Source organism: Streptomyces sp. NPDC094143 (assembly GCF_040303825.1).
In the GTDB taxonomy this organism is placed as follows: Bacteria; Actinomycetota; Actinomycetes; order Streptomycetales; family Streptomycetaceae; genus Streptomyces.
In genome coordinates this window covers 56223-112480 of record NZ_JBEOTZ010000027.1, presented here as the reverse complement: position 1 = coordinate 112480, position 56258 = coordinate 56223, and the positions used below count along the sequence as shown (strand labels likewise).

Annotated in this window: 46 protein-coding genes and 3 pseudogenes (1 of these 49 only partly in view); 25 read left to right on the top strand and 24 right to left on the bottom strand. The window is 73.2% G+C overall.

Annotation, left to right across the window (positions count from 1 at the left end; all coding sequences use genetic code 11):
- Window positions 1-52 precede the first annotated feature (52 nt).
- The 3 genes and pseudogenes from ABTZ58_RS29070 to glpK form a co-directional block, all read left to right on the top strand.
- Window positions 53-791 (top strand): annotated as a pseudogene (locus ABTZ58_RS29070) (diguanylate cyclase domain-containing protein); the annotation flags it as partial.
- A gap of 1203 nt (window positions 792-1994) precedes the next feature.
- Window positions 1995-2792, top strand: coding sequence for an MIP/aquaporin family protein (locus ABTZ58_RS29065; protein WP_351362867.1), 798 nt, complete (start codon window positions 1995-1997; stop codon window positions 2790-2792).
- Window positions 2793-2811: 19 nt separating this feature from the next.
- Window positions 2812-4329 carry a glycerol kinase GlpK gene (gene glpK / locus ABTZ58_RS29060; protein ID WP_309096996.1) on the top strand — a complete coding sequence of 506 codons (1518 nt, stop codon included), beginning with the start codon at window positions 2812-2814 and terminating at the stop codon, window positions 4327-4329.
- 85 nt (window positions 4330-4414) lie between these two features.
- Here the strand turns inward: glpK and ABTZ58_RS29055 are convergent, their stop codons facing one another.
- The 4 genes from ABTZ58_RS29055 to ABTZ58_RS29040 all read right to left on the bottom strand — a co-directional run bounded on the left by ABTZ58_RS29055 (window position 4415) and on the right by ABTZ58_RS29040 (window position 9326).
- On the bottom strand, window positions 4415-5020 hold the full coding sequence (locus ABTZ58_RS29055) for a GTP-binding protein (protein WP_351362864.1): 606 nt from the start codon (window positions 5018-5020) through the stop codon (window positions 4415-4417).
- Window positions 5021-5289: 269 nt separating this feature from the next.
- The gene (locus ABTZ58_RS29050; protein ID WP_351362862.1) at window positions 5290-5685 is read right to left on the bottom strand and encodes a DUF742 domain-containing protein; all 396 of its coding nucleotides are present in this window, start codon (window positions 5683-5685) and stop codon (window positions 5290-5292) included.
- A 9-nt stretch (window positions 5686-5694) separates the two neighbouring features.
- Window positions 5695-6129 carry a roadblock/LC7 domain-containing protein gene (locus ABTZ58_RS29045; RefSeq protein ID WP_351362860.1) on the bottom strand — a complete coding sequence of 145 codons (435 nt, stop codon included), beginning with the start codon at window positions 6127-6129 and terminating at the stop codon, window positions 5695-5697.
- Window positions 6126-9326, bottom strand: coding sequence for a sensor histidine kinase (locus ABTZ58_RS29040; RefSeq protein WP_351362857.1), 3201 nt, complete (start codon window positions 9324-9326; stop codon window positions 6126-6128). The genes ABTZ58_RS29045 and ABTZ58_RS29040 overlap by 4 nt, the downstream gene beginning before the upstream one ends.
- 419 nt (window positions 9327-9745) lie before the next feature.
- Between ABTZ58_RS29040 and ABTZ58_RS29035 the strand changes: the two genes are divergently transcribed.
- Window positions 9746-10438, top strand: a complete 693-nt coding sequence (locus ABTZ58_RS29035) for a hypothetical protein (protein ID WP_502996143.1) — start codon at window positions 9746-9748, stop codon at window positions 10436-10438.
- Between the two features lie 33 nt (window positions 10439-10471).
- Here ABTZ58_RS29035 and ABTZ58_RS29030 read toward each other — a convergent pair.
- A pseudogene (locus tag ABTZ58_RS29030) lies at window positions 10472-10621 on the bottom strand (NAD(P)/FAD-dependent oxidoreductase); the annotation flags it as partial.
- Between the two features lie 45 nt (window positions 10622-10666).
- On the bottom strand, window positions 10667-10990 hold the full coding sequence (locus tag ABTZ58_RS29025) for a bifunctional 3-phenylpropionate/cinnamic acid dioxygenase ferredoxin subunit (RefSeq protein WP_351362851.1): 324 nt from the start codon (window positions 10988-10990) through the stop codon (window positions 10667-10669).
- A 322-nt stretch (window positions 10991-11312) separates the two neighbouring features.
- Between ABTZ58_RS29025 and ABTZ58_RS29020 the strand changes: the two genes are divergently transcribed.
- The 6 genes and pseudogenes from ABTZ58_RS29020 (at window position 11313) to ABTZ58_RS28995 (ending at window position 18640) form a co-directional block, all read left to right on the top strand.
- Entirely contained in the window at window positions 11313-12143 is an 831-nt protein-coding gene (locus tag ABTZ58_RS29020) for an IclR family transcriptional regulator (protein ID WP_351362848.1), read from the top strand.
- A gap of 228 nt (window positions 12144-12371) precedes the next feature.
- Window positions 12372-12578, top strand: coding sequence for a hypothetical protein (locus ABTZ58_RS29015; RefSeq protein ID WP_351362900.1), 207 nt, complete (start codon window positions 12372-12374; stop codon window positions 12576-12578).
- Window positions 12579-12699: 121 nt separating this feature from the next.
- On the top strand, window positions 12700-15150 hold the full coding sequence (locus tag ABTZ58_RS29010) for a GcvT family protein (protein WP_351362845.1): 2451 nt from the start codon (window positions 12700-12702) through the stop codon (window positions 15148-15150).
- 14 nt (window positions 15151-15164) lie between these two features.
- A complete protein-coding gene (locus ABTZ58_RS29005) occupies window positions 15165-16313 on the top strand; it encodes an aromatic ring-hydroxylating oxygenase subunit alpha (protein ID WP_351362842.1) in 1149 nt (382 codons plus the stop codon).
- Window positions 16314-16476: 163 nt separating this feature from the next.
- Window positions 16477-17032 (top strand): annotated as a pseudogene (locus tag ABTZ58_RS29000) (aldehyde dehydrogenase family protein); the annotation flags it as partial.
- A 45-nt stretch (window positions 17033-17077) separates the two neighbouring features.
- The gene (locus tag ABTZ58_RS28995) at window positions 17078-18640 is read left to right on the top strand and encodes an APC family permease (protein ID WP_351362897.1); all 1563 of its coding nucleotides are present in this window, start codon (window positions 17078-17080) and stop codon (window positions 18638-18640) included.
- Window positions 18641-18715: 75 nt separating this feature from the next.
- Here the strand turns inward: ABTZ58_RS28995 and ABTZ58_RS28990 are convergent, their stop codons facing one another.
- The 4 genes from ABTZ58_RS28990 to ABTZ58_RS28975 form a co-directional block, all read right to left on the bottom strand.
- Window positions 18716-23344, bottom strand: coding sequence for a hypothetical protein (locus ABTZ58_RS28990; RefSeq protein ID WP_351362840.1), 4629 nt, complete (start codon window positions 23342-23344; stop codon window positions 18716-18718).
- Between the two features lie 37 nt (window positions 23345-23381).
- The gene (locus ABTZ58_RS28985; protein ID WP_351362837.1) at window positions 23382-24263 is read right to left on the bottom strand and encodes a hypothetical protein; all 882 of its coding nucleotides are present in this window, start codon (window positions 24261-24263) and stop codon (window positions 23382-23384) included.
- Window positions 24264-24315: 52 nt separating this feature from the next.
- A complete protein-coding gene (locus tag ABTZ58_RS28980) occupies window positions 24316-25842 on the bottom strand; it encodes a hypothetical protein (protein WP_351362834.1) in 1527 nt (508 codons plus the stop codon).
- A 69-nt stretch (window positions 25843-25911) separates the two neighbouring features.
- Entirely contained in the window at window positions 25912-26607 is a 696-nt protein-coding gene (locus tag ABTZ58_RS28975) for a GntR family transcriptional regulator (RefSeq protein ID WP_351362831.1), read from the bottom strand.
- Between the two features lie 166 nt (window positions 26608-26773).
- Here ABTZ58_RS28975 and ABTZ58_RS28970 point away from each other — a divergent pair, with 166 nt between their 5' ends.
- The 5 genes from ABTZ58_RS28970 to ABTZ58_RS28950 are packed head-to-tail and all read left to right on the top strand — an operon-like array spanning window position 26774 to window position 31155.
- The gene (locus ABTZ58_RS28970; RefSeq protein ID WP_351362828.1) at window positions 26774-28075 is read left to right on the top strand and encodes an MFS transporter; all 1302 of its coding nucleotides are present in this window, start codon (window positions 26774-26776) and stop codon (window positions 28073-28075) included.
- Window positions 28072-28899, top strand: coding sequence for a putative hydro-lyase (locus ABTZ58_RS28965; protein WP_351362825.1), 828 nt, complete (start codon window positions 28072-28074; stop codon window positions 28897-28899). Before ABTZ58_RS28970 ends, ABTZ58_RS28965 begins: the two co-directional genes overlap by 4 nt.
- 17 nt (window positions 28900-28916) lie before the next feature.
- Entirely contained in the window at window positions 28917-29675 is a 759-nt protein-coding gene (locus tag ABTZ58_RS28960) for a LamB/YcsF family protein (RefSeq protein WP_351362822.1), read from the top strand.
- Entirely contained in the window at window positions 29672-30289 is a 618-nt protein-coding gene (locus ABTZ58_RS28955) for a 5-oxoprolinase subunit B family protein (RefSeq protein WP_351362819.1), read from the top strand. Before ABTZ58_RS28960 ends, ABTZ58_RS28955 begins: the two co-directional genes overlap by 4 nt.
- The gene (locus tag ABTZ58_RS28950) at window positions 30286-31155 is read left to right on the top strand and encodes a 5-oxoprolinase subunit C family protein (protein WP_351362817.1); all 870 of its coding nucleotides are present in this window, start codon (window positions 30286-30288) and stop codon (window positions 31153-31155) included. The genes ABTZ58_RS28955 and ABTZ58_RS28950 overlap by 4 nt, the downstream gene beginning before the upstream one ends.
- Window positions 31156-31304: 149 nt before the next feature.
- Here the strand turns inward: ABTZ58_RS28950 and ABTZ58_RS28945 are convergent, their stop codons facing one another.
- The 5 genes from ABTZ58_RS28945 to ABTZ58_RS28925 form a co-directional block, all read right to left on the bottom strand.
- A complete protein-coding gene (locus ABTZ58_RS28945; RefSeq protein ID WP_351362814.1) occupies window positions 31305-32192 on the bottom strand; it encodes an SGNH/GDSL hydrolase family protein in 888 nt (295 codons plus the stop codon).
- On the bottom strand, window positions 32189-33367 hold the full coding sequence (locus ABTZ58_RS28940) for a glycosyltransferase (protein ID WP_351362811.1): 1179 nt from the start codon (window positions 33365-33367) through the stop codon (window positions 32189-32191). The genes ABTZ58_RS28945 and ABTZ58_RS28940 overlap by 4 nt, the downstream gene beginning before the upstream one ends.
- Window positions 33364-34491: a glycosyltransferase family 4 protein gene (locus ABTZ58_RS28935; RefSeq protein WP_351362808.1), complete on the bottom strand. Its 1128-nt coding sequence runs from the start codon at window positions 34489-34491 to the stop codon at window positions 33364-33366. The genes ABTZ58_RS28940 and ABTZ58_RS28935 overlap by 4 nt, the downstream gene beginning before the upstream one ends.
- A 187-nt stretch (window positions 34492-34678) precedes the next feature.
- Window positions 34679-36097 (bottom strand): HEAT repeat domain-containing protein, encoded by a 1419-nt coding sequence (locus ABTZ58_RS28930; protein ID WP_351362805.1) that lies wholly within the window; start codon window positions 36095-36097, stop codon window positions 34679-34681.
- 298 nt (window positions 36098-36395) lie between these two features.
- The gene (locus tag ABTZ58_RS28925) at window positions 36396-36788 is read right to left on the bottom strand and encodes an ankyrin repeat domain-containing protein (RefSeq protein ID WP_351362802.1); all 393 of its coding nucleotides are present in this window, start codon (window positions 36786-36788) and stop codon (window positions 36396-36398) included.
- A gap of 296 nt (window positions 36789-37084) precedes the next feature.
- Between ABTZ58_RS28925 and ABTZ58_RS28920 the strand changes: the two genes are divergently transcribed.
- Entirely contained in the window at window positions 37085-37279 is a 195-nt protein-coding gene (locus ABTZ58_RS28920; RefSeq protein ID WP_030843336.1) for a hypothetical protein, read from the top strand.
- Window positions 37280-37332: 53 nt separating this feature from the next.
- A complete protein-coding gene (locus ABTZ58_RS28915) occupies window positions 37333-39063 on the top strand; it encodes a hypothetical protein (protein WP_351362799.1) in 1731 nt (576 codons plus the stop codon).
- A 140-nt stretch (window positions 39064-39203) separates the two neighbouring features.
- Here the strand turns inward: ABTZ58_RS28915 and ABTZ58_RS28910 are convergent, their stop codons facing one another.
- A complete protein-coding gene (locus ABTZ58_RS28910) occupies window positions 39204-40703 on the bottom strand; it encodes an SCO1417 family PLP biosynthesis transcription factor (protein WP_351362796.1) in 1500 nt (499 codons plus the stop codon).
- Between the two features lie 64 nt (window positions 40704-40767).
- Between ABTZ58_RS28910 and yczE the strand changes: the two genes are divergently transcribed.
- The 4 genes from yczE to ABTZ58_RS28890 all read left to right on the top strand — a co-directional run bounded on the left by yczE (window position 40768) and on the right by ABTZ58_RS28890 (window position 44258).
- On the top strand, window positions 40768-41457 hold the full coding sequence (yczE, locus tag ABTZ58_RS28905; protein WP_351362793.1) for a membrane protein YczE: 690 nt from the start codon (window positions 40768-40770) through the stop codon (window positions 41455-41457).
- On the top strand, window positions 41454-42221 hold the full coding sequence (locus ABTZ58_RS28900) for a glycerophosphodiester phosphodiesterase family protein (protein ID WP_351362790.1): 768 nt from the start codon (window positions 41454-41456) through the stop codon (window positions 42219-42221). Before yczE ends, ABTZ58_RS28900 begins: the two co-directional genes overlap by 4 nt.
- A 49-nt stretch (window positions 42222-42270) precedes the next feature.
- Window positions 42271-43617 (top strand): MFS transporter, encoded by a 1347-nt coding sequence (locus ABTZ58_RS28895; RefSeq protein ID WP_351362787.1) that lies wholly within the window; start codon window positions 42271-42273, stop codon window positions 43615-43617.
- Window positions 43618-43883: 266 nt separating this feature from the next.
- Window positions 43884-44258: an RNA polymerase-binding protein RbpA gene (locus tag ABTZ58_RS28890; protein WP_003977404.1), complete on the top strand. Its 375-nt coding sequence runs from the start codon at window positions 43884-43886 to the stop codon at window positions 44256-44258.
- Between the two features lie 106 nt (window positions 44259-44364).
- Here the strand turns inward: ABTZ58_RS28890 and fxsA are convergent, their stop codons facing one another.
- From fxsA to ABTZ58_RS28870, 4 genes are all read right to left on the bottom strand, one after another.
- Window positions 44365-44943, bottom strand: coding sequence for an FxsA family membrane protein (fxsA, locus tag ABTZ58_RS28885; protein WP_351362784.1), 579 nt, complete (start codon window positions 44941-44943; stop codon window positions 44365-44367).
- Window positions 44944-45042: 99 nt separating this feature from the next.
- The gene (locus ABTZ58_RS28880) at window positions 45043-45873 is read right to left on the bottom strand and encodes a polyprenol monophosphomannose synthase (RefSeq protein ID WP_351362781.1); all 831 of its coding nucleotides are present in this window, start codon (window positions 45871-45873) and stop codon (window positions 45043-45045) included.
- Window positions 45874-46407: 534 nt separating this feature from the next.
- Complete coding sequence (locus ABTZ58_RS28875; protein ID WP_351362778.1) at window positions 46408-48012, bottom strand: amidohydrolase; 1605 nt, start codon at window positions 48010-48012, stop codon at window positions 46408-46410.
- A gap of 56 nt (window positions 48013-48068) precedes the next feature.
- Window positions 48069-48509 (bottom strand): Lrp/AsnC family transcriptional regulator, encoded by a 441-nt coding sequence (locus ABTZ58_RS28870; RefSeq protein ID WP_351362775.1) that lies wholly within the window; start codon window positions 48507-48509, stop codon window positions 48069-48071.
- 269 nt (window positions 48510-48778) lie between these two features.
- Between ABTZ58_RS28870 and ABTZ58_RS28865 the strand changes: the two genes are divergently transcribed.
- Entirely contained in the window at window positions 48779-49213 is a 435-nt protein-coding gene (locus ABTZ58_RS28865) for a hypothetical protein (protein ID WP_351362772.1), read from the top strand.
- A gap of 377 nt (window positions 49214-49590) precedes the next feature.
- Here ABTZ58_RS28865 and ABTZ58_RS28860 read toward each other — a convergent pair whose 3' ends face one another.
- Window positions 49591-50763 carry an acyl-CoA dehydrogenase gene (locus tag ABTZ58_RS28860; RefSeq protein WP_351362770.1) on the bottom strand — a complete coding sequence of 391 codons (1173 nt, stop codon included), beginning with the start codon at window positions 50761-50763 and terminating at the stop codon, window positions 49591-49593.
- Window positions 50764-51095: 332 nt separating this feature from the next.
- Here ABTZ58_RS28860 and ABTZ58_RS28855 point away from each other — a divergent pair, with 332 nt between their 5' ends.
- Window positions 51096-52361, top strand: coding sequence for a glycoside hydrolase family 18 protein (locus tag ABTZ58_RS28855; protein WP_351362767.1), 1266 nt, complete (start codon window positions 51096-51098; stop codon window positions 52359-52361).
- A gap of 66 nt (window positions 52362-52427) precedes the next feature.
- On the opposite strand, the gene ABTZ58_RS28850 is transcribed toward ABTZ58_RS28855, so the two are convergent.
- The 3 genes from ABTZ58_RS28850 to ABTZ58_RS28840 all read right to left on the bottom strand — a co-directional run bounded on the left by ABTZ58_RS28850 (window position 52428) and on the right by ABTZ58_RS28840 (window position 54789).
- Window positions 52428-53084: a TetR/AcrR family transcriptional regulator gene (locus ABTZ58_RS28850; RefSeq protein ID WP_351362764.1), complete on the bottom strand. Its 657-nt coding sequence runs from the start codon at window positions 53082-53084 to the stop codon at window positions 52428-52430.
- Window positions 53085-53159: 75 nt separating this feature from the next.
- On the bottom strand, window positions 53160-53318 hold the full coding sequence (locus ABTZ58_RS28845) for an SCO1431 family membrane protein (protein ID WP_351362761.1): 159 nt from the start codon (window positions 53316-53318) through the stop codon (window positions 53160-53162).
- A 91-nt stretch (window positions 53319-53409) separates the two neighbouring features.
- Window positions 53410-54789, bottom strand: a complete 1380-nt coding sequence (locus ABTZ58_RS28840; RefSeq protein WP_351362758.1) for a C39 family peptidase — start codon at window positions 54787-54789, stop codon at window positions 53410-53412.
- A gap of 238 nt (window positions 54790-55027) precedes the next feature.
- Between ABTZ58_RS28840 and ABTZ58_RS28835 the strand changes: the two genes are divergently transcribed.
- Together ABTZ58_RS28835 and ABTZ58_RS28830 are read left to right on the top strand one after the other, a co-directional pair.
- The gene (locus ABTZ58_RS28835) at window positions 55028-55684 is read left to right on the top strand and encodes a hypothetical protein (protein ID WP_351362755.1); all 657 of its coding nucleotides are present in this window, start codon (window positions 55028-55030) and stop codon (window positions 55682-55684) included.
- Between the two features lie 431 nt (window positions 55685-56115).
- Window positions 56116-56258 carry the 5' portion of an AAA family ATPase gene (locus ABTZ58_RS28830; protein WP_351362752.1) on the top strand. 1720 nt of this gene lie beyond the right edge of the window, so the window shows 143 of its 1863 coding nt (coding positions 1-143); its start codon is at window positions 56116-56118; its stop codon lies off the right edge, out of view.

The following is a 56258-nucleotide window of genomic DNA, read 5'->3' as shown; positions in this document are numbered from 1 at the left end:
GGCCTCGGCCGTCGTCGCCGATCCGCTGCGCCTGCTCGACATCGCGCGACGTGCCCTGTACGCCGACCGGCCCGCGGCCAGGCTCGGGGGACGCGCCCCGGACGGTGGGCGTCGACGCCACGGCCTGGGAGGTGCTGGACGTGGTGGCGGTCGGCGGGCGGGACCGTACCTCGGACGACGTGGCCGTGGTGGACGCGTACGGGCGGTGTGTGGGCGTCGTCCGGCTCGCGGATCTCGTGCGCGCCCTGGCGGAGACGCGGGTGGAGGAAGCGGCCGGGCTGAACCCGCTGACGCGGCCGCCCGGCTCGGACGCGATCACCGGCGAGGTGGACCGGCGCATCGCGGCGGGGCGGCCGTTCGCCCTGAGCTGGCTGGACGTCGACCACTTCAAGCGGGTCGACGACGGAGCGGGGTTCGCCGCCGGAGAGGAACTGATCCGGGCGGTGGGGCGGGCGCTGCAGCAGGCCGCGACGGGTAGCAAGCGCGTGGGGCACATCGGCGGGGACGACTTCCTGGTCCTCGCGGACGCGGAGAGCCTTGATCCGCCGGCCGCCACCGTGCTGGACGCGCCGTGGTCGGCGGGGGGGCCGGTCGCTCACGCTGTCGCTCGCTCCGGTGCTGTGCGCGCCGGGCAGCGTGACGGACCACCGGGAGGCGGCGGCGTATCTGGCACCGCTGAAGAAGGCGGCGAAGGCGTTGGGCGGGGCGAGCTGGGTCCTGGGCCGGGCGGGGGTGCCGACCATGAGGCCCGCCGGGGGGTGGCGCCGGCGGAGTGTGTCGGGGCGGAGCCGGGAGGGCGTCAGCGGAGCTGCGGGGTGCGCGGGGTGGAGCGTGACGTGCGGGATGGGTCCGGCCGGAGGCACGGCTCATCCACAGCGGCCCGTTCCCCGGCCGAGGCCGTGCCGGGTCAGCGCCGTGGCCGGCCGGGTGTCCGGTCAGCGCCGCGGCGGGCCGGGTGTCGGTGCGAGGCCGGGCAGGGCAAGGCGGCGCAGGGCTGCACAGATCTGCGCACGGCTGCGCGAGGCAGGGCAGCGCGGGCCTCCCGACGGAGCGGGGGACGCCCCCGTGGCGCCAGTCGGTCCGTATCCCGCCTGACCTGCCGGGCTCGCCCTGCGACTGCGACATTCGGGCCCGCCCCGTCACCGCGCTCATGCAGGCCGGCCCTGCGGCGGCGCTCGTCCAGGCCCACCCCCGTGACCGCGCTCATCCAGGCCCCCCGTGACCACGCACATCCAGGCCCCCCGTGATCACGCACATCCAGGCCCACGGTGACGCCCTCATCCAAGCACCCGCCCCGAGACGGGGCTCGTCCAGGCCCACCCCGTGGCCGCCCTCATCCAAGCGCCCGCCCCGAGACCGCGATCGGCCAAACCCGCCCCGAGACCGTGCCCCCGTGGGCCGGTGAGCCTCCCGCTCAGGCCCTCGTATCGCGGCCCGCGACGGGAATCGGTTCGTCCGGTTGAGAAGTTGGCAGGTCAGGTAGATCCTGGACACTAGGAAACCGGGTGTCGGGGACGGCTGAACGATCGCCGACGGCGAGGTTCGGTACGAACCGGGCACCCGGTGGAGGCCGGACACCATCCGCCAGGCCTCGCGCGACTCACCGGTGCGCGCGGGTCCGACCAGATCTGAACAACGACCCACCGGGCGCCGCCACGGCCGTGCAACCGGCCCCGGCCCGGCAGGAGCCCGGCGACCGTCACATGGCCGTCAACCGTTGCGGTCGGCGACCTTGACGCCTTTGGGGTGCCGGTGAACACTTCCGGTGTCAGTCGACATCGCCGTACATAATCGGCGTATTCCGGCACTGCGGCGCGCGGGCGCGCCTGCGTCAAGGCCCCTTCCCCACAGGCGAGTCGGCTGCGACGGCACGCTCGTCACGGATGCCGGGCGGGGCGCGGCCCTCCCTGCCTTCGGCTGAAGTAGCCATGGGAAACGCACCCTGCACGTGAGGCCCGGGGCGGACCGCCCCGGGCCACGGCCTAGGAGCCGCCATGAGTAACGGAGACATATTCTTCGGCGAGTTGATCGGCACGGCGATCCTGATCCTGTTCGGCGCCGGAGTGTGCGCCGCCGTCACCCTCAGGTTCTCGAAGGCGCAGGCCTCCGGATGGATCGTGATCGCGTTCGGCTGGGGTTTCGCGGTGCTGGCCGGCGCTTACACCGCCGCTCCCCTCTCCGGGGGACACCTCAACCCGGCCGTCACGTTGGGCCTCGCCGTCGACACCGGGGTGTGGGACAAGGTCTGGGTGTACATCCTGGGGCAGATGGCCGGTGCCATGCTCGGGGCCGTGCTGGCCTACCTGGTGTACTTCGCCCAGTTCCAGGCCAACACGCGCAAGGGCGGCACGACCGAGGGAACGCTCGACGAACCGGTCCCGACGCTGGGCATCTTCTCCACGATCCCCGAGATCCGGAACCCGGTCGCCAACCTGATCACCGAGATCCTCGCGACCATCGCGCTGGTGCTGCCCCTGCTGGCCCTGGTCGGCAACAACCGGCACGTGGAGGGCATCGGCATCGGGCAGATCGCGGGTCAGGGGGAAGGCATCTACGGATCCGGCATCGTGATCCTGCTGGTCGCGCTCCTGGTCGTCGGCATCGGTCTGTCCCTGGGTGGTCCCACCGGCTACGCCATCAACCCGGCACGTGACCTCGGACCGCGCATCATCCACTCCGTCCTGCCGATCCCGAACAAGGGCGCGTCCGACTGGGGCTACTCGTGGATCCCCGTCGTCGGACCGTTGATCGGCGGATTGCTGGGTGGCGTCATCTACAACGCAGCCTTCTGAACGAGCCCGAGGGGTAGTCATGACGGACAACGCCGAGAAGTACGTCGCGGCCATCGACCAGGGCACCACGTCGAGCCGCTGCATCGTTTTCAACCAGGACGGCGCGATCGTCGCCGTCGACCAGCGCGAGCACCGCCAGATCTTTCCCAAGCCGGGCTGGGTGGAGCACGACGCCACCGAGATCTGGTCCAAGACGCAGGCGGTCGTGGCCGGCGCGCTGGCCAAGGCCGGTCTGCGGGCCGACCAGCTGAGCGCGATGGGCATCACCAACCAGCGCGAGACGACGCTGCTGTGGGACCGTGCGACGGGCAAGCCGGTGCACAACGCCATCGTCTGGCAGGACACACGGACGGCGTCGCTGTGCAACCAGCTGGGCGGCTCGGACGGGCAGGACCGTTTCCGCGAACAGACGGGGCTGCCGCTGGCCACGTACTTCTCCGGGCCCAAGGCGGCCTGGCTGCTCGACAACGTGCCCGATCTGCGCGCGCGGGCCGAACGCGGTGAGATCGCCTTCGGCACGATGGACTCCTGGCTCATCTGGAACCTCACCGGCGGTACGGACGGCGGGCAGCACGTCACGGACGTGACCAACGCCGGGCGCACCATGCTGATGAACCTGGAGACCCTCCAGTGGGACTCGTCGATCTGCTCGGCGATGAACATCCCCGAGGCCATGCTGCCCGAGATCAAGTCCTCGGCGGAGGTGTACGGCACCGCCGTCGGTCAGCTCTCCGGCGTGCCCGTGGCCTCGGCGCTGGGCGACCAGCAGGCCGCCGTGTTCGGTCAGGCCTGCTACGACGTGGGCACCGCGAAGAACACCTACGGCACGGGAAGCTTCCTGCTGCTCAACACGGGCGACCGGCCGGTGACGTCCAAGAGCGGTCTGCTGACGACGATGGGATACAAGATCGGCGGTGAGGCGCCGGTCTACTGCCTGGAGGGTTCGATAGCGATCACCGGCGCGCTGGTGCAGTGGTTCCGCGACCAGCTCGGCATCATCCGCACCGCCGACGAGATCGAGCCCCTGGCGGCGAGCGTGGAGGACAACGGCGGCGCCTACATCGTGCCGGCGTTCTCGGGTCTGTTCGCGCCGTACTGGCGCTCCGACGCGCGCGGTGTGGTCACCGGCCTCACCCGGTACGTCACCAAGGCGCACCTCGCGCGCGCGGTGCTGGAGGCTACGAGCTGGCAGACGCGCGAGGTAGTGGACGCCATGTACCAGGACTCCGGGGTACGGATCACCACCCTGAAGGTCGACGGCGGCATGACGAAGAACAACCTGCTCATGCAGCACCAGGCGGACGTGCTCGACGTTCCCGTGGTGCGGCCGAAGGTCTCCGAGACGACCTGTCTGGGCGCCGCCTACGCGGCCGGACTGGCCACCGGCGTCTGGAACGACCTGGACGAACTCAAGGCCCACTGGCAGAAGGACGTCGAGTGGACACCGTCCATGGAGGCGTCGGTGCGGGACCGCGAGTACCACAACTGGCGCAAGGCCGTGGAGAAGAGCTTCGGCTGGGAGGAGGGCGACAGCTGACCACGCGCGCGTGGAGCGGCTCCTCGTACCGCGGCCCGTACCCCTGTCGGCGGGGGTACGGGCCGCGCCCGCGTCCCCGGGGACGTCAGTTGGTCACCGTCTGGCGGCGGTCGGCCGCGTAGGCCATCGCGTGCTCCACGACGCCGATGAGGGCCTCCTTGACCGACTCGCGGTCACGGGCGTCACACATCAGGAGCGGTACGCCGGCGTCGAGGTCGAGAGCCTGGCGGACGTCCTCGACGGGGTAACGCGGGGCTCCCTCGAAGCAGTTGACGCCGACGAGGAAGGGTATCGAGCGTCGTTCGAAGTAGTCGACGGCGGCGAAGCAGTCCTCCAGGCGGCGGGTGTCGGCCAGCACGACGGCTCCGAGCGCGCCCTCGGAGAGCTCGTCCCACATGAACCAGAACCGTTCCTGCCCGGGTGTGCCGAAGAGGTAGAGCACCAGGTCCTCGCGCAGGGTGATGCGGCCGAAGTCCATGGCCACGGTCGTGGTGTGCTTGCTCTCCACGCCGCTGAGGTCGTCGACCGGGCGCCCGGCCTCGGTGAGCAGTTCCTCGGTGCGCAGCGGCCTGATCTCGCTGACCGCGCCGACGAGCGTGGTCTTGCCCACGCCGAAGCCGCCGGCCACCAGGATCTTGAGCGTGACGGGCTCGACCGGAGGCTTGCCGCGCTCAGAACGCCCGAAGATCATCGGTCTCTTCTCCTGCTTGATGGGGGTCGGGCGACGGCGGTCCGTAGCCTCCGCCGCCGGGGTTGCGATGACGCGTGGGGCCGAGGGGGCCGGCCGTGCGTGTGCGGACGTCCCGGACCGCCGCGGGCGCAGCGTGCCGGATGGTCCGGTGAGGGCTCGTGCGGCAGGGGCCGGCCGTCCGGGCGCCGCGCGACGACGCCGGTGAAGGTGCCGCCTCGATCGGCCCGGAGCTGCCGGCCAGTCACGTCAGTACCCCGCCTTCACGCTGATCACAGCGCCCGGAGGCCGTTGATGACGTCGCGCAGAATACTCTCGTCCGGCAGCTCGGCAGGGGGCACGGGCCGGTTCACGTGGACGAACTCGGCGTCCACGAGATCTCCGACGAGGACCCGTACCACCCCGATCGGCAGATCGAGTTCCGCTGCGAGTTCGGCGACCGACTGCGGGTCTTCACGGCACAGTTCGACGATGTGCACGTGCTCCGGGGAGAGCATGTGGTCCGCCTCGGCGTCGTCCGCGTGCGGTTCGGCGACCACGACCGCGATCAGGTCCAGGCGGTGCTGGCCCTGGCTGCTGGTGCGGCCGCGCGTCATGGCGTACGGACGGACGACCGGCCCGGCCTCGTCGTCGAACCAGTGGCTTCTTCCCTGACCGTCAGCGCTCATGCCATCCCACTACCCGCCTGCGGGCAGGTCGGTGCGCGGAGCGGCGGCCAGATGCACACCGACCCGCTTGACGAGGAGCGTCATCTCGTAGGCGACCTGGCCGACGTCGGAGTCGGCGTCCGAGAGGACCGCGAGGCAGCTGCCGTCGCCAGCGGCGGTCACGAACAGGAAGGCGTCGTCGAGTTCGACGACCGTCTGGCGGACGTTGCCGGCTTCGAAGTGGCGCCCCACGCCCTTGGCGAGACTGTGGAACCCTGAGGCGACGGCGGCGAGGTGCTCGCTGTCCTCTCTGGTCAGGTCCCTGGACACGCCCGTCGGCAAGCCGTCGCCGGAGAGCACGAGGGCCTTGCGGATGCTCGCGACGCGGTCCACCAGGTCGTCGAGGAGCCAGTTCAGCTCCCCCTTGCTGTCCGCGGTGTGGCCGGTCGCCTTCGGTGCGGTCATCGACCGTCCCCCTCTGTCGTTCCTTGTGGTGCTGTGCCGCTGTGGGCGGCATCGCCCGCGGCGTTCTCCCTACGGCCGCGCTGCCAGCCGCGCTGGAGCGAAGCCATGCGGCTGCGTACTTCCTCGGCGTCCCGCTCGGCGGGCTCGGTCCGGTCCTCGGTACGTGGATCGGGTCCCCGCTTGAGCTGGGGGGCCAGATTGGCCTGCCGGACACGCCGGGGCAGCGGCGCGGTGCCGGCGCCCTCCTCGCCCAGCCGTGCGGTGTCGCCCGGCCGTGCTGTGTCTGCCGGCCGTGCGACGCCGTCTCCCGGCCGTGCGGTGCCGTCGCCCCGCCGTGCGGTGCCGCGTCCGGCGGCCTGCGACGGGGTGCCGGACTCGCCGGGCAGGGCGCCGGTGCCCGCTGCGGGGCGCGTGGGTCCGCCGGTGCCCTCCGGCGGCGGGCCGGAGTGGCGGTCGGATCCGTCGGGACCGTCGGGGCCACTGGAGGCGATCTCCGCGCGGCGGGTCCTACGGGACAGGGCGGACGACTCCCCGGGACTGCCGAAGGCGCCGCCGGACGAGCCCGGCGACTGCCCGCGGTCCTCGTCCCGGCCGGCCGCACCGATGCCCCGGGCGGGGGACTCGGTCCCCCGACGGCGAGCCGGGAGCGGTGGGGGCGTGCCCGGCTGGGTCTCGTCGCGCCGGCTGCCGGCCGGGGAACCCTCGGTGCGGCGCCGGGCCGGGAGCGCGGACGCGGGCTCAGGCCCGGTCCGGCCCGTGGGACGGCCACCGGCGGCGTCCTCGCCGCGGCGGCGCGCCGGGAGTGCGGCCGTGGGCCCGGTTTCGGCTCGGCCGGTGCCCGTGCTCTCCTCGTCGGCCCTGCCCCGCCGGGGGCGGTGCTCGGTGACCGGGCGGCCGTGCGAGCTGACCAGCTTGGGGGTGTGGCGGCGGGGCAGCGGGACCGGGGCGCTCAGCCCGTCCCCGGCGTCGGCGCGCTGCGCGGCGCCGGGCGCGTCGGCTGCCTGCTGGTGCGCATCGGTGCGGCGGCCGGCGGTCTCGTCCTGGGCGCGGGTGAGGGAGTGACGGGGGCGGAAGAGGCCGCCGTGTTCGCTGTCCTCGCCCTCGATGGCGTCCGGGAAGTCGTCGATGGCGTCCAGGTCGACGGGGGCCTCCAGCTCGACCGGTCCGTCCAGCAGCGAGGCGGGCAGGCCGGGACGTGCTGCGGGCGCCTTGGACAGGGCGGTGCGGCGGCCCTCCTGCGGCCCGGTGTCGTGAGCCGTCAGCTGCGGGCGGTCGAGCCGGAAGCCGATGCCGTTCGTGTCGGGCGCGTCGTCCGTGAGCAGGGCGTCGGGGATGAACACGACGGCGGTCGTGCCGCCGTACGGGGAGGGCTGCAGGGAGACCCGGACGTTCTGCCGCTGGGCGAGGCGGCTGACCACGAACAGGCCGAGGCGGTCGGTGTCGGACAGTTCGAAGTCCGGCGTCTCGGCGAGCCGGAGGTTGGCGTCGAGCAGCGCCTCGGCCGCCATGCCCAGACCGCGGTCGTGGATCTCCAGGGTGAAGCCGTTGGCGACGCGCTCGCCCAGGACCTGGACAGCGGTGTGCGGCGGGGAGAAGACCGTGGCGTTCTCCAGCAGTTCGGCCACGAGGTGCGTGAGGTCGGCGACGGCCGGGCCGGTCACGGCGATCCGCGGAAGGCGGCGGACCTCGATGCGCTCGTAGTCCTCGACCTCGGCGACGGCGGCGCGGACCACGTCCATGAGCTGGACGGGCTTGCGCCACTGGCGGGAGGGCGCGGCGCCGGAGAGGATCACGAGGCCTTCGGCGTGCCGGCGCATACGGGTGGTCAGGTGGTCGAGGCGGAACAGGTCGGCGAGTTCCTCGGTGTCCTCGGTCCTGCGCTCCATGGCGTCGAGCAGGGTGAGCTGCTTGTGCAGCAGGACCTGGCTGCGGCGCGCGAGGTTGACGAAGACCTCGGAGACGCCGGCGCGCAGTTCGGCCTGTTTGACGGCGGCCTCGACGGCGGCGCGCTGCAGGGTGTTGAGTGCCTGGCCGACCTCGCCCATCTCGTTCTTGTCGTACTCCAGGCGCGGCACCTCGGTCTCGACGTCGACCTGTTCGCCTGCGGACAGGCGGCGCATCACGCTGGGCAGCCGCACCCCGGACGCCTCGTGGGCCTCCAGGCGCAGTTGCCTCAGGTCCCGGATGAGGGTGCGGCCCACGCGCACGGACAGGAAGAGGGAGACCAGCAGGGCGATCAGGCCGAGGGCGCCGGCGATGACGGCCTTGGCGATGACGCCCACGGCCACGGGGTGGACGCGGTCCTGGTAGCGGTCGTTGGCCTGGTCGTTGAGGGTGCCGAGTTCGTCGAGCACGTTGCCTGCCGCGCTGTCCCAGCTCTTGGCGGTGACGCCGCGGGGCGTCCCGGCCCCCGAGTCGAGGGCCGCTTCCTCGGCCACGCGCAGCGGTGCGGAGGAGGCGTTCTTCCAGAAGGTCTGGTAGCGGTCGCGCTCGGCGACGGGCAGCAGTTGCAGGTTGACGTCGTACATCAGCGTGCGCTGGGCCACGAGGTCGGAGATGTCGCGCTCTTCGGAGTGGGTGATCCGGCCGACGATCAGAGCGGAGCCGAGGAGGGCGTCCTCGCGGGAGAGCAGTTCACGGGCGCGGGCGAGGTTGACCAGCGCGCGGTACTGCTTGTCGAGCTCGACGTTGTCGACCACGTGCAGGTTGGCGAGGAGCACGTAGCACGGGTCGACGAGCCGGTTGTAGAGGTCGAGGGCCTGGGAGCGGTTGACGGTGCCGTCCTCGACGCTGCGGCGCAGCGACTCTATGCCCTCGAAGGCGTCCAGGACGGCGGTCAGCCGCTCGTCGGTGGCCTCGCCCATCGCGTCGCGCACATCCGGGTTCCTGGCGTTGCGGCGGATGCCGCCCACGGCCTCGTCGGTGGCGGTGCGGCTGCGCCGGAGCGCGGCGAGACCGTCGGAGGCGCGGGGGTCGGCGAGGTAGACCAGGGTCTGGCGGCGTTCCTCCTGGAGGACGCGGACGGTGTCCTCGATCGGGTAGCCGATCTTCTCCACGACGGTCGACACGTTGAACAGGTCGGCCGCCTCACGCCCCGTGAGCACGGTGGCGAAGGACCAGATCGCGGTCAGGGAAACCAGCGGCACGAGAAGCAGCGCCACGATCTTCCGGCGGATGGACTTCCCGCGAAAGCGCATGGCCTCCCCCAGCTCGGGCCCCCCGGGGCTACCGGGGGTACACGTGTGCGTCAACAAACGGCGCGAGCCTACTACCGACGCACAGGGAACTCGAAGACCGGGCCTGAGGCCGAACTTCCGCGCCAGCGACGAGGCATGCCGAGTTGTCCGGGCATTGCGGGAGTTGTCTCCCCGAAACCGATGGTGACAGTGCCGGGTCTCCATCGGGGCCGACCAAGGCGGTTGGCCGAATTTTTTCGTTTCCCGGGAATCTTCGTGACGCGTCGTTCGTACTTCACTACGGGAAACGGGGGCGGAATCGGCAACAGGAGCCGCATCCTGCACCCGGGCGGCGTAAAACAGCGCAAGCCGGGCAGCCACTGGGGAGCACGGGTCTTCGGAAACGAGCGAGCGGTCTGCTGGCGGTGGGGAGTGACACGGTGATGGGCACGGCGGAACGGCGCGAAGCGCCGAGGGCCGGCGGGACGCGGGTGACGGGGCATCGGATCTCCGAGGCCGCCGTTCGCGACGATCCGGCGGACGAGGCGAAGACCCGGGTACAGGAGCCGGAGAAGCGGGTCCGGGCGGTGGACCCGGCCCGCGCGGCGGACCCGGTTCCCGCGACGGACCCCGTTCATGCGGCGGATGCCGTTCATGCGGCGGACCTGGTTGATCCGGCGGGTTCGGTGGACTCGGTGGATTCGGTTCGCGGGGTGGACCAGGACAGGCAGGAGCAGCAGTACTACCGGCCCCTCTGGGTCGAGGAACCGGCGCGGCGGCGCCGGTTGCCGGATCCGGTCCGTACGGCGGCCGTGCGGGCGGTGCTTCTCATAGCCGTGACGCTGATTCAGGCGATGGTGGCCTTCCTGTGCACGATGGCCGGGTCCTGGCTGGCGTTCCCCATGGTGATCAGCAGTGTGGTCAGCACGATCGCGGCCACCTGGGGCGCCCTCGACGTGTGGGTGACCCGCCAGGTGTGGAACCAGCGCCACGGCGTGGTGTCCGTGCCGAGCAGCACGGCCCGGGCGCTGCGGCGCGAGCGGCGCCGGGCCCGGCGTCAGGAGCGGGTCACGGCGCGGACGCAGGAGCGGATACGCCGACGGAGCGGGGCCGGGCAGTTGTCCCACTCGTAGGGCTGCGCTGTCGTCGTCGGGGCCGCCCCCCGGCTATTCCCCGGCGACGGTGACGGCCGCCTGCCGGGCGAGTTCGCGTCTCGCCCGCATGAAGGGGCGAGGGCGGTCCACCGCGAGCACCGCGGTCGTACGGCCGTTCCGCTCGTAGCGGGCGAGGGATCCGCGCTCGGCCGGTGCGCCGTCCAGGGCCCGGGCGCGGACGCCGGGCAGCCACTCGGCGGCAACCGCTCACGCGGCTGTCCCTTCCTCCGCCGCGAGGTGGACGTGGATGACGCCGTCGTCGACGGTGACGCGGTGGGTGCGGACGGCGCGGCGGGCCGGGAGGCAGGTGGGTAGGCCGGTGCGCAGGTCGAACGCGGCGGCGTGCAGCGGACATTCGACCACGCAGCCCTCCAGCCAGCCTTCGGAGAGGGAGGCGTCCTGGTGGGTGCAGGTGTCGTCGATGGCGTGGAGTTCGCCGTCGTCGGTGTGGAACACGGCGACGGGCGGCGTCGTCTCGACACGGACGGACTCGCCCATGGGGAGGTCTTCGAGGCGGCAGACGGGAATCACGGGCCCCCCTCTCGGTCGGGCACGTGGTCCGGGCACGTGGGCCGGACCGTTCGGCCAGACTGCAGACAGTGTGTGAAGTGCCGGACCGGGGCGGCTCCGGGCACGAAAGGGTGATGCTGCACGTCGTCGGGCCCCGCCGTCGGAGCCGAGCCCCGGGAGGGTGCTCGTCCCCTTCCGGGATACGGACGCTTCGGTAACATGACGTTTCACATGGCGCATAAGCACGCGCCATACGCAACAGAATCCGCGCGGGGCGACCGTCGCGTCAAGGGGTTCCCGCAGATGCGGCCCAAAGGGGGCCGCCAGGTGGTGAGAGTTGGCCATGGCCCGCACGCAGAAGCAGTCCTCCCGCGAGGATCATTCGACGGACAACGAGGTGAGACAGGGCGGCAGAGGCGCGGCGAGCGCCGTCCAGTCGGTGGACCGCGCCGTGAGCGTGCTGGAGATCCTCGCGCGGCACGGCGAGGCGGGCGTCACCGAGATCGCCGACGAGCTGGACGTGCACAAGTCGACGGCGTTCCGGCTGCTCGGCGTCCTGGAGAACCGTGGCCTGGTGGCCCAGGCGAAGGACCGCGGCAAGTACTACCTGGGTGCCGGCGTACTACGCCTCGCGGGGGCGGCGGCAGTGCGCCTGGACGTGTCCCAGGAGGGCGTCCCGGTCTGCCGGGAGCTCGCCGACGAGCTGGGCGAGACGGTCAACATCGCGGTGCTGGACGACGACGCGGCGGTCAACATCATGCAGGCCCGGGGCACCGCCTCCGTCACGGCGCAGAACTGGCTCGGCCGCCGCACCCCGCTGCACGCCACCTCCAGCGGCAAGGTGCTGCTCGCCCATCTGCCGCCCACCCTGCGCGAGGGCCTGCTGGCCCGTCCGCTGCACCGCTTCACGGAGCGCACGGTCACCGCCGCGTCCATGCTGCGCGGGGAGTTGGACACCGTGGTGCAGCGGGGGTACGCGATCACGGTCGAGGAGCTGGAGATCGGGCTTGCGGCCGCGGCCTCCCCGGTCCGGGCGCACGACGGCAAGGTCATTGCCTCGCTCAGCGTCTCGGGCCCGGTCTACCGGCTGAGCCCGGAGCGTCTGCCGGAGGTGGCGAAGCGGACCGAGGCGGCGGCGGCCGAGCTGTCCCGTCGTATGGGCTACGGCTTCTGAAGTAGCCCGGGCCGGTGGCCCACGGCGTGCGACGCACAGCGCGGGACCAGGTGGAGCGCCCGGTCCCGCGCTGTTGTGTGTCGGGTGGGTTTCGTGAGTGCCGAGCGGTTTTCCCAAGGTTGGCCTGAACCGCGGCCGTACCTCTTGACGGCCCCTCGACGGCGCTTCCACGATGTTCCCCATCACGCAACCCATCGTGCACTGCGCAACAAGCAGAGGAGCTTGGTCGTGCTACACGAGGTCCGTGCCGTAGTCGCCGTCGAGCAGAGCGCACCCGTCGGGGTACGGACGATCGTGGTTCCCGATCCGTGCCCCGGGGAGGTGCTCGTGCGCGTCGTCACCTCCGGCACCTTCGACACCCTGCTCCACGACGGCCCCGGACAGCTCCCGCAGCCGGGCCCTCCGCACAGGACCCGCCCCGTCCCCGAGCCCTGATCGGCTCCCCTCCACTCGGAGCGACCGCACCCACCCGACGCCGGCCCACAGGGCCCACGAACCCACTTCCCCGGCCGCCCCACTCCCCCACCGCCCTCACACCGTCCCGGCAAGGAGGGGCATGTCCAGCACACCCGAGAACCCCCGCGTGGTCGTCGTCGGCGCCGGCATCGTCGGCTGTTCCCTCGCCGACGAACTGACCGCCCGCGGCTGGACCGACATCACCGTCCTCGAACAGGGTCCGCTGCCCGCTCCGGGTGGCTCCACCTCGCACGCGCCCGGTCTCGTCTTCCAGACCAGTCCGTCCAGGACCCTCACCGCCTTCGCCCGCTACACGGTCGAGAAGTTCGGCTCCCTCGACGTCGACGGCGTCCCCTGCTTCCAGCAGGTCGGCGGTCTGGAGCTGGCCACCACCCCCGAGCGCCTCGCCGAGCTGCACCGCAGGGCCGGGTACGCCGCCTCCTGGGGTGTGCGCGGCGAGGTCGTCGGCGCCGCGCGCTGCAAGGAACTGTGGCCGCTGATCGACCAGTCGGTGGTCCTCGGCGGCTTCCACACCCCGGACGACGGTCTGGCCCGCGCCCTGCTCGCGGCCCGCGCCCAGATGGCCCGGGCCACCGCGCGGGGCGCCCGGTTCCTGGAACGCCACACGGTCACCGGCATCGAACGGCAGGACGGCCGGGTGACCGCCGTCGTCACCGACCGGGGCACCTTCCCGGCGGACCACGTCGTGTCGGCGGCCGGCTTCTGGGGCCCGGTGATCGGCCGCATGGCCGGGGTCGACGTGCCGTTGCAGCCGCTGGCCCACCAGTACGCCAGGACCGGGCCGCTGGCGGCGCTCAGCGGTGCCACCGCGGAAGCCTCGAAACCGATCCTCCGTTTCCAGGACCGGGACCTGTACTTCCGCGAGCACACCGACCGCATCGGCATCGGCTCCTACGCGCACCGTCCCCTTCCCGTCGACCCGTTCGCGGTCCTGCCGTACGACGAGGCCCGGGCCCGGAACATGGACATGCCGTCCTCGTACCCCTTCACGGCGGAGGACTGGGCCCCCGGTTGGGACGACTGCCGGCGTCTGATGCCCGCCCTGCGGGACGCCGGGATCGAGGCCGGCTTCAACGGTGTCTTCTCCTTCACCCCGGACGGCATGCCGGTCCTCGGCGAGTCGCGGCACCTGCGCGGCTTCTGGCTGGCCGAGGCCGTCTGGGTCACGCACTCCGCGGGGGTCGCCCGGGCCGTCGCCGAGTGGATGGTGGACGGGCGGCCCTCGCTCGACCTGCACGAGTGCGACCTCACGCGCTTCGAGGAGGCGCAGCGTTCGCCGGCGTACGTCCTGGAGCGCGGCGCCCAGCAGTTCGTCGAGGTGTACGACGTCATCCATCCCCTCCAGCCGATGGAACGGCCGCGTCCGCTGCGGGTCAGCCCCTTCCACGCCCGGCAGCAGCAGCTCGGGGCGTACTTCCTGGAGGGCGGCGGCTGGGAGCGTCCGCACTGGTACGAGGCGAACGCCCCGCTCGTGGACGCCCTCGGCCCCCTCCCCGAGCGGGACGCCTGGTCGGCCCGCCACTGGTCCCCGATCGCGGCCGCCGAGGCGAAGGCGACCCGCGAGGGCGTCGCCCTCTACGACATGACGCCCCTGCGCCGCCTGGAAGTCACCGGCCCGGCAGCCCTCGGCTTCCTCGACCGCATGACCAGCAACAACCTCCGCAAGAAGCCCGGCGCGGTCACCTACACCCTGCTGCTCGACGAGTCGGGCGGCATCCGCTCCGACCTGACCGTGGCCCGTCTCGCCCCCGACCGCTTCCAGGTGGGCGCCAACTCCCCCGCCGACCTCGACCGTCTCCTGCGCCACGCCCCGGCCGACGTCCAGGTCCGGGACATCACCTCCGGCACGTGCTGCGTCGGCGTCTGGGGCCCGCTCGCCCGGGACCTCGTCCAGCCGCTCAGCCCGGACGACTTCTCGCACCAGGCGTTCGGCTACTTCCGGGCGAAGGAGACGTACGTCGGGCACGTCCCGGTGACCGCGCTGCGGCTGAGCTATGTCGGAGAGCTGGGCTGGGAGCTGTACACGACGGCCGACCTCGGACTCCGGCTCTGGGACACGCTGTGGGAGGCCGGCCGGGAACTCGGCGTGATCGCAGCGGGCCGCTCGGCGTTCAACTCCCTCCGCCTGGAGAAAGGTTACCGGGCGTGGGGCATCGACATGACCGACGAGCACGACCCGTTCGAGGCGGGCGTCGGCTTCGCCGTGCGCATGGACAAGGAGGGCTTCGCCGGTCAGGCCGCGCTGCGGGAACGCCCGGAGCCCACCCGCCGGCTCACGCCGCTGCTCCTGGACGACCCGGCCGCCGCCGTCCTGGGCAAGGAGCCCGTGTACGTCGACGGGACGCCCGCCGGTTACGTCACCAGCGCGTCGTACGGCTACACGCTCGGCCGGTGCGTCGCCTACGCCTGGCTGCCCGCCGGGCTCACCACCGGCACGGGGGTGCACATCGCGTACTTCGGCGAGAAGGTCCCGGCCACGGTCGCCGACGAGCCGCTGTTCGACCCGAAGATGACCCGCATTCGCCGGTAGGAGGCGTTTCCCCCGTGACGACCACCCCGATCACTCCGAGCCTGATCGCCACCCTCCCCGGCCGCTACTACACCGACCCGGACATCTTCCGCCAGGAGCAGGAGCACGTCTTCGAGTCGCTGTGGTTCTGCGCGGTCCGCAGCTCCGACCTGGACCGGCCAGGCGCGTTCCGTACCGTCCAGGTCGGCCGCGAGAACGTCATCATCGCCCGGACCCGCAAGGGCGGCCTGCGCGCCTTCCTCAACGTCTGCCGGCACCGCGGGGCCCGGCTGTGCACGGAGGAGTCCGGCGAGGTCCGCCGTACGCTGCAATGCCCGTACCACGCGTGGACGTACGACCTCGACGGCACGTTGATCGCCGCACCCAACTTGATCAAGATGCCGGACGTCGACCGTGTCGCATACGGGTTGATCAAGGTCGAGCTGCGCGAGTGGCTCGGTTATGCCTGGGTGTGCCTGGCGGACGAACCGCCGTCGTTCGAGGACACGGTCGTGCACGCCGCCGTAGAGCGGCTCGGCGACGCCGCCGCGATCGAGCACTACGGCACGGACGACCTCGCGCTCGGCAAACGCGTCACCTATGACGTGAGGGCGAACTGGAAACTGATCGTCGAGAACTTCATGGAGTGCTACCACTGCGCGACGATCCACCCCGAACTGACCGAGGTGCTGCCCGAGTTCGCCGACGGTTACGCAGCCCAGTACTACGTGGGGCACGGCGCCGAGTTCGGCGAGGCGGTCAAGGGCTTCACGGTCGACGGCAGCGAGGGCTTCGGCAGGCTCCCCGCGCTCGGCGCCCAGCAGGACCGCCGCTACTACGCCATCACCGTCAAGCCGGCCGTGTTCGTCAACCTCGTCCCGGACCACGTCATCCTGCACCGTGTGTTCCCGCTCGCCGAGGACCGCACGGTCGTCGAGTGCGACTGGCTGTACGCGCCGGAGGTGGTGCGGTCGGGGGCGGACGTGTCGAAGTCCGTCGAACTCTTCCACCGGGTGAACGCCCAGGACTTCGCCGCCTGTGAACGGACGCAGCCGGCGATGTCTTCCCGTGCGTACCGCGAGGGCGGTGTGCTGGTCCCGAGCGAGCACCACATCCGGATCTTCCACGCATGGCTCCTCGAACGGCTGGGAAGCGAGCGTGCCGGACCTGTTCATCGGCGGTGAGGGGCGGACCGCGCTCGACGGGCGCACCCGCGAGATCCGCCGCCCGGCCGACCGCTGCCCGGCCGGGGTCGTGGACGAGGCGGGCGACAAGGACACGGCGGAGCCGATCACCGCGGCCCGCCGGGCCTTCGACGAGGGGCCCTGGCCGTGGACCCCGGCCCGGGTTCGTCCGCCGCGGGGCATCCGGCCGGGCGGGCCGTTCGACGAGCGGGCGCGGACCGGACCCGCTGATCTCGGCGGCACACCGCGCCAAGGGCGAGCAGTACGTGGCCCGCGGCTCGCGGAGGCCGGTGCTGCGCCGCGGCGGGACGCGCCCGGACCGGGCGGACCGGGCGGGCGGCTTCTCCCACCTGCCGACCGTGCTCGACGAGGGCACCGCCGGCCTGTCGGTGGTCCGGGAGGAGCCCTTCGGACCGGTCCCCACCGTCGAGCGGTTCACGAGTGAGGACGAGGCCCTGCGCCTGGCCGACGACAACGGTCTACGGCCTCGCCGGCGCGGTGTGGACGAGCGGCGAGGCCCGCGCGGCACGGGTCGCGGCCCGGCTGCGGCTCGGCGCCGTCTGGCTCAACGACTGCCACCCCTGCGTCCCGCAGGCGGAGTGGGGTGCGGATTCAAGCGGTCCGGCTTCGGACGCGAGCTCGGGCCCGCGGGGTGCGCCGAGTACCGCGCGACGCAGTACATCTGGCGCAACACCCGCCCCACCCCCCAGGGTTGGTTCGACCGACCGAACCGGCCCCAGGGAGCACCCCTTGAGGAACCGCCCATGAGACAAGGCGCGCAGTCCACCGACACCCACGGCAACGACGACGCCGAACTGACCGAGTTCGGCTACAGACCCGAGCTGAAACGCACCCTCGGCACCTTCCACACCTTCGCCGCCGGCATCAGCTACATCTCCATCCTGACCGGAACGTTCCAGCTGTTCTACTTCGGCTACGGCAGCGGCGGCCCCGCCTACTGGTGGTCGTGGCCCATGGTCTTCGCTGGCCAGTTCATGGTCGCGCTGTGCTTCGCGGAACTCGCCGCCCGCTATCCCGTGGCCGGTTCCGTCTACAACTGGTCCAAGAAGATCGGCAATCCGCACCTCGGCTGGCTCGCCGGCTGGATGATGCTGATCGCCTCGATCGTGTCCATATCGGCCGTGGCGCTGGCCTACCAGTTGACGCTGCCGCAGATCTCGTCGTTCTTCCAGTTCGTGGGGGACGGCACCGGTACGTACGACGTGGCGACCAACGCGGTCATCCTGGCCGCGGTGTTGATCCTGTTCACGACCCTCGTGAACGCCTTCGGCGTCAAGCTGATGGCCCGGATCAACACGGCGGGCGTGTTCATCGAGTTGATCGCCACCGTCGTGCTGATCGTCCTGTTCGCCGTCCACATCACCCGCGGTCCCCAGGTCGTCATGGAGACGCACGGCACCGGCGCGGGGTACGGCAACGGGTACCTGGGGGCCTTCCTGGTGGCCTCGCTGGCCTCGGCGTACGTCATGTACGGCTTCGACACCGCCGCCTCACTCGGCGAGGAGTCCCTGGACCCGACCCGCAACGCGCCCCGGGCGATCATCCGGGCGATCGTCGCGTCCTTCGTCCTCGGCGGGTTGATCCTGTTGCTCGCGTTGATGAGCGTGTCCAGTCTGAACGGCGAGAAGCTGTCCACGGACGGACTGCAGTACATCGTGCTGGACGTGCTCGGCCCGACGGCCGGCAAGGCGATGCTGTGGTGCGTGCTGATCGCGGTGACGGTGTGCGCGCTGGCCGTGCACACGGCGGCGGTCCGGCTGGCGTTCGCGATGGCCCGCGACAACAACCTTCCCGCGTCCGTGAGGCTGGCCAGATGCCATCCGCGGTTCCAGACGCCGGTCCTGCCGACCGTGATCATCGGGATCCTGGCGCTGGCGATCCTGGTGGTCAACATCCGTCAGCCGCAGATCTTCACCGTCGTCACCAGCATCGGCATCATCATGATCTACCTCGCCTACCTGGGCGTCACGGTGCCCCTGCTGATCGCCCGGCTGCGCGGGAAGTGGCACCCCGCGGGCGAGGGCCGCTTCTCGCTGGGCCGCTGGGGTCTGCCGGTCAACATGCTGGCCGTGCTGTGGGGCGGGGCCATGACACTGAACCTGATCTGGCCGCGGGCCGCCGTCTACAACGCCACGGAGCCCTACCACTGGTACCTGCGCTGGGGCGCGGTGCTGTTCGTCGCGGTCATCGCGGGCGGCGGTTTCGCCTACTACTGGTTCGTCCAGCGGCACCGCACCGGCGTGCTCGCCGAGCACCGCTCGGAGGTCCCGGCTCCCGCTTCCCTGACCGCACCGGCGGCCGACTGAGGACCGGAGGAGGACCACGAAGCGGGTGGGCGGGGGCGGAGCCGGCGCCCGGGCTGCAGGTGCGGGAGGACCCCCTCAGGACACGGGCCGCTTGTACATCCTGGTCGCCGTGATCTCGCTGTGCACCGCCTCCCCCGCCCGGGGCTGCTGCGGCAGACCCGGGCGGAGGTGCTCCTCGACGCTGATGTACTTCAGGCCCGCCCTGAGGTCGGCGTCGTTGCGCATCCGGATGACCAGGGGGAACTCGGCCAGCGCGGTGGTGTCGAACAGGCCCGTGGTGTACAGCAGCTGGACGCCGAGGGCGTCCGACACCGCCCGCTGGAGCTCCAGCAGGTAGGTCGCGTTGGCGCGGCCGATGGGGTTGTCCAGGAACAGCGTGCCCGCGTGGCGGTGCTTGTCGCGGCCCCGGTCGTTCGAGCGGAGCGCGGCCATCGTGCAGTACAGGGCGATGGCGGCGGTGAGCAGCTGGCCGCCGGAGAAGACGTCGCCCATCTGCCCGACGGGGACGCGCTCGGCGCGCAGTACCGCGTCCGGCTTGAGGATCTCGACGGCGACGCCCTTCGGCTGGAGGGCGGCGGCGACGCCTCGCAGCAGCAGCGACATGCCGTCGCGGCGCAGGTCGGAGTTCTTCTTCACGGCGGCGCGGGTCGCCTCGTCGATGACCTCGCCGAGCCGCTCGGTGAGCGTGGCCTGGTCGGGCTCCTCGAAGCGGATGCGCAGGAACTCCTGCCCCGACCACTCGCCGAGGCCCTCGGGCAGCCGGGAGAGCCGCTGGGCGGAGCGCAGGGTGGCCAGGGCCGATTCGACGAGGCCGCGCAGCCGGTCCACGATCGAGTCGCGGTTGCGTTCCAGTTGCGCCAGTTCGTCGGTGAGGACCCGCAAGCGGGGCGCGAAGGCGTCCGCCCACTTCTGGGCGTGCTCGGGCAGCGCGGAGGCGGGCAGTTCGCGGATCTGCTGCCGGGCCGGGGTGCGGACCTGCTCGTAGCGGGTGGAGTTGGCGTGCCGGACGAGGACGTCACTGGCCTCGCGAACGGCGGCCTCGGCGGCGGACAGGTCGGCGGCGCAGCCGCGCAGCGAGCGGCGGGCCTCGGCGGCGGACTGCCGGGCCTCCTCCGGGCTGCCGGGGTAGGGCTCGGTCTCCTCCTGCTCCTCCTCGGTGCCGTGCTCGCGCAGCAGGTCGCGGAGCATCGCGGCGATCTCGTCGAAGCCGCTCGCCGCGTCCTCTGCGGCGTGGTGAGCGTCGAGGAGTTCGGCGTGCGCCTCGCGGGCCTGGTTCAGCGCCTCGGTGTGGGAGGCGAGTTCGGCCGTGGCGGTGCGCAGGAGGGTCTGGGCGTGCTCGGCGTCACGCGGCCGGAGCTCCTCGGGCAGGTCGGTGTGGGCCTCGCCGTCCTCGGGCGCGAGCCGTTCGGCCTCGCCGCGCAGCCGGCCGAGCTGCTCGCTCGCGGTCGACATGCGGGTCTCCAGGAGCTGCACCAGCTCTTCGGCCCGGGCGGCGGCGGCCTGGCGGCTGGGTCCGTCGGAGCCGTCGGGGGATTCGAGGAGCTGCTCAGCGCGTGTGCGGACCTTGTTGCTGAGCCGGTCCAGCTCCGCGCGCGCCGCGCTCTCGTCGCTCTCCGCACGGGCCTGCTCGGCACGCAGGTCGGCGCCCACTCCGACCTTCTCGTACAGCTGGGAGGCGGCCCGGTAGGCCTCGCGCAGCGCGGGCAGGGACGCCTTGGGGGCGTCGGCGTCGTCCCGCGGCACGTCGTCGGGAGCGCCGGCGATCTCGGCGCGCTCGGCGCGCAGGGCGCGGGCGGTGCGGCGGGCGTCGTCGGCGGCGCGCTGGGCGGCACGCCGGTCCTCGTCGGCGGCCCGGGCCCGCTCCAGGCAGGCCTGGGCGCCCGCCTCGGACTCGGCCGCCTCGTCGGCCAGTTCGCGTAGCTTGACCTGCCAGCCGGCCCGTTCGCGCAGCCGGAAGGCGAGCCCGGCGAGGGCGTCGGCGGAGCGGCGTGCCTTCTGGGCGGCCTCCTGCCGCTCGTCCCGGACGCGGGCGGCCTCGGCGGCGGCTTCGTCGGCCTCGGCCCGGACGGTGCGCGCCTCGGCCAGTTCGGCCTCCGCCTCCTCGGCGAACGCGCGGGTGTCGTGCGCCGCCCGGGCCAGTTCGGTCAGCCGGCCGGCCGGGCAGCCGGTGCGCCAGGAAGCGAGCCGGGCGGCCAGCTCGCGGTCCTTGCCGAGCCGGGCGGCGAGCGTGCGGATCTCCTCGTCCCGCTCCGTGGCCCGGGCGCGCAGCGCCTGCCGCTCCTCGTCGGCGGCGTGTTCGTCGTGCATGGCCGGGTTCGGCGGCACGAGGAACACCTCGCCGTCGTCGGTGTCCGGGGCGGGTGTCGGGGCGAGCAGGGCGGCGGCGGTGCCGACGGCCACGGCGGAGCGGGGCAGCAGCGCCGCGTCGCCCAGTGCCTCCCGGGCGCGGGCGTGCGAGCCGGGGTCGGTGATGATCACGCCGTCGACGAGTTCGGGCCGGGCGGCCAGGACGCGCGCGTGGTCGGCCGGGTCGACCGCCTGGGCGAGGTAGCGCCAGCCGGGCAGTGCGGGGATGCCGTGTTCGCCGAGGAACTCGACCGTGGCCAGCACGTCCGGGCCGGGCGGCAGCAGCCCGCCGTCGCCGAGCGCGCCGAGGATGCGGGCGTCGTCGGCGGCGGCCGTCCGCAGGTCGAACAGCTGGCGTTCGGCGGAGGAGACGGCGTCGTCGAGGAGGACGCGCAGGTCGTCGGCGCTGCGGTCGAGTTCCTCGGGGCTGAGCCCCTGCTCGCCGGCGGCGGGCCGGGCAGTCGGCTCGCTGTCCGTGCCGTGGCGGGGCTGCGGGATGCCCGGGCGGGTCCCGGGGGTCAGGCCGAGGAGTTCCGCCAGGCGCTCCTCCCCCGCCAGCGCCTCGGCCGTGCGGCGCTCGGCCTCGTAGGCCCGCTCCGCGGCCGTGGCCGCGTCGGCCGCGCGGGCCGCGGTCAGTTCGGCCCGGGTCTCGGTGGCGGCGGCCTCGCGCGCGTGCTCCGTGGCGCGGTGGGAGGCCTCGCGGGCGGAATCCCAGGCCGCGACGGCGGTCTTCTCGGCGTCGCTGGCGGCGAGGGCCGCGCGGGCCGGGTCGGCGTCCGGCGCGCTGTCGTCGAGCCAGCCGGCCCGGACGGCCTCGGCGGTCTCCTGCTCGACCTCGGCCAGGCGCTGCTTGAGGTGCCCGATCTCGCTGCGGGCGCGCTGCGCCTGCGTGGCGGCGGCGGTGGAGTCCCGGTAGGCGGCGTCGCTGACCTCTTGGAGGGCGGCGGAGCGCTCCTCCTCCTCGTTGGCGTGGTGCTCGGCCTTCTCGGCGGCCGCGTGCAGGGCCCGGACGAGGTCGACGGCGGCCTTGGCGCGGGCGGCCAGCGCCGGGGCGGCGTCGCGTTCGGCCTCCTGGATGGCGGCGGACACGCGGGCGACGCGGTCGGCGGCCGCACGGTGGCGCAGCACCGCCTCGGCGGCCTGCCAGGCCGCGTACAGCGTGCGGGCGTCGGCCAGTTCGCGCTTCTGCGCGGCGGCGGACTTCTCCGCGGCCGCGAGCGCCAGGGAGGCGTGCCGGTAGGCGAGTTCGGCGGAGATCAGCGCGCTGCGCTCGCGGGCCGCCTCGGCGTGCGTGACGGCGTACGCGGCGGCGGTGACCCGCTGGGCGAGGTCGGCGGCGCGGGCCCGCTCCTGCACGCCGCGGGCGGAGAGCCTGCGGGCCAGGGTGCGGGTGCGGCGCTCGGCCGCCGCGTGGATGTCCCGCGCGCGTGAGCGGGCCTCGGCGGATTCGACGATCCGTCCGAGCAGGTCGACGGAGCCGGCGGTGAAGTCGCGTTCGGCGATCAGCTCGGCGCGCCGGCCCAGCTTGTTGCCGAAGCCGCTGACGAGGTCGGCGAGCCCGTCGGTGTCGCGCGTGTCGGTGACGGCGCGCAGCAGCAGGTCGGTGAAGTCGGCGTCCTTCTTGACCGCGAAGAGGCCGGCGGCCTCGCCTTCGTCGGCGTTCATCTCGCGCTGGTAGCGGAAGAGTTCGGGGTCGAGGCCGAGGTCGCCCAGGTGCTCGATCCAGCGGTCGTGGATCTCCTCCCAGTGCACCTCCAGGTGCGGGTACGTCCTGCCCGCCTCGGTGAGGGCGTCGCGGAAGCCCTTCATCGTGCGGCGCCGTCCGCGCGCCCCCGACTGGCCCTCGATCGGGGGCCCTACGGCGGTGGACTCGGCGACGGGAAGGTTGTCGAGGCTCAGCCCGGGCCCGGGCCGGAAGGAGTACCAGGCCTCGGCGAACTTGCGCGGGTCGTTGGAGACCTGCCGCCCGCGCCACTCGCTGACCTTGCCGACGACGACGCACTCGCCGGTCAGCACGTGCTGCCACTCCAGCGCGACGTGTCCGCAGTCATCGGCGAGGAGGAACTTGCGCAGTACGCCGGAGCTGGCGCCGCCCAGGGTGTTGCGGTGGCCCGGCAGCATCACCGAGAAGATCAGCTTGAGCAGCACCGACTTGCCGCCGCCGTTCTCCAGGAACAGCACGCCCGCGGGCGCGGGACGGCGGGGCGGGCCGACCGGCTCGTCCTCGAAGAACTCCGCCTGGGTGGGCGCGGGGTCGGGCACGAGGTCGCCCACGCCCCGCAGGTCGAGCACGGTGTCGGCGTAGCGCGCACCGGCGGGCCCGATGGAGTAGAGGCGGACGCGGGACAGCTCGTACATGGCGGACTCTCGTAAGTCTTCGACAGGTGGGGGGAGTTCAGGAGGAGTGGAACGGCAGCCCGGCGTCGGCGACCAGATCCAGGTCGTCGCTCTCCTCGGGGGGCAGCAGCGTGGGCGTGCCGTCGGTGACCGGGACGACGCCCAGGTCCAGCAGCTCGCCCAGGGCGACGCTGCCGGCCATGTCGCGGACCTGGAGCTGGTAGCGGGCGGTGGTGCGGTACGTGCCGCCGTTGTCGTCGCCGGTGCGCTGGAGGAAGCCGGAGTCGGTGAGGAAGGCGACGGCCTTGGCGACGATGCCGGTGGTCGAACCGGCGAGCCGGCGGGCGTCCTTGGTGGCGCCGGTGGCGCTGCGCCGCACCCAGATCCGCCAGGCGGCCTCCAGGCCGGGCGCGTCGCTGACCGGGTCGGTGTTCTCGCCCTGCTCGGCGGCGCGCTCCTCCAGGCGGCGGCAGGCCTGGCGCACGAAGGCGTCGACGCCGTTGACCGTGACGCGGCCGATGTAGCCGTCGTCGGCGAGGTCCTCGGGGCGGGGGAACGCCATGGCGGCGACGGCGAGATGGGCCAGTCCGTGCAGGAACCGGTCGCCGCCGTCGGCGGACGTGCGACGCGCGTAGTCGCCCATGCGGACGGCGAACACCGAGTCCTCGGCGGCGGTCACGGCCATGCCCGCGCGCGGGGACACCTCCAGCACGATCAGGCCGAGCCCGGTCGCCACCGCGTCGGCGAGCCGCGCGAACGGCGGGTCCTCGCGGTAGCGCCGCAGCAGGTCCGCGTACTCCTGGTCGCGGGCGGGCTGCAGCTTGGGCTGCAGCCCGAAGGAGACGAGCCGGGCCGCGTCGGCGGCGTCGGCGGGGGTGACGGCGGCGGTGGCCGCGGGGACCGTCCCCTCCGGCTCACTCCACTCGACGTGCTCGCTCACGGTCGGGACTCCTCGTGCCACTCGTACTGACTCGTGCTGCTTCCGTGCCGGCTCATGCCGCTTCCGTCCGGTCCGCGGCCATCCCCGCCGCGTCCAGCAGTGCGGTGCCGACGATCAGGTCGGCCCCGCCGAACTCCGGATCGTCCAGTTCCGTCCCGTCGTCCACGGCGAACAGCAGTCTCTGCTCCCCCTGCCGGTAGGCCGTACCGACCGGCGGACTCGCGGCGTGCACCGCCAGCAGCGCCACCAGGTACGGCAGCTCGGGGTCCTGCCGCCGGGCCTCGGCCAGCAGCCCGGACAACCGGCGCGGCGCGTCCGCCGGCAGGTCCAGCAGCTCCTGCGCCGCCGCCAGCTGCTCCTCGCTGAACCGGCTGTCGTCCGGCGTGGCGATGAGGTCCGGCTCGGGCATCTCGGCGCCGAGGTGCTCCCGCTCCACCGGCGGCGTCAGCAGTATGTCGACCAGGTCACCGATCCGGACGGAGACGGGGGTGCGCAGTCCCGTGCCGCGCCCGAAGAAGGCGTCCGTGACGCGCACGGCCTGTTCCAGGGGCAACGGCAGCACCGGCGAGAGGAGATGCCCGTACAGGTCTATGCCCGACGTGGTCATCGGTGTCGCGAAGGCCTGCCGGTCCTGCTCGGCGCGGAACAGCGGCCCGGCCTCCAGCAGCCGGGACTGCAGCTGCGTGTGCCGCCGGATGCAGTCCTTGACGATGTCGACCAGCTCGGCGGCGCGGCGCTTGTGCTCCGGGTCCTCGGACTCGTCGCGTGCCTTGCGGATGTTGGTGAGGATCGCGTTCTCGTGCCGGTAGCGGTCGGCCACGTGCTCAAGGGCCTCGGCGATCATGTCGGGCACCGCGCTGAGCCAGTCGACCGCGCGGACGTTGCGCCGGGTCGCGTCCAGGGCCTTGCGCAGCGTTTCCGAGTACTGCACGGTCCGGTAGCGGGCCTGTTCGGCCGCGAGCTGGGCGTCGGCGAGCCGGCCGCGGCTGATCAGCACCTCCAGCTTGACCTCGGCGGCGATCTGCGCGCTGGTGACGTCCGTGTCGAGAGCGCCGACGAGGACGTTGACCGCCTCGTCCGTCGTGCGGAGGTACACCGTGCCGCCCGGGCCGGGAACCTCTTCGATCAGCTTGAAGTCGTAGTCCCGGCGCACGTACGTGCCGTCCGCCCCGAACGTGCCGTACACGGCGCGGAAGCCGCGGTCGACGCTGCCGACGTTGATCAGGTTCTCCAGGACCCAGCGGGCCACCCGCTCGTGCTCGGCGGCGGGGCGCTGCGGGGCCTGGGCGGCGACGCGCGGGATGAGGCGGGCGACGACCTGGTCGTGGTCCGCGCCCGTGTCGAAGTCCATGTTCAGGGTGACGAGGTCGATGGCCGCGAGGGCGATTTCCGCCATGCCGTACACCGAGTACTCGCCGGCGAGGTTGGCCTTGCGCGCGTCGAGGTCGTGCAGCGGGGCGGTGCAGGCGAGCGCGCGCAGGCGCCGCGCCAGGCCCTCGTCGGCGGCCGGCCCCGGTGCGGGGCGCGGCCCCGCGCTGAGCTGGGGCGGAGCGCTGTCCGTCGATGCAGGCGAAGTCACGGTGCACAGACTAGGTCCTGGGTCTGACATCGGCCCAAACGACGCGTTGGCCTCCGCGCGGCCCGGTGCTCAGCCGTCCTCTCCGACGCGGCGGCGGTACACCTCCACGACCCGCTCCAGCGAGTCGTCGAGGTAACCGGCGAGCAGGCGCTCGGCCTGTTCCCGGTCCCCGGCCTCAAGGGCCTGAAGGATCGCGACATTTCGCGCGATGTACGGTTCGTGCAGCCGCTGCGGTTCGTCCACCACGTGGAACGCCAGGCGCAGTTCGGCGAAGACGCTGCGCATCAGCTCGGCCGTGCGTGCGCTCCCGGCCAGCTCCACCAGCTCCCGGTGGAAGTGGATGTTCGCCGTACCCACTCCCTTCCAGTCACCTTCGCGGGCCGCGCGCCGACCCTCCGCCACGGCGGCGGCCGGCCCGTCGAGACGGTACGGCGGCTCCCCCAGGCCCCGGACCACGGCGCACTCGACCAGTCGCCGCGTGCGGTAGATGTCCTCGACGTCCTCCACGGTCAGCACCCGCACGAAGACACCCCGGTTCAGCTCGTGGACGAGCAGGCGTTCGTGGGTGAGCAGCCGGAACGCCTCGCGCAGCGTGTTGCGGGAGACCCCGAGCGCGCCGCCGATGCTGTCCTCCGACAGGCGGGTCCCGGGCGGGAAGTACCCCTCGGCGATGCGGCTCCTGAGGATGTCCGAGACCCGTTCCGCGGTGCTGGTGCGCCCGAGGAGGGCCCGGTCGTCGGCGAGGTCCTTCAGCTGCTCTGCCATGCCTGGAATTCAATCGCAGATCCCAAGAACGAACCAACATGGGTATTGAGGGATCGTTGAACAATCCTCTACGGTGCTACGCAGGGCGCCGCTTCCCCACCGCGGCGCCGACCGCTGCCGCCCGCTCATCCCGAAGCACCCTCCGTCCTCCCTCTGCGAGGTGCCCATGAGCACGACCCCTCCACCGCAGGCCCTGACCGACGAGGCACGTCCCGCGTCCGCCGAACGCACCCCGGACGACGGGGCGTTCGGCTGGCTGCGGGCCCTGGGCCCGCGCGGCCGCCGCGCGTTCACCGGCGCCTTCGGCGGCTATGCCCTGGACTCCTACGACTACTTCACGCTGCCGCTCAGCATGGTCGCGCTGTCGGCCTACTTCGGCCTCAACAGCGGCCAGACGGGCCTCTTCACGACGGTCACCCTGGTGGTGTCCGCGGTCGGCGGCGCCCTCGCGGGCGTCCTCGCGGACCGCATCGGCCGGGTCAAGGCCCTGATGATCACGGTGATCACGTACGCGGTCTTCACCGTCGCCTGCGGATTCGCGCCCAACTACGAGACCCTGCTGGTCTTCCGCGCCCTGCAGGGCCTCGGTTTCGGCGGCGAGTGGGCGGTCGGGGCGATCCTGGTCGCGGAGTACGCGAGCGCACGGCACCGGGGCCGCACCCTCGGCGCGATCCAGAGCTCCTGGGCGGTGGGCTGGGGCATGGCCGTGATCGCCTACACCGTCATCTTCTCGCTGGCCGGCGACGACCTGGCCTGGCGCATCATGTTCTGGACCGGGGCGCTGCCCGCGCTGCTGGTCATCTGGCTGCGGCGCAGCGTGCACGACGCGCCCGAGGCGACCGCGGCACGCGAACGGAGCGCGGAGAAGGGCTCGTTCAAGGCCATCTTCAGGCCCGGCCTGCTGCGGGTGACGCTCTTCGCCGGACTGCTGTCGACCGGCGTCCAGGGCGGCTACTACACGCTGGCCACCTGGGTCCCGACGTATCTGAAGTCCGAGCGCGACCTGTCGGTCGTCGGCACCGGCGGCTATCTGACGTTCCTCATCTCGGGCGCCTTCATCGGCTACCTCACCGGCGGCTACCTCACCGACAAGCTGGGCCGGCGGCGCAACATCTGGCTCTTCGCCCTGCTGTCGGCGCTGTGCATCCTGGCGTACGCGAACATCCCGAGCGGCGCCAACACCCTGCTGCTGGTGCTCGGATTCCCGCTCGGGTTCTGCATGTCGGCGATCTTCAGCGGCTTCGGCTCGTACCTGAGCGAGCTGTACCCGACGGCGGTGCGCGGCACGGGGCAGGGCTTCACGTACAACACCGGGCGCGCGGTGGGTGCCGTGTTCCCGACGACGGTCGGTTTCCTGGCGGACAGCTGGGGCGTGGGCGGCGCGCTGGTCTTCGGCGCGATCGGCTACGGCATCGCGGCACTGGCGCTGCTCGGGCTGCCCGAGACGCGCGGGAAGGAGCTCACGTGAACCGCACGAGCGCCGGGGACCGTCCTGTGGTCCTGGTCGACGAGCACGCGCGCGCGTGGAGCCCGGAAACGGCCCGGGCCCGCTTCCGCGACGGCCTCACCGGCCCCACGGCCGGGGTCGCGGGCGGCCACACCCAGGTCAACCTGATCTCGGTGCCCGCCGACTGGGCCTACGACATGCTGCTGTTCTGCCAGCGCAACCCCAAGCCGTGCCCCGTCCTGGACGTCACGGACGCCGGGTCCTGGACGACCGTGCTCGCCGAGGGCGCCGACCTGCGCACCGACCTGCCGCGCTACCGGGTGTGGCGGGACGGCGAGCTGGTGGACGAGCCGACCGACGTACGCGGCTACTGGCGGCAGGACCTGGTGACGTTCCTCATCGGGTGCAGCTTCACCTTCGAGTGGGCGCTGGGCGAGGCGGGCGTGCCGATCCGCCACGTCGAGCAGGGCCGCAACGTCCCGATGTACGTGACGAGCCGGCAGTGCCGTCCGGCGGGGCGGCTGCACGGGCCGCTGGTGGTGTCGATGCGGCCGGTGCCGCCCCGGCACCTGTCGGCGGCGATCCGGGAGAGCAGCCTGCTGCCGGCGGTGCACGGCAGCCCGGTGCACTGCGGCGACCCCGCCGGGCTCGGCATCGGCGACCTCGGCCGCCCCGACTTCGGCGACCCGGTGGACGCCGAGCCGGACGACATCCCGGTCTTCTGGGCGTGCGGGGTGACCCCGCAGGCCGCCGTCATGGCCTCGCGTCCGCCGTTCGCCCTCACCCATGCCCCGGGGCAGATGTTCCTCACCGACGCCCGCGACGAGCAGTACCGCGTGGCCTGACAGGAGACACTGGATTCATGGCCTGCATCGACCTGAACGCCGACCTCGGCGAGGGCTTCGGCCGCTGGCGCCTCACCGACGACGAACGCCTGCTGTCCGTCGTCACCAGCGCCAACGTGGCCTGCGGCTTCCACGCCGGGGACGCGGTCACCATGCGCCGGGTGTGCGCGCTGGCGGCCGAGCGCGGGGTCCGCATCGGCGCCCAGGTGTCCTACCGGGACCTGGCCGGGTTCGGGCGGCGCGCGATGGACGTGCCGCCCGCCGAACTCGCGGCCGAGGTCGCCTACCAGATCGGCGCCCTTGAGGTGTTCGCACGCGCGGCCGGCTCCCGGGTGGCCTACGTCAAACCGCACGGCGCGCTCTACAACCGGGTCGTGCACGACGAGGAGCAGGCCGCCGCGGTCGTCGACGGAGTGCTCCTCGCGGACGGCGCGCTGCCCGTCCTCGGCCTGCCCGGCTCGCGCCTGCTGGAGCTGGCCGGGAAGGCGGGGCTGCCGGTCGTCACGGAGGCGTTCGCGGACCGCGCCTACACCGACGCGGGCACCCTGGTGCCCCGCTCCCGGCAGGGCGCGGTGATCACCGATCCGGACGCCGTCGTCGAGCGGTCCCTGGGCCTGGCCTCCTCCGGCGAGGTCGTGTCCGAGTCCGGGGTGCGGATCCCGGTGCGCGCCCGGTCCCTGTGCCTGCACGGCGACACGCCCGGCGCGGTGGAACTGGCCCGCCGGGTCCGTGAGCGGCTGGAGTCCTCCGGAGTCCGGGTGGAGGCCTTCGCATGAAGGTGCTGCCCGTCGGCGAGGACGCCCTGCTCGTCGAGGTCTCCACGGGCGACGAGGCCCAGGCTCTGCACGCGGAACTGCTGCGGCGCCGCGCCGAGGGCTCGCTGTCCGCCCGCGAGATCGTCCCGGCGGCCCGCACGGTCCTCCTCGACGGCCTCGACGCACCGGCCCGGGTGGCCGCCGAACTGACCGCGGCCGACCTCCCGCCCGCTCCCCCGTCCGCGGGCGACGTGATCGAGATCCCGGTGCGCTACGACGGCCCGGACCTGGCCGACGTCGCCGCGCACTGGGGTGTGCCGGAGCCGGAGGTGGCCCGTATCCACGCGGACACCGAGTTCCGGGTCGCCTTCTGCGGCTTCGCACCCGGCTTCGGCTATCTCACCGGCCTGCCGCCCCGCTACGACGTCCCGCGCCGCGCCACCCCGCGCACTTCGGTCCCGGCCGGGTCGGTGGCGCTGGCGGGCCCGTACACGGGCGTCTACCCGCGCTCCTCGCCGGGCGGCTGGCAGCTGATCGGCACCACCGGCGCCGTGCTGTGGGACCACGCGCGCGTGCCGGCCGCGCTGCTGTCGCCCGGCGCGCGCGTGCGGTTCGTCCCCGAGGCGGGGTCATGACGGACCGCGCACTCGCCGTCGTACGCGCCGGGGCCCTCACCACCGTGCAGGACCGGGGCCGCCCCGGGCACGCTCACCTGGGAGTGCCCCGTTCCGGGGCGCTGGACGGGCCCGCGGCGGAGCTCGTCAACCGGCTGACCGGCAATCCGCCCGGAGCGGCCGTGCTGGAGACGACCCTCGACGGCTGTGCCGTCCGGCCGCGTTCGGACGTCACAGTGGCGGTGGCGGGCGCGCCCTGCCGGGTCACGGTGGACGGACGGCCCGCCGCCTGGGCCGCGCCGGTGCGGGTGCCGGGCGGTGCGCTGCTGGACATCGGTCCGGCCCTTACGGGCGTACGCGCCTATGTGGGCGTCTCGGGAGGCATCGCCGTCGAGCCGGTGCTCGGCAGCCGCTCGACCGACCTGCTGTCCGGCCTCGGCCCGGTCCCCCTCACCGACGGCACGGTGCTGCCTCTGGGCCGGCCCGCTGGCGTGCACGCGCGCGTGGACGTCGCCCCGCAGCCGGCGCCACCGGCCGAGCTGGTCCTGCGGGTGACACTCGGCCCGCGCGACGACTGGTTCACGCCGGAGGCCGTGCGGGCCTTCGTCTCCCGCGCCTACCGGGTGTCCCCCGCGAGCAACCGCATCGGCCTGCGCATGGACGGGCCCGCCCTGGAGCGCGGCCGGCCCGGGGAACTGCCCAGCGAGGGCATGGTGCTGGGGGCCGTCCAGGTCCCGCCGGACGGCCGGCCGGTGGTGTTCCTGGCCGACCATCCGACGACCGGGGGCTACCCGGTGATCGCCGTCGTCCGCCCGGCCGACCTCCCGGCCGCCGCCCAGGCGATGCCGGGCACGCCGGTGCGGTTCGTGCCGGTACGCCGCCGCTAGGCCTGGCCGCGCCGGCCCGGGGTCGACCCAAGGGAACCGGACCGGGCGTGCACACCCCGGCGGCAGGTCGATGGTGATGTGCCGTCGCGGGACGGCGGGGGTTGTTCGCGCAGTTCCCCGCGCCCCTTCGGGCACGACGCCCGGCCCGGTCAGGCCGCGTCCGCCTGTTCCGCCCCGGACAGCGCGGCCAGGGCCGCGGACACGGCCGCCGAGGCCCGCAGGTCCAGCCGGGCACTCGTACCCCGGGCGCGGTGCCCAAGTTCGTCGGCGGCGAGGGTCAGCAGCTGGGGCAGCAGGTCCGTGCACCGGCGCGCCACCCATCCGGTGCCCGCCGTGGCCAGCCACCACCAGCTCGCCGACCTCGTCGGGCCGGGGGACTCCGGCTCCGGCGACGGCGCGGGCCCGGCCGCGAGACCGTGCTCCGCGAGCAGCGCGTGGAAGCGCAGGGCCAGCTGCCGGTGCCCCCGCTCCCCCGGATGCAGCCGGTCCGCGCTCCACATGGCCCGGTCGGTGACCCAGTCGCCCTCGCAGGCGTGCAGGTGCAGCGCCCCGTACCGGTCGGACAGGGCGTGCACCACCGCGTTCACGGCCCGTTGCCGCCGGGCCAGCGGATGCGCCAGCGCCCCCGGCAGCCCGAGCATCGTGCCCGGGTCGGGCAGGCAGGCCGTGAGCAGGACCGCGCCCTGTCCGGTACAGGCCGCGTACACCTGGTCGAGCCGGGCCGCCACGGCCTCGATGTCGAAGGTGCAGCGCAGGGTGTCGTTGACGCCGACGACGACGGACACGAGGTCGGGCCGCAACTTCAGCGCGGTGGGCAGCTGCCGTTCCAGCACGTCCCTGGTCTGTGACCCGCTCACCGCGAGGTTGGTGAACCGGACGTCTCCCGTCCCCAGCCCGGCGGCGAGCAGTGCGGCCCAGCCGCGCCACCCGTCGCCCGCCGGGTCTCCCACCCCCTCGGTCAGTGAGTCCCCGAGGGCCACGAACCTCACGGGCCCCTCCCACCGGCGGGACGCCCCCTCGCCCGGCACGGGTCTCATGCCACGCCCCCGGGCACGAACGGCCGCACCGGGACGGCGGCGTCATGGGCGGCGAGGAACGCGTCGACCGCCGCGTCCCAGCCGAAGCACTCCGCACGCGCGCGTGCGGCCTCGCGGCGGTCCGTCTCCAGGCGTTCCAGCAGCAGGCACACGGCGTCCGCGAAGGCCTCCCCGTGGTCCGCGGCGACGGCCCCGGCGGAGCCGATCACCTCCGGCAGCGCCGACGACGCGCTCGCCACCACGGGCGTGCCGCAGGCCATGGCCTCCAGCGCGGCGAGCCCGAAGGTCTCGGCGGGCCCCGGTGCCAGGGCCACATCGGCGGACGCCTGGAGCGCGCCGAGCAGGGCACGGTCGGAGAGGTGCCCGAGGAAGGTGACCGGCAGGCCGCTCTCGCGCGCCCGCTGTTCGAGCCGGGGCCGCAGCGGGCCGTCCCCGGCCACCACCAGCACCGCCCGGCGTCCGCGCCGCCGCAGCGCCTCCAGGGCGTCCAGCGCCGTGCCGGGCCGCTTCTCCACGGACAGGCGCGAGCACATCACCAGCAGCGTCTCGTCCTCGCGCGCGTGCCGCGCCCGCAGGCCCGCATCGCGCAGGGCCGGGTGGCGCTGCACCAGGTCGACGCCCAGCGGGGCCCGTACGACGTTGCGCGCCCCGATCCGCACGAACTCCCGCTCGGCGAACTCGGTGGTGCACACCACGCGCGCGTACGTGTGGGCCGTACGGACGTTGAGGGCGTCGGCGGCGCGCCGGGCGGCCCCCTCGGGCAGGCCCCAGGTGCGCAGGACACCGTCGGCGGTCTCGTGAGAGACCATCACGGCCGGGATCCGGGCGCGCCGGGCCCACTTGCCGGTCCACCGCAGGGTGGTGCGGTCGGACACCTCCAGGCGGTCGGGCGCGAGCTCCTCCAGGAGCCGGGCCACCCGCCGTCTGTCGGCCAGGACGCGGTAGCCGCCGGTGCCGGGCAGCAGCGGCCCCGGGAGCGTGATCACCCGGCCCTGTTCCATCTCGCGGTCGCCGGTCCGCTCGCCGGGGACCACCAGGACGGGCTCGTGGCCCGCCGCCCGGTACCCCCTGCCGAGTTCGCGCAGGGCGGTGCGCAGACCGCCGGAGGCGGGCGCGACGAAGTTGGCGAGCCGGACGATCCGCAGCGACCGGTGGCCGGTGGTGTTCGCGTTCACGCCGCCACCGCCGTCCGGCGCCCGGCGAGCACGTCCGTGTAGTGCCCGATCAGCCGGTCGCCGACGGCCGCCCAGGTGCGGCCCTCGACGGTGGCGCGACCGGCGGCGCCGAAGGCGCTGCGCAGCGCGGGCTCGGCGGCCAGGGCCCGCACCGCGTCCCGCACGGCGGTCGCGTCGCGCGGCGGCACCAGCAGGCCGGTGTGCCCGTGCGCCACCAGGTCGAGCGGTCCGCCCGCGGCGGGTGCCACGACGGGCAGGCCGCTGGCCATGGCCTCCTGGACGGTCTGGCAGAAGGTCTCGAACGGGCCCGTGTGCACGAAGAGGTCCAGTGAGGCGAAGATCCGGGCGAGGTCGTCACCGGTGCGGCGGCCGAGGAAGACGGCGCCGGGCAGCGTCTGTTCCAGCGAGGGCCTGCTGGGTCCGTCGCCGACGATCACGACCCGGACGCCGTCCAGGCCGCAGGCGCCGGCGAGGAGCTCGACCTGCTTCTCGGGGGCGAGCCGGCCGACGTAGCCGACGATGAGCTCGCCGTTCGGCGCGAGTTCGCGGCGCAGGGCCTCGTCGCGGCGGTCGGGCCGGAACCGTTCGGTGTCCACGCCGCGCGGCCACAGCTCGACCCGGGGCACCCCGTGGGTCCGCAGGTCGCGCAGGGCCGCGCTGGAGGGCGCGAGGGTGAGGTCGGCGGCGCCGTGGACGGAACGGATGCGCCGCCAGGCGGCGGCCTCTCCGGCGCCCATGTAGGTGCGGGCGTATCCGGCCAGATCGGTCTGGTAGACGGCGACGGCGGGGATGCCGAGGCGGACGGCGGCGGCCATGCCGCGCACCCCGAGGACGAAGGGGCTGGCCAGATGGACGACATCGGCACGGTGCTCGACGAGGGTGGCGGCCAGGCGGCGGCTGGGGAGGGCGACGCGGACCTGGGGGTAGCCGGGGAGCGGGAGGGAGGCGACGTGGACGACGGGGCACGGGGCGGACGCGTCGGGCTTGTTCCCCGGGGCGGGGGCCGGGGCCACGACGACGGGGGCGTGACCGCGCTCGACGAGGTGCCGGGCGGTCTGGAGCGCGCAGTGGGCCACGCCGTTCACGTCGGGGGGAAAGGATTCGGTCACGATGACGACACGCATACCGGTGTTGTCGCCGTGCCGGACGTGGCCGCGTCAACGTCGATCTTTCCGGCCGAGGAACGTCCCATGAGCGTTCCGATGCGCACCCGCGCAGGTCAGGCCGTGTCCATGCCCTCCTGACCCGCGAGCCACCGGACGTTCATCTCGATGGCCTGACGCGGACTGGGCAGTCCCTCGTGGAGGGGGGTCACACGGCGGTTTCCTCCGGGCCGATCCGGCTGCGTACGGCCGTCTGGACCTCGGCCTCCTCGGCGGGGTCGGCGGCGAGGCGGCGCAGTCGCTCGACGACGCGGGCGTCTCCGGTCTCGGCGTGCCGGGCGGCGAGTTCGCGGGTGGTCTCCTCGCAGTCCCAGAGGCATTCGACGGCGAAGCCGGTGGCGAAGGAGGGGTCGGTGGCGGCGAGGGCGCGGGCGGTGCGGCCGCGCAGGTGGGAGGAGGCGGTTTCGCGGTAGACGTGGCGCAGGACGGGTGCGGCGCAGGCGATGCCGAGCCGTCCGGTTCCGTCGACCAGGGTCCACAGGGTCGGTGCGTCGGGACCTTCGCCCCGTACGGCCTCCCGCAGGGCCGCGAGGACCAGGTCGCGGTCCCGGGCGCCGCCCCGGCAGGCCAGGACGCGTCCGGCGGCGGCGCCCAGGGCGTCGGGCCGCCGGGCCCAGCCGCGTGCCCGGTCGACGGCGGCGAGGGAGCGCATCCGCTCGAAGGCGTCGACGGCGGCGTCCACGACGACCGTCGAGCCGGTGGCCACGGCGCCCTCGATCAGGTCGAGGGCGCCCGGATCGTTGCCGTCGGCGAGGTAGCGCAGGGCGGTGCACCGGGCACCGTCACCGCCGTCCCGCGCGGCGCGGACGATCTCGTCCCGGTCCTCGGGCCCCGCCACCGCGGTGAGACAGCGGGCGGCCGGGACGTGCAGCGCGGCGCCGCGTTCCAAGCCCTGCTGGGCCCATTCGAAGACGGCCTGCACGCTCCATCCGGGGCGTGGCCCGGACGGGCGCATCTGGCGCTGCCAGCGGTCGAAACAGCCGGCTTCGTGGGCGGCACGCACGCGTGTGGCGACGGAAGCGCGGGGATCCTCCGCCCACAGCCGCCAGGGCCGGGGTTCGAAGGCGTCCCGGACGGCCGCGGCCAGCTCGGCCTCGCCCTCCGGGTCGGCCGGAAATCGCGCGAGGACGGGGGCGGCGAGGGCGCGCAGGCCCGCGTCGTCGTCCCGCAGGGCGAGCTCGTCGAGGGCCCAGGCCCAGTTGGTGCCGTGGGCGGCGTATCTGCGCAGCAGTTCGAGCGCGTCACGCCTGCCGTAGGAGGCGAGGTGCCCGAGGACGGCGAGGGCGAGCCCGGTGCGCGACTCGTCGGCGTCGAGGACGTCCTCGGCGTCGAAGAGGTGGGCCTCGATCTCGTCCAGCTCGCCGTTCAGGTCGAGGTAGAGGCGGGCGTAGTAGAGGGAGCGGTTCTCCACCTGCCAGTCGTGGCGGGGATCGCGCAGCACGCAGTGGTTCAGCGCCGCGAGCGCCTCGGGGCGCGGGGCGGTGAGCGCGTGCAGTGTGCCGTCGCCACGGCCCCGCTGGAGCAGGCCGAGCAGCGTACCGCTGGGCGCTATGACCGGATCGAACATGGGAAACAGCCTCACATCAAGCGTCGACGCAACCGGGGACGTGTACTACCTGGCCGCGCGACAACACGTCGGAGTGCCCGCCGTTTCCTGCTTGCTGTAGACCATCTTCCTCTGCCTCTCGTCGGTGGCCCTTGCGGACCGCGTCACGGCCCGCGCGGTGCGGCAACCTGCCCAACCATCACGTCCGTGAACCACGTCGTCATGATGACTCGGCACTTCCGTCTGCCGCGACCGAAATTTCGGCGGCCCCGTTCCGCCTCCCCCGTTTCTCGTGTCGTTCCAGGTCAGCCCGGTCGGCCTAGTGCGCGCCGAACAGTTCGAGCAGTTCCGTCCGGCCGAACATGCGGGCCGTGTCGACGGCCGAGGGCGTGCCCGCTGACGGGTCGGCGCCGCCCTCCAGGAGGGCCTTGATGACGTCTCTCTCGCCCTTGAAGACGGCCCCCGCGAGCGGGGTCTGGCCCCGGTCGTTCACCCGGTCCGCCTCGGCGCCGCGGGCGAGCAGCGCGCGGACCGCGTCGGAGTGGCCGTGGTAGGCGGCGAGCATCACGAGCGAGTCGCCGCGGTCGTTGGTGAGGTTGGCCGGGACACCCGCGTCGACGTACGCCACGAGCGCCTCGGTCTGTCCCCGCCGGGCCAATTCGAAGATCTTGGTCGCCAGCTCCACGACCTCGGGGTCGGGGACTTCGGTCATCTGCCGGACCGCCTCTCCATCACGTCTCGCCGGGTGCGTACGCCTGCGCCGGGTGCAGCCGTACGAGTGAATCGCCAGGGTACTGGCTCGCGCGGCACATGACCCGATGTGCCCGAGGTAAAGATCACCACAGACGTGGCCCGGCGCAACAGCCGAGCTCGACCGGATCACGGACCACTCCGCCGCTCGGGGGAAATCATACGAATTTAACCCAGTTGCACCTTTTATCGTATGGATACATCCTGTGAGCCTGGAAGTACTCATGGTGACTGTCCCCGCGAACCAGGAGAACTCAAATGATCCTGTCCATCTCAGGCGTGGTCCTGCTCGGCATCGTGGTCTTCATCTTCTTCCGCAAGGACGGCCTGAAGGCCTCCCACGCGGTGGTGGCGATGCTCTTCGGCTTCTACCTGGCGAGCACGGCCATCGCCCCGAGCATCAAGGCGGGCGGCGAGAGCCTGGCGAGCCTCCTCGGCGGCATCAAGTTCTGACGACCCCACTTTCCCGTACGCACCCCGCCCGTACGCACCGACTGGAGGCAGCAGTGGCCCGGCGCCCCCTCCCCCGCATTCTGAGCAACGGCAGCGCCCAGCTCGCCCGGAGCCGGGAGCTGGCCCGGACGGCCGCCGACAGCGCCACCGACGTCCTCCACCCGCTGATCACGATCACGCGGGGTCTGCGCCGGCTGGCAGCGGCCGGCCGGCGCAGATGGACCCAGACCCCGAAGGAGAGACGGGGGGCACTGCTGTTCCTGGTGGCCTCCGTGATCCTGGTGGTGGCCCTGGTGCCGTACGGGCCGCTCCTGGCCGCCATCACCCTGATGGCGGCCGCGGCCTGGCAGGGCCGGGACCGCACTCCGGCGGCTCCCGACGGGCCCGACGAGTCGCAGAGCGAGCGCCTGAAGTCGCTGTACGAGGCGCTCGTGCCGTACTTCTCGGCCGCCGAGGACCCCGAGCCGCTGTACGCGCACGGCGGCGCGTGGGACAAGGCCTTCCCCACCTACGGCTTCGACGGCGGCGGCCGGATCTCCCACCTGGTGGTGCGCTACCCGGCGTACTTCACCGACGGCGAGGCCGAGTCCCGCGCGCGGATCGAGCACCTCCTCGCGGCGAAGTCCGGCCGCGGCCGCGAGTACCACTTCACGTGGGACGGGGAGGGCAACCAGCTGACGCTCGGCGTGCTGCTGCCCCTCCCCGCCGACATCACCGCCCAGCACTTCGTCACCGCTCCCGGCGAGACGGTCCTGGGCTTCACCGACCCGACCCACGTCCGGCGCACACTGCCCCTCGGCCACGGCGCACAGCAGCGGGACGTCCCCCCGGTCGTCTGGCGCACCGGCCTGCGCTCCACGGAGCCGCATCTGCTCGTCCTCGGCCAGCCGGGCAGCGGTGTGTCCACTCTGCTGCGCTCCATCGCGCTGCAGGCCCTCCAGCACGGGGACGTGGTGATCGTCGACGGCGGCGGCACCGGCGAGTACGCCTGCCTCACCGGCCGGGACGGCGTCCTGGCCGTCGAGTGCGGTCCCAGCGGGGCGACGGCCAGCCTGGAATGGGCGGCGACCGAGACGGAGCGCCGCCTCATCGCCGCCAACCGCGCCCACCAGGCGGGCCATCCCCCGCCCGACGACACCAGGCGGCCGCTGTGGATCCTCCTGGACCGGCCCACCGCGTTCACCCACCTGGCCGCGGCGGACGACCGCAAGGACCCACAAGCCCTCCTCCAGGTGCCCCTGCGGCACGGCCGCCCGGCGAACGTGACGGTGGTGGTGGCCGACCAGCTGGACTGCTTCGAGGCCCTCGGCGAGCCGGTCCGCCGGCACACCCGCGCGCGCGCGGTCCTCGGGCCGGCCACGGCCGACCAGCTCCAGTCGGTGCTCGGCGCGCCCCCGCACACCACGCCCATCGACGAGATCCCGCCCGGCCGCGGGTACGCCCGTCTGGGCTCGGGCCCGGTCCACCGACTCCAGGTCCCGGCCACGCCGAACCCCTACGACGACGCGACCCCCGAGGCGCACCGGGAGGCGGTCCTCGCCCTCCTCCCGCCCCGCACGACACCGGCGGACGGGGAGACGGTCCCGGAGCCGGACGGCTCGCCCGGCGAGCCCGAGCCGCTGCCGACGGAACAGGCACCGGAACGGGTGACCGCCGAGCCGGTGCCGGCGGTGACCGCGGAGCCGCCGGAGCCCCGGCCCGGCCCGGTGCCGGTCCTCACCAAGGACCCGCTGCCGAACCCGGTCCCGGTCCTGACCAAGCCGACGGCGGCCAAGCGGGGCTGACCACCCGTTGTCCGCACGTGAGACACGTGACGGCACGTGACGGCGTGACGGCGTGACGGCGTGACGGCGTGACGGCGTGACGGCGTGACGGCGTGACGGCGTGACGGCGTGACGGCGTGACGGCGTGACGGCCAACCCCGTCAGGCCACGAAGGTGCGCGGCGCCTCCGTGCCTCCCACCCCGCCCGACTCCACCAGTCCCGCCGCCGCGGCCAGCCGCACCGCAGCCTCATCGGCCACCGCCCCGCCCACGGTGAACGGCAGCCGCACATACCCCTCGAACGCCCCGTCCACGCCGAACCGCGGCCCGGACGGCACCCGCACGCCCACCCGCTCCCCCGCCTCCGCGAGCCGCGACCCGGACAGCCCCCCGGTCCGCACCCACAGGGTCAGCCCGCCCTGCGGCACCTCGAACTCCCACCCGGGCAGCTCACGGCGCACGGCCGCCACCAGCTCGTCCCGGTTGGACCGGGCCTGCTCCCGCCGCAGCTCCACGGCCTGCTCCCAGCCGCCTGTGCCGAACAGCCAGTTGACGGCCAGCTGCTCCAGCACGGGCGTGCCGAGGTCGGCGTAGGCCCGCGCCGCGACCAGGCTGCGGATCACGTCCGGCGCGGCCCGCACCCACCCGATGCGCATGCCGGCCCAGAACGCCTTGCTCGCCGAGCCCACCGTGATCACGGTCGACCCGGCCGGGTCGAAGGCGCACACCGGCCGGGGCATCCGCACGCCCGGATCGAGCCACAGCTCGCTCATCGTCTCGTCGGCGATCAGCACGGTCCCCGCGGACCGCGCCGCGTCCACCAGCCGACGCCGCTGGTCCTCGTCCGCGAGCGCGCCCGTCGGGTTGTGGAAGTCGGCGACGACGTAGGCGATCCGGGGCGCGGCGTCGCGCAGGACCTGCCGCCAGCGGTCCATGTCCCAGCCGGCGAGGCCCTCGGCCATCGCGACGGGGACCAGCCGGGCCCCTGCCTCGCGCATCAGCTGGAGGATGTTGGCGTAGGAGGGCGACTCGACGGCGATGCGCTCGCCCCGCCCGCCGAAGAGATGGCAGATCGCGTCGATCGCGCCCATCGCCCCGGTCGTCACCATGATCTGCTCGGGCATGGTCGGGATGCCGCGCGCCGTGTACCGCTCGGCGATCATCGCCCGCAGCGCGGGCAGCCCCGCGGGATAGTCGCCGTGCGTGTGCGCGTACGGCGGCAGCTCCTCCAGCGCGCCCTGCACGGCCCGGGTGAGCCAGGGCTCGGGGGCGGGCAGCGCGGCGCAGCCGAGGTCGATCATCGAGCCGAGGGCCTCCGGCGGCAGGGGCTCCAGCCCCCGCGCGGGCAGCGGGTTCCCGGCGGGTACGGCGGTCCAGCTGCCCGCGCCCCGCCGCGACTCCAGGAAGCCCTCGCTGCGCAGTGCCTCATAGGCGGCGGCGACCGTCGTACGGCTGACGGAGAGGGAGAGGGCGAGTTCCCGCTCGGCGGGCAGCCGGGCGGCCACCGGGACGCGCCCTTCGAGCACCAGCAGACGGATCCCGTCGGCGAGCGCGCGATAGGCCGGCGGGCGGCGTGTGCCGGGCCCCGCCGGGCGGTCCTGCTGGGAGTTGAGCAGCCGGGCGAGCTGTGCCGCCCCCACGGCCGAGGTCCACTGCGCCATCGGAATCAGTCCACCTTCCCCGGATTGGCCCTGGATGGCCGCTCCATCCACGCCACAGGGTGTCATGCATCAGTCCACTACCACCACACGGGGGCACATCATGGCCACGCGGGGACATCTCGCCCGGCGGCTCGTTCAGCTCTACGCCGGTCTCGCGCTGTACGGCGCCAGTTCGGCCCTGCTGGTCCGGTCCGGGCTCGGGCTGGAGCCGTGGAACGTGCTCCACCAGGGCCTCGCCGAGCGGACGGGACTGTCGATCGGAGTCGTCCTGACGATCGTGGGCGCCGCCGTGCTGCTCGCGTGGATCCCGCTGCGCCAGCGCCCGGGCCTCGGCACGATCTCCAACGTGCTGGTGATCGGCATGGCCATGGACGCGACCCTGGCCCTGGTCCCCGACGTTCACGGCTGGGCGCTGCGCGTGACCCTGATGACGGCCGGGATCGTCCTGAACGGCGCGGCGACCGGCCTCTACATCGCCGCGCGCTTCGGCCCGGGCCCGCGCGACGGCCTGATGACCGGCCTGCACCAGCTCACGGGCGTGTCGATCCGCCTGGTGCGCACGGGGATCGAACTCACGGTCGTGGCGACCGGTTTCGTCCTGGGCGGCACCGTCGGGGTCGGCACCCTGCTGTACGCGCTGTCCATCGGCCCGCTCGCCCAGCTGTTCCTGCGGGTGTTCGCCGTCCCCGCGGCACCCGTCGGCGGCACGGTCGTTGCCACCGGTCAACCCGAAGGGGCGATACTGCGTCCGTGACCCCGCGGATACGCCATCCCTACCTCGATCATCCCGGCCCGATCGCCTTCGCCCACCGGGGCGGGGCCGCGGACGGCCTGGAGAACACCGTGCGGCAGTTCCGTGTCGCCGTCGAGGCCGGCTACCGGTACATCGAGACCGATGTGCACACCACCCGGGACGGCACCCTCGTCGCCTTCCACGACACGACCCTGGACCGGATGACCGACGGCGCGGGCCGGATCGCCGACCTGCCGTGGTCCGAGGTGCGTCAGGCGCGCGTGGCGGGGCGGGAACCCGTACCGCTCTTCGAGGAGCTCCTGGAGACCTTCCCAAACGTGCGCTGGAACGTGGACGTCAAGGCGGAGGCCGCCCTGCTCCCCTTCCTCGACCTGGCCGGCCGGACCGGCTCCTGGGACCGGATCTGTCTCGGCTCGTTCTCCGAGGCACGGGTGGTGCGCGCCCAGCGCCTCGCCGGCCCGCGGCTGGCCACCTCGTACGGCACCCGGGGCGTGCTCGCACTGCGGTTGCGCTCCTGGGGGCTGCCGGCGTCCGTGCGCCGCTCGGCGGTCGCCGCGCAGGTGCCGGAAGTCCAGTCCGGCATCCAGGTCGTCGACCACCGCTTCGTCCGCGCCGCCCACGCGCGCGGGCTCCAGGTGCACGTCTGGACGGTCAACGACCCCGAGAGCATGCACCGGCTCCTCGACCTCGGGGTGGATGGCATCATGACCGATCACATCGACACGTTGCGCGAGGTCATGGAGGACCGCGGCGTCTGGGTCTGAGACCCCGGGCCGGGCGCCTTCGCGCGTTCACGGGGAAGCGAGGGCACGGGTGGGCACCGACACCGTGCGGACACCGCCCGCCGACGGGGCGGCTCTCAGACGCGAGCAGCGCGGCTGGTACTTCTACGACTGGGCGTGCTCCGTCTACTCGACGAGCGTGCTCACCGTGTTCCTCGGCCCTTATCTGACGTCGGTCGCCGAGTCGGCCGCGGACGGCGACGGATACGTCCACCCCCTCGGCGTCCCGGTGCGCGCCGGGTCGTTCTTCGCGTACTCGGTCTCCCTGTCGGTGATCGTGGCCGTGCTGGTGATGCCCCTGGTGGGCGCCGCCGCGGACCGCACCGGCCGCAAGAAGCCGCTCCTCGCGGCCGCCGCGTACACGGGCGCCGGGGCGACGACGGCCATGTTCTTCCTCGACGGCGACCGCTATCTGCTCGGCGGCGCCCTGCTGATCGTCGCCAACGCCGCGCAGTCCGTGGCGATGATGCTCTACAACTCCTACCTGCCGCAGATCGCCCCGCCCGAGCAGCGGGACGCGGTGTCCTCGCGGGGCTGGGCCTTCGGGTACGCGGCGGGCTCGCTCGTCCTCGTCGCCAACCTGGTGCTCTACACCGGCCACGACCGCTTCGGCGTCTCGGAGAGCACGGCCGTGCGCATCTGCCTGGCGTCGGCCGGCCTGTGGTGGGGCGCCTTCGCACTGATCCCGCTGACCCGGCTCCGCGACCGCCGGTCCCCCACCCGGGGGGCGGCGGCCCTGCCGGGCTTCCGGCAGCTGGCCGCGACCGTCCGCGACATGCGCCGCCACCCGCTGACCCTCGCCTTCCTGCTCGCCTACCTCGTCTACAACGACGGCATCCAGACGGTGATCTCCCAGGCCTCGGTCTACGGCTCCGAGGAACTGGACCTCGGACAGTCCACCCTGATCGGCGCCGTCCTGCTGGTGCAGGTGCTGGCCGTGGCGGGCGCCCTGACGATGGGACGGCTGGCCCGGGCCTACGGCGCCAAGCGCACGATCCTCGGCTCGCTGATCGCCTGGACGGTCACGCTCGCGGCCGGATTCTTCCTGCCCGCCGGGGCGCCGGTGTGGTTCTTCGTCCTGGCCGCCGGCATCGGCCTGGTCCTCGGCGGCAGCCAGGCGTTGTCCCGCTCCCTGTTCTCCCACCTGGTCCCGCCCGGCAAGGAGGCCGAGTACTTCTCCGCCTACGAGCTGAGCGACCGGGGCATGAGCTGGCTCGGCCCGCTGCTGTTCGGGCTCACCTACCAGCTCACCGGGAGCTACCGGGACGCGATCATCTCGCTGGTGGTCTTCTTCGTCCTGGGATTCGCCCTGCTCGCGCGGGTGCCGGTACGGCGTGCGATCGAAGAAGCGGGGAATCCGGTTCCTGACAGGATTTAGCACTCGACGCGAAAGGGCTGTAGTGTACGCGTTTGGCCTGCCAGGCGGACCGTTACTGCGCGTCAAAGATATCGAAACGCTGGGTTACATTTGCTAGCAGATGTGACAAACCGGGCGCTGGTGGGTACAACAAGGGCGGCTACGACGGCGACGCATGACCCGGAACGGGACTCGGAACGGGAATCTTTACCGCCGACCGGACGTTGACCGGATGACGACGACAGCGACACCTGTCCTGTGGGCGACAAGCCCGGGAGGCACGATTCATGAGTGAGCGAGCTCTTCGCGGCACGCGCCTCGTGGTGACCAGCTACGAGACGGACCGCGGCATCGACCTGGCCCCGCGCCAGGCCGTGGAGTACGCATGCGAGAAGGGGCACCGCTTCGAGATGCCCTTCTCGGTCGAGGCGGAGATCCCGCCGGAGTGGGAGTGCAAGGTCTGCGGGGCCCAGGCACTCCTGGTGGACGGCGACGGCCCGGAAGAGAAGAAGGCCAAGCCCGCGCGTACGCATTGGGACATGCTGATGGAGCGGCGTACCCGTGAGGAACTCGAAGAGGTCCTTGAGGAGCGTCTGGCGGTTCTTCGCTCCGGTGCGATGAACATCGCTGTTCATCCCCGGGACAGCCGCAAGTCGGCCTAGGTCCCCGCAAGGCCTGGCGGATCGATCAGCGCACATCGGTAACCGCGGGCGCCGTACGAACAGTACGGCGCCCGCGGTTTTTCATGCGGTGGTGCTCATGGCCCGGTCAGTGGGTCAGCGGCGGGCGCGGCTGCTCGGTGGCGCCGCCGCCCGGCTCGTCCCGGACGACCTCGCCCTGGACGACCTTGCCGTCCGGGCGGTACATGCGGGCCTGCTGGAGGGCGCCGCCCAGGGTGCCCGGGTCGGCCTCGCGGAGCTTGCGCTCGAAGGTGCGCTCGGCGGAGCGGCTCACGGCCTTCTGGACCGGGGGCAGCAGCAGGAGCAGGCCCACCGTGTCCGACAGCAGACCGGGGATCATCAGGAGCAGGCCGCCCAGCATCATCAGGCCGTTGCCCTCGCTGTCGGGCCGGGCCGCCGCGGGCATCACACCGCTCTGCTGCTGTTGCAGCGCCTCGGAGAGCCTGCGGAAGGCCCGCCGGCCGGCCCGCTTGATGACCACCGAGCCGAGGACGAGGCCCGCCAGCAGGAGCAGGAGGACCAGCAGGCCGTTCGACGCGCCGGCGACCAGCGTGAGCAGCCAGATCTCCAGCACGAGCCACGCGGCGATGCCCAGCGGCAGGAACGTGCGCAGCCTTGAGCGCCGGGGCCGGGCGGGGTGGCTGGGAGTCTGAGCGCCAGTCGTCATGGCTCCAGTGTGCCTGGCCCCGGCTCAGCACGGGATAAGGCCTCTGCACGGGACAAGGCCCCGATCAGGCGTTCCTGGGCGCGCACGGGCCCGGGACGGCTACGGCTCCGACGGCTTGGCACCGCGTTCGGTGACGGACGGTCTGGCGACGCGCCCCGTGACCTTGCCGACGCGCTCCCCCACACCCCACGCCGTGACCCGCCACAACGCCTCGACGAGGATGTCGCGGCTCATCTTGGAGTCGCCGAGTTCACGCTCGACGAAGGTGATGGGTACCTCCACCACCTGGTAGCCGGCCTTGACGGCACGGCGGGCGAGGTCCACCTGGAAGCAGTAGCCCTGCGAGGCGACCTCGTCGAGGCCGAGCCCCTCCAGGGTCTCGCGGCGGAAGGCGCGGTAGCCGCCGGTGATGTCCCGCAGCGGCAGGTCGAGCGCCAGCCGGGAGTACAGGCTGCCGCCCCGGGAGATCACCTCGCGGGACTTCGGCCAGTTCACCACCCGGCCGCCCGGCACCCAGCGCGAGCCCAGCACCAGGTCGGCGCTCTTGAGGGCGGTGAGCAGGCGGGGCAGCTCCTCGGGTTGGTGGGAGCCGTCGGCGTCCATCTCGACCAGCACGCCGTAGTCGCGCTCCAGGCCCCAGCGGAAGCCCGCGAGGTAGGCGGCGCCGAGGCCTTCCTTGCCCTTGCGGTGCAGCACGTGGACGTGGTCGTCCGAGACCGCCAGTTCGTCGGCGAGCTTGCCGGTGCCGTCCGGGCTGTTGTCGTCGGCCACGAGCACGTGCGCCTCCGGGACGGCCTCGCGCACCCGGCCGACGATGCTCTTGATGTTCTCCGCCTCGTTGTAGGTCGGGATGATCACCAAGGCCGTGCCGAGCGGGCCGAACTTCCTCCCCTGGGCTCCTGCCGCGAGGGTGCCGTCACCGTCGTTCACTGCTGCCCCTTCATGTCCGTACGCAGGGGTCCACCATAGTGGCCCCCGCCTGCGCCGACGTGACAGGACGTTCGAATGGTGGTGCCGAATCCGCATGACAGGGGGCAGGAGCGCGCCCCGGCGGCGCGCGTACGGCGGATGGGGGCCCGGCGCCCTTCGGGCCGACCTGGGATCCGCCGGCTGCGGATCGACCCAAAGCCGTTGTCTACTGAGCGCCCGGGCCCCACCCGGGTCACACCTCCCCGACCGGCCGGAACGTTCCCTCGGCGCTGCGCCGGCCTGAGCCTGGCTCCCAGTGGCGGTGCCCCGGTGCGGCACACCGTCCGTGACCCGGCGGCGCTGCGGCGAGTGTGCGAACGCTCCCCGGTCGGGCGTCCGGTGGTGGACTCGGCCGAACCTACCGGCCCCCTGCGGCTGCCTGTCAACAGCCGTCTGACCTGCGCATTGTGCGACAAAGACCTGGTCAGTTCGGTGGATACGCAGGTCGCGCGCGGGGGGCGCGGCGCACGATCGCGTGCGCGCCACCCCCGTAGATCACTCGCCCGGCCGTACGAAGACGGTGCGTCCGCCGACGACGGTCCGCAGGCAGACGGGCAGGTCGCGGCCCGGGGTCAGGTCGGGCAGCCCCGGGGTGCCGGAACGGGGGTCGGTCGACCAGCGGGCGACACGGTCGTCCGGGGCCTGGACGACGAGTTCGCCGGTGCGCCAGACGGCGTAGTCGGCCGGGGCGCCCGGGACCAGGACCCCCGCGTCGTCCCGTCCGACGGCCCGCCAGCCGCCGCGCGTGTGCGCCGTGAACGCGGCGCGCACGGAGACGCGGTGCTCCGGCGTGCGGTGGAAGGCGGCGGCCCGGACCGTGCCCCAGGGGTCGAGCGGGGTGACCGGGCTGTCGGAGCCGAAGGCGAGCGGCACACCGGCCCGCAGCAGGGCCGCGAAGGGGTTCAGGCCGCGGGCGCGCTCCGCTCCGAGCCGCTGGGCGTACATGCCCTCCCCGCCGCCCCACAGGGCGTCGAAGGCGGGCTGGACGGAGGCGGTGAGCCCCAGTTCGGCGAAGGCGGCGATCGACTCAGGGGTGAGCATCTCGGCGTGCTCGACGCGGTGCCGGGCGGCCCGGATCCGGGCCAGGCCCACCTTCTCGGCGGCGGCTCGCACGCCCTCGACCACGGCGTCCACGGCCGCGTCGCCGATGGCGTGGAAGCCGGCCTGCAGCCCGGCCTCGGTGCAGGCGACGACGTGCGCGGCGATCGCGGTGGCGTCCAGGTACGCCCGGCCGGTGTGCCCGGCGTCGGCGTACGGCTCGTGCAGACAGGCCGTGTGCGAGCCGAGGGCGCCGTCGGCGAACAGGTCCCCGGCGGCGCCGATCGCGCCCAGCTCGCGCGCCTTGGCGACGTCCTGCTCGGCCCAGTAGCCGACGACGCGGGGTCCGGGCTCCTCGGCGGCCAGGCGCAGCAGGCCGGTGAAGTCGTCCTCGGAGGAGATCTCCGGGCCGGCGCACTCGTGGAGCGTGCCGATGCCGAGCGCGGCGGCGTGCGCCAGGGCGGCGCGCTGTGCCTCGGTGCGCTGCCGGGGCGTGACGGCGGCGAACGCGGCGGCCCGTACGGCGTGGTGGGCATCGGCCGTGAGCGGCCCGTCCTCGCGCGGTGCGCCCGGGACCAGGTCGAGCAGAGCCGTCGTGACGACCGCCGAGTGCACGTCGATCCGGCTGAGGTAGAGCGGCCGGTGGCCGGTGGCCTCGTCGAGCTCGGCCCGGGTGGGCGGACGGCCGCCGGGCCAGCGTGCGGCGTCCCAGCCGTGCCCGAGCAGTACGCGGTCCCGCGGACGGGCGGCGGCGAAGTCCCGGACGAGGGCGAGGGCGGCTTCGAGGGAGGGGGTGTTCGACAGGTCGAGGCCGGTGAGGGCGAGGCCGGTGGCCGTGGTGTGCACATGCGCGTCCGTGAACGCGGGGGTGACCAGCGCTCCATCGAGGTCGACGACCTCGTCGACCCCGTCCGCGAAGGCGTCGGCGGCACCCTCGGAACCGACCCAGGCGACCTGCCCCCGCTCCACGACCATCGCGGTGGCGAACGGATCGGCGGGGCTGTGCACCTCTCCGCGACGGAGGAGGACGGTCTGGGACGCCGGCGTAGGGGACTCACTCATGGAGCACAGTTTCACAGGCCCCGCTCGCGCACCCCGCGAAGGGGTGGAGCCGCCGGTCAGATCCTGGGCGGCCGCGCCTCGTACGGCGTGGAGAGCACCACCGTCGTCCGCGTGGACACGCCCGCCAGCGACCGCACCCGCGCCAGCAGCTCCTCCAGCTCGTGCGGGGTCGCCACCCGCACCTTGAGGATGTAGTTCTCGTCGCCGGCCACGCTGTGGCACGCCTCGATCTCCGGCACCCCGGCCAGCCGGTCCGCGATGTCGTCCGGCGCGCTCGGGTCGAACGGCTTCACCGAGATGAACGCGGTCATCGGCAGCCCCACGGCCTCCGGGTCCACGACCGCCGCGTAGCCCCGGATGACCCCCCGCTGCTCCAGCCGCCGCACCCGCTGGTGCACGGCCGAGGTGGACAACCCCGTGGCCTTGCCCAGGTCGGTGTAGCTCATCCGCCCGTCCCTGACGAGCAGCTGCACGATCTGTCGGTCCAGCTCCTCCATGGCGCAAGAACCTACAGGGCGGTTGATCTCCTCGGATACCTGAGGAGCGCAGGTCATACCCGGTTCGTGATGTGGCCGGAAGCCGACGGTCCGCCGTCCGGGGGACAAACCCGCCGCAGGGAGCACCCGCGCGCGGCATGTGACGAACGCCACAGGCCTCGAACAGTCTCCGTGATGTTCTCGTGATTACCGCCCCGGGGGGACGGGAAGTGCTTGCTGTGGTCGAGGCCGCAGTGCCTGATACGGCCCAGCCCGAGGGGGAGTACCCAATGCAGAGCCTCAAGCGCCCTGGTCGCACCGCACCCAAGCGGCCGCAGCTCGTCGTCGAGCCCGAGCCGGAGGGCGTCGAACCCGACGCGTTCGACGACGAACTCGACGCGTACGACACTTTCGAGATGTTCCGGGTCGTCTGCCCGGACTGCGCGCAGCCCATCGCCCTGCTGGCGGACGAGGAGGTGCTGCCGGAGCACGCGCTGTGCGCCTCGCCGTGGAACCCGTTCGGGCTCACGGTCTGTGCCGGCACCGGCCGCAGGGCCGCGGACGCCCGCCCGGCGGACGAGTCCGTGGATCCGCAGGAGCAGGACACCGCCCTGCTGTTGACGCTCCCTCAGGGACTCGACTGGCGCACGCAGCCCTTCTCGCACGTCGGCGGCCCGGGCTCGCGTCCGATCAGGGTCCCCGTCATGCGCCGCGACGCGGCCTGAGCGCGGACCCTCGCCGCCCGTTCGCTCCACCCCGATGACCAGCCCGCGCCACGGCACCCTGACTGCCGTGGTGCGGGCCCGGTGCGCCCGGGGCCGGGCGCACGGGGAACGCACGCCCGATTCCACCATGCGGTGACCTGTCCGGCCTCTGCCGCGTTGCCCGGGTATGACCCCCATCTCCTCAGCGACCGGGCGTCAGCGCCTCCTCTACGTCCCACCGCCCGCAGAATCGGTTCGGCCGAGTCCGCCGCGGTATCAGGACCCGCCGATCTACCGCGACCTGATGCGCGCCTGGGCCGAGCGCGGGCGCACTCTGCCGGGCCGGCACGACCCGGAGTGGATGCGGCTCGCGGCGCCCTGGCGGGGCCTGGACCAGTTCAGCGTTCCTCTGGCCCCACGAGATGGCGGGCGATGACCATCCGCTGGATCTGGTTGGTGCCCTCGACGATCTGCAGCACCTTGGCCTCGCGCATGTAGCGCTCGGCCGGGAAGTCGGCGGTGTAGCCGTAGCCGCCGAGGATCTGCACGGCGTCGGTGGTGACCCGCATCGCCGTGTCGGTGCAGTGCAGCTTGGCCATGGCCGCCTGCCGGGCGAACGGCCGGCCCGCGTCGCGCAGCCGGGCCGCCGCGAGGTAGAGCGCGCGGCCCGCCTCGATCTGCGTCGCCATGTCGGCGAGCATGAAGCGCAGCCCCTGGAAGTCGGCGATCGGCTTGCCGAACTGGCGCCGCTGCGCCGCGTACGACAGCGCCTCGTCGAGCGCCGCCTGCGCCAGGCCGATCGCGCACGCCGCGATGCCGAGCCGCCCGGAGTCCAGGGACGACAGGGCGATCGCGAAGCCCAGCCCCTCCTCGCCGATGCGCCGCGTGCCGGGGACCCGCACGCCGTCGAAGTGGACCTGGGCGGTGGGCGAGCCCTTCATGCCCATCTTCTTCTCGGGCGGCGCGGCGCTCACCCCCGGCGCGTCGCCGGGCACCAGGAAGGCGGTGATCCCGCGCGGGCCCTCCTCGCCGGTGCGCGCCATGACCGTGTAGAAGTCGGCGATGCCGCCGTGGGTGATCCAGGCCTTGGAACCGGTGATCACCCAGTCGTCACCGTCCCGCACGGCCCGGGTGCGCAGCGCGGCGGCGTCCGACCCGGAGTGCGGCTCGGAGAGGCAGTAGGCGCCGAGCAGGCCGCCGCCGAGCATCGCGGGCAGGTGCTCGACCTGCTGTTCCTTGGTTCCGTAGGCGGCGAGGGCGTAGGAGGCAAGGGTGTGCACGCTGACGCCGAGGCCGACGGTGAGGCGGGCCGCCGCGAGCTCCTCCAGGACCTGGAGGTACACCTCGTAGGGCTGGTCGCCGCCACCGTACTCGGAGTCGTAGGGCAGGCCGAGCAGGCCGGAGCGCGAGAGCAGGGTGAACAGCTCGCGTGGGAACCGGCCGGCGTCCTCCTCCTCGGCCGCCTTCGGGACGATCTCCTGCTGCGCGATGTCGCGGACGAGCGAGATCAGGTCCCGGGCCTCCTGCGTGGGCAGTTGCCGGTCCACCGGCTGCGGGGCGCGGTCGGGCATGGCGACGCTCTCCTCCCTGTCGGGCGCTGGCGGACGTGCCCAAGGGTGGGGGCGGCGCCGCCGGGTCGTTCTGGTGCCTGGCCGATGCTTGCAGTCCCGGGTCGCGGAAGCTGCTGACCAGCGGCTGTGCGCTGTGAGTATGCCCGATCGGACGCATGGCGTCACCAGTTAACGACCGCTTACTTCGAGAAAGGGCGGAGTGCGTCGGCGGCGGCGAGATTGGTCCGCACCATTGACCAACTGGTCTAGTCCTCCTACTGTTTCGCTCCACCGACTCACCGCGTTCATGCCAATGAGCGCGGCGTTCCCCTCCCCCCACGAGGAGACACCGGATGCACACCCCCCACCCCTCCCGCTTCCGGGCCATCGTGTCCGCCGCCTGTTGCGCCGTCCTCGGCGCCGGGCTGCTGGCCGGCGCGGGCACCACCGCCACCGCGGCGACCTCGGCTCAGGAGGCCGCCGCGGACGTGAAGGCCGCCCCCCAGGCCGAGGCGGCCGGCTCCAAGGTCCTCGGGTACTTCACCGAATGGGGCACCTACGACCGCAAGTACCACGTCAAGAACATCGAGACGTCCGGCTCGGGCGCCAAGCTCACCCACATCAACTACGCGTTCGGCAACGTCACCGGCGGCAAGTGCGCCATGGGCGACGCCTATGCCGCCACCGACCGGGCGTACACCGCCGCCGAGTCCGTCGACGGCAAGGCCGACACCTGGGACCAGCCGCTGCGCGGCAACTTCAACCAGCTGCGCAAGCTGAAGCAGAAGCACCCGGACCTCAAGGTGCTGTGGTCCTTCGGCGGCTGGACCTGGTCGGCCGGGTTCAGCGAGGCCGCGAAGAACCCGGCCGCGTTCGCGCAGTCCTGCTACGACCTGGTCGAGAACTCCAAGTGGGCCGACGTCTTCGACGGCATCGACATCGACTGGGAGTACCCGAACGCCTGCGGTGCCACCTGCGACACCAGCGGCAAGGACGCCTTCACGAACCTGATGCGGGCCCTGCGCGCCAAGTTCGGCTCGCAGAACCTGGTCACCGCGGCGATCACCGCCGACGCCACCCCGGGCGGCAAGATCGACGCCGCGGACTACGCGGGCGCCGCCCAGTACGTCGACTGGTACAACCCGATGACGTACGACTTCTTCGGCGCCTGGGACGCCGCCGGACCGACGGCCCCGCACTCGCCGCTGACCTCGTACGCCGGCATACCGAAGGCGGACAACCACAGCTCCGCGACCATCGCGAAGCTGAAGGGCCTCGGCATCCCCGCCTCGAAGCTGCTGCTCGGCATCGGCTTCTACGGCCGCGGCTGGACCGGCGTCACCCAGGCGGCGCCCGGCGGCACCGCGACCGGCCCGGCGGCGGGCACGTACGAGCCGGGCATCGAGGACTACAAGGTCCTCAAGACCAAGTGCCCGGCGACGGGGACGGTGGCCGGCACGGCGTACGCCAAGTGCGGCAGCGACTGGTGGAGTTACGACACCCCGGCGACCATCGCGACCAAGATGGACTACAAGAACCAGCAGGGGCTGGGCGGCACGTTCTTCTGGGAGCTGAGCGGCGACACCGCCGACGGCGAGCTCATCAAGGCCATCGAGTAGGCCCCGGGCGATCGAGGGGGCGGAGGGTCCGTGCGGACGCTCCGCCCCTTTCTCATGCGCCCGGGCTCACGCGCCCCGGCGGGCGGGTTCGGGAGCCCGGTGGGCCGGGTCCAGCTCCTCGATGGCCCGCAGGGTGCCGCCGAGCGTCTTCACCAGCAGCTCGCACATGGTCGCGCGGGGCAGATCCGGACGGTCGATCCACTCCAGCGTGGCGCCCTCGACGCTGCACACCCAGGCGAGCAGGGCCATGCGCGCCAGCGGGGTGACGTCGGCGCGGCCGTACGCCCCCTCGGCGATGGTGGCGACGACGGCCGCGCGCACCCCGTCGCGCAGGGCGTGCACCTCGGTGTCGAAGCCGACGCCGCCGCTGACGATCGTGCGGTACGCGGCCTGATGGTGCTCGGCGTAGCGCAGATAGGTGTCGACGGTGCGCTGGACCCGGTCGACCGGGGGCAGTTCGGGACCGCTCGCCGCCAGCGTGATCAGCTCGGTGACGGAGTCCTGGATGATCGCCAGGTAGTAGCCGCGCTTGGACTGGAAGTAGTAGTAGATCAGCCCCTTGGCGACGTGCGCCTGCCGGGCGATGTCGTCCATCGACAGGGCGTCGTAGGACGTGTCGGCGAACAACCTCCGCCCGATGGCGATGAGTTCGGCACGGCGCGCCGTCGAGCGCTCGGTGCCGCGGGCCCGGGGGCGCGCGGCGGGCTGGGGGCTGATATTCAATTTCGACCCTGGTCTCACGGGCGGGGGCGGGACCTTCGCAGTATGGCAGGCCCCACACCCGGGGCGTGGGTCAGGTCACAGCAGCCCGAGCTGGGTCACCAGCATCGCGACGACCACGACCAGGGTCCAGCCCATGACGTGCTCGACGATCTTCGGGCCGTCTTCCCGAGGGCCGCCGGTGCGGACGCCGGCGGCGGAGGTGGTGACGGAGGCGGTGGCGGAGTACGCGGTCATGGTTCTCGCTCGTTCGGTGGTGCGGACGGACTTCCCCCGAAGTTCTGTCCCACCTTGCCACCCGGAGCGGCTTATGCGGCCGAGAGCTTGGTCACACGCGTACGCCCACGGCCGCCAGGGCCTCGCGCTGGGCCGCGGTCGGGCTCGCCGGGAAGTACAGGTAGCAGACGCCACCGGTGCCGGAGGCGACCGCGCCGGAGCTGTTGTACCGCTTGGTCCGCAGCCAGATGTTCTCGAACTCGCGCCGCCGGTAGACGCGCCGCACGGCCTCGTTGCTCTCGGAGTACGGGTCGTTGGCGATCACGTCACCGTCCGCGGTGAAGCCGATGACGGTCATGAGGTGCCCCGCGGTGCCGTACCCGGCCCCGGTCAGCTCCCCCTTCGTGAAGGACTGGGACGTTATGGCCGGGACGCCGGCCGCGATCAGCGTCTCCAGGTCGGCCAGCGAGCCGAGCCGGGTGACCACGCCCCCGAGGCCCTCGAAGGTGGCCGCGTAGGCGGCGTTGAACGGCCAGTTGCCGCAGCCGCCGTACTGATGGTCGTAGGTGAACCGGGCGGCGTGGCAGACCTGCGGGTCGGCGTACGAGGGGTTCACCCAGGCCAGCTGCTCGGGGGTGAGCCGGCCGCCCCAGTACTCGATGATCATCTGGGAGGAGGTGGGGCTGCACCAGGCCTCGCCGCCGTTGTCGTACTCGGGGTACTGCCCCTTGTGGATCTCCTGCGAGTAGCGCGGGACGGCCAGTTCCCTCGCGAGGCCGGGCCGGGAGGCCGGGACGGTGAAGCGGGCGGGGACGTCGGAACCCATCACGTGCAGCCGCCGGACGGTGGGTGTGGCCCGGGTGCCGGGCCTGCGGTACAGGGTCAGACGCAGACGGCAGGCGGTCAGGCGCAGTCCGCTCGACGGGTCGTCGACCGCCAGGGTGTCCGTCCAGACGGTGCTGCGGCCGTCGCTCTGGTCGTCGAGGGAGGTCCGGCGGATGTCCTCGTCGCCGGCGGCCCACCGGCCCATCACGTACCAGGGGCTGCTGGTGCCGTCCGGGTAGGTGGCCCGGGCCTCGATCTGGATCCAGGTGCCGGGCGGGGTGTGCGCGTTCCAGGAGACGATCGCCTCCGTGGCGGGGACGGCGAGCCGGTGCACGGAGGACGTCCAGGTGCCGTACTCCCAGGAGGCGGTGGTGCCGGTGTGCGGGTCCGTGTAGGCGGTGGTTCCGGCGGGCGTGGCGAGGACCAGGCCCGGGTGGTCGCCGGCGACGGCGCGGGTGCCCCGGGCGGTTCCGGAGCACCAGTCGCCGTGGGAGAACCAGGCCCGGTTGTCCACGGTCCGGGCCGGGACGACCCGGTCGGCGGCGGCGAGGTCGGTCGTCATCGTGGCCTCGGGTTCGGCGGCCGCCGGGCCCGCGCTCGCGGTGACGGCGGCGGCGGCCATGGCGGCCAGGACGGTTCTGCGGGACGGCTGGTCGACTCTGCTCATGACGGGACCCCCGGTGGTCGGAGTCGGGCAGGGGCGGGGCAGGTCCGGCACACGGTCGGTCGCATTCGTGTGTGCGCCACATATGAGCACAGCCCGCCCGGTCCTGCCAGCACTTCGACCCGCGCCACGCCCACCAATATTGGCGTCGACCTGTGGCGCCGGGCGACGACACCGGCGTTGGAGCGGCGTGACACCGGCGTTGGAACGGTGCGAACCCGTCGTTAGAGTGCTGCGCGAGATGAACGCGCCCTTCCGCCCCGCGCCGGGGCCCGCCCTCGCCGAACTGGCCTCGCGGATCCGCCGCCTGCCCCCCTCCTGCGGTCCCGTCCGGCTCGTCGGGGTCGACGGGCACGCCGGCTCCGGCAAGACCACGTTCACCGGGGAGCTGGCCCGGGCGCTGGGCGGCGCGCCGGTGCTGCGCCTGGACGACGTCGCCAGCCACGACGAACTCTTCGACTGGACCGGGCGGCTGCTGGAGCAGGTGATCGAACCGCTGGCCCACGGCCGTACCGCGCACTACTCCCCCTACGACTGGCGGGCCCGCCGCTTCGGCCCGCCCCGCCCGCTGCCGCCCGCCCCGGTGCTCCTCCTGGAGGGCGTCGGCGCGGGACGCCGGGCGCTCCGCCCCCATCTGGCCCTGCTGCTGTGGCTGGACCTGCCGCGCGAGGAGGCCTGGGCGCGGGGTCGCTCCCGGGACGGGGAGGAACAGCGGGAGTTCTGGAACGGCTGGGTCCCGGCCGAGCGCCGGCACTTCGCCGAGGACCCCTCCCGGCCGTTCGCCGATGCTCTGGTACGCCAGGTTGAAGTGGGTTATGAGGTGCTCACGAGGCCTGCGGGAAGCCCCCCACCGGACCCACCCCTCACTCAGGGTGACGAACCCCCCGCGGTGTGCTGAACTTGTGAAGGCGCCTTGCCGGGCAACTTCCCGGAGTGCCTCAACTCGGCTTGACCGGCGGGCCGTACAGGTCTTACGTTCTCAATGTGCGGCCGTCGAGGGCCGCCCCAGGACGCGAAGCCCCCGGTTGTTCCCCCGTGACCGGGGGCTTCGTTCTGTCTTTTCCCGGTTCCGCGGGCGCCGCGCGAGGTCGAACGCTCACCCTCGGTCACCGGCCGCGACCGCGCCGCAGCCCCTCCCACCTCGCCGAACGGTCCGTGCGGCACCCTACGGACGCGCCGTCCTCGCGGGTACGATGCCCTCGTCGCGACCTGCGGACGGTTGCTGCGCACGGTGCAACTCCGGTCCGCGGCACAGCGGTTCGAGCAGGGCAGCCGGCCGGGGGACGGCTCGTTGGCAGACCGACGGGGGCACGCTTCGTGGGGGACGGGATGGACTTCGGCACGCAGGGCCCGCAGGCCCCGGCCGACCTCGCCTGGCTGCGGGGCGTGGACGCGTACACCATGGGCGCCTATCCACAGGCCGAGGAGGAGTTCCGGGCCGCCGTGCGGATGGATCCCGGGATGGCCGACGG

Bases quoted from the DNA above. Each gene is read 5' to 3' on its own strand.
- ABTZ58_RS29065 (WP_351362867.1), top strand. From the start codon at position 1,995: ATGAGTAACGGAGACATATTCTTCGGCGAGTTGATCGGCACGGCGATC.
- glpK (WP_309096996.1), top strand. From the start codon at position 2,812: ATGACGGACAACGCCGAGAAGTACGTCGCGGCCATCGACCAGGGCACC.
- ABTZ58_RS29055 (WP_351362864.1), bottom strand. From the start codon at position 5,020: ATGATCTTCGGGCGTTCTGAGCGCGGCAAGCCTCCGGTCGAGCCCGTC.
- ABTZ58_RS29050 (WP_351362862.1), bottom strand. From the start codon at position 5,685: ATGAGCGCTGACGGTCAGGGAAGAAGCCACTGGTTCGACGACGAGGCC.
- ABTZ58_RS29045 (WP_351362860.1), bottom strand. From the start codon at position 6,129: ATGACCGCACCGAAGGCGACCGGCCACACCGCGGACAGCAAGGGGGAG.
- ABTZ58_RS29040 (WP_351362857.1), bottom strand. From the start codon at position 9,326: ATGCGCTTTCGCGGGAAGTCCATCCGCCGGAAGATCGTGGCGCTGCTT.
- ABTZ58_RS29020 (WP_351362848.1), top strand. From the start codon at position 11,313: ATGGCCCGCACGCAGAAGCAGTCCTCCCGCGAGGATCATTCGACGGAC.
- ABTZ58_RS29010 (WP_351362845.1), top strand. From the start codon at position 12,700: ATGTCCAGCACACCCGAGAACCCCCGCGTGGTCGTCGTCGGCGCCGGC.
- ABTZ58_RS28995 (WP_351362897.1), top strand. From the start codon at position 17,078: ATGAGACAAGGCGCGCAGTCCACCGACACCCACGGCAACGACGACGCC.
- ABTZ58_RS28990 (WP_351362840.1), bottom strand. From the start codon at position 23,344: ATGTACGAGCTGTCCCGCGTCCGCCTCTACTCCATCGGGCCCGCCGGT.
- ABTZ58_RS28975 (WP_351362831.1), bottom strand. From the start codon at position 26,607: ATGGCAGAGCAGCTGAAGGACCTCGCCGACGACCGGGCCCTCCTCGGG.
- ABTZ58_RS28970 (WP_351362828.1), top strand. From the start codon at position 26,774: ATGAGCACGACCCCTCCACCGCAGGCCCTGACCGACGAGGCACGTCCC.
- ABTZ58_RS28960 (WP_351362822.1), top strand. From the start codon at position 28,917: ATGGCCTGCATCGACCTGAACGCCGACCTCGGCGAGGGCTTCGGCCGC.
- ABTZ58_RS28955 (WP_351362819.1), top strand. From the start codon at position 29,672: ATGAAGGTGCTGCCCGTCGGCGAGGACGCCCTGCTCGTCGAGGTCTCC.
- ABTZ58_RS28950 (WP_351362817.1), top strand. From the start codon at position 30,286: ATGACGGACCGCGCACTCGCCGTCGTACGCGCCGGGGCCCTCACCACC.
- ABTZ58_RS28945 (WP_351362814.1), bottom strand. From the start codon at position 32,192: ATGAGACCCGTGCCGGGCGAGGGGGCGTCCCGCCGGTGGGAGGGGCCC.
- ABTZ58_RS28935 (WP_351362808.1), bottom strand. From the start codon at position 34,491: ATGCGTGTCGTCATCGTGACCGAATCCTTTCCCCCCGACGTGAACGGC.
- ABTZ58_RS28930 (WP_351362805.1), bottom strand. From the start codon at position 36,097: ATGTTCGATCCGGTCATAGCGCCCAGCGGTACGCTGCTCGGCCTGCTC.
- ABTZ58_RS28925 (WP_351362802.1), bottom strand. From the start codon at position 36,788: ATGACCGAAGTCCCCGACCCCGAGGTCGTGGAGCTGGCGACCAAGATC.
- ABTZ58_RS28920 (WP_030843336.1), top strand. From the start codon at position 37,085: ATGATCCTGTCCATCTCAGGCGTGGTCCTGCTCGGCATCGTGGTCTTC.
- ABTZ58_RS28910 (WP_351362796.1), bottom strand. From the start codon at position 40,703: ATGGCGCAGTGGACCTCGGCCGTGGGGGCGGCACAGCTCGCCCGGCTG.
- yczE (WP_351362793.1), top strand. From the start codon at position 40,768: ATGCATCAGTCCACTACCACCACACGGGGGCACATCATGGCCACGCGG.
- ABTZ58_RS28890 (WP_003977404.1), top strand. From the start codon at position 43,884: ATGAGTGAGCGAGCTCTTCGCGGCACGCGCCTCGTGGTGACCAGCTAC.
- fxsA (WP_351362784.1), bottom strand. From the start codon at position 44,943: ATGACGACTGGCGCTCAGACTCCCAGCCACCCCGCCCGGCCCCGGCGC.
- ABTZ58_RS28875 (WP_351362778.1), bottom strand. From the start codon at position 48,012: ATGAGTGAGTCCCCTACGCCGGCGTCCCAGACCGTCCTCCTCCGTCGC.
- ABTZ58_RS28870 (WP_351362775.1), bottom strand. From the start codon at position 48,509: ATGGAGGAGCTGGACCGACAGATCGTGCAGCTGCTCGTCAGGGACGGG.
- ABTZ58_RS28865 (WP_351362772.1), top strand. From the start codon at position 48,779: ATGCAGAGCCTCAAGCGCCCTGGTCGCACCGCACCCAAGCGGCCGCAG.
- ABTZ58_RS28860 (WP_351362770.1), bottom strand. From the start codon at position 50,763: ATGCCCGACCGCGCCCCGCAGCCGGTGGACCGGCAACTGCCCACGCAG.
- ABTZ58_RS28855 (WP_351362767.1), top strand. From the start codon at position 51,096: ATGCACACCCCCCACCCCTCCCGCTTCCGGGCCATCGTGTCCGCCGCC.
- ABTZ58_RS28845 (WP_351362761.1), bottom strand. From the start codon at position 53,318: ATGACCGCGTACTCCGCCACCGCCTCCGTCACCACCTCCGCCGCCGGC.
- ABTZ58_RS28840 (WP_351362758.1), bottom strand. From the start codon at position 54,789: ATGAGCAGAGTCGACCAGCCGTCCCGCAGAACCGTCCTGGCCGCCATG.
- ABTZ58_RS28835 (WP_351362755.1), top strand. From the start codon at position 55,028: ATGAACGCGCCCTTCCGCCCCGCGCCGGGGCCCGCCCTCGCCGAACTG.